The sequence below is a fragment of the Candidatus Omnitrophota bacterium genome, from assembly GCA_028716245.1.
In the GTDB taxonomy this organism is placed as follows: domain Bacteria; phylum Omnitrophota; class Gorgyraeia; order Gygaellales; family Profunditerraquicolaceae; genus UBA6249.
Genome location: JAQUQW010000004.1, coordinates 1 through 57,671 on the forward strand (window position 1 = coordinate 1; position 57,671 = coordinate 57,671).

The 57,671-nt window shown below is 44.6% G+C and carries 59 protein-coding genes and 3 tRNA genes (1 of these 62 running past the window's edge); 3 read left to right on the plus strand and 59 right to left on the minus strand.

Going from position 1 to position 57,671, the window contains the following annotated elements:
* The 8 genes from PHG87_06615 to purB all read right to left on the minus strand — a co-directional run.
* Window positions 1–672, minus strand: a 672-nt coding sequence (locus tag PHG87_06615; GenBank protein ID MDD5477849.1) for an abortive infection system antitoxin AbiGi family protein, incomplete at its 3' end; no start/stop codon positions are given.
* A 199-nt stretch (window positions 673–871) separates the two neighbouring features.
* On the minus strand, window positions 872–1,741 hold the full coding sequence (locus tag PHG87_06620) for an SPFH/Band 7/PHB domain protein (GenBank protein MDD5477850.1): 870 nt from the start codon (window positions 1,739–1,741) through the stop codon (window positions 872–874).
* A gap of 69 nt (window positions 1,742–1,810) precedes the next feature.
* The gene (purM, locus tag PHG87_06625) at window positions 1,811–2,821 is read right to left on the minus strand and encodes a phosphoribosylformylglycinamidine cyclo-ligase (protein ID MDD5477851.1); all 1,011 of its coding nucleotides are present in this window, start codon (window positions 2,819–2,821) and stop codon (window positions 1,811–1,813) included.
* A gap of 98 nt (window positions 2,822–2,919) precedes the next feature.
* Window positions 2,920–4,368 (minus strand): amidophosphoribosyltransferase, encoded by a 1,449-nt coding sequence (gene purF / locus PHG87_06630; protein MDD5477852.1) that lies wholly within the window; start codon window positions 4,366–4,368, stop codon window positions 2,920–2,922.
* Complete coding sequence (gene purQ / locus PHG87_06635) at window positions 4,349–5,125, minus strand: phosphoribosylformylglycinamidine synthase I (GenBank protein ID MDD5477853.1); 777 nt, start codon at window positions 5,123–5,125, stop codon at window positions 4,349–4,351. The genes purF and purQ overlap by 20 nt, the downstream gene beginning before the upstream one ends.
* Complete coding sequence (locus PHG87_06640; GenBank protein MDD5477854.1) at window positions 5,112–5,786, minus strand: TIGR00730 family Rossman fold protein; 675 nt, start codon at window positions 5,784–5,786, stop codon at window positions 5,112–5,114. Before PHG87_06640 ends, purQ begins: the two co-directional genes overlap by 14 nt.
* Window positions 5,780–8,677, minus strand: a complete 2,898-nt coding sequence (gene purL, locus PHG87_06645) for a phosphoribosylformylglycinamidine synthase subunit PurL (protein ID MDD5477855.1) — start codon at window positions 8,675–8,677, stop codon at window positions 5,780–5,782. The genes PHG87_06640 and purL overlap by 7 nt, the downstream gene beginning before the upstream one ends.
* Window positions 8,678–8,710: 33 nt before the next feature.
* Complete coding sequence (gene purB, locus PHG87_06650; protein ID MDD5477856.1) at window positions 8,711–10,003, minus strand: adenylosuccinate lyase; 1,293 nt, start codon at window positions 10,001–10,003, stop codon at window positions 8,711–8,713.
* A gap of 180 nt (window positions 10,004–10,183) precedes the next feature.
* Between purB and PHG87_06655 the strand changes: the two genes are divergently transcribed.
* Window positions 10,184–11,305 carry a SurA N-terminal domain-containing protein gene (locus PHG87_06655; protein MDD5477857.1) on the plus strand — a complete coding sequence of 374 codons (1,122 nt, stop codon included), beginning with the start codon at window positions 10,184–10,186 and terminating at the stop codon, window positions 11,303–11,305.
* Window positions 11,306–11,378: 73 nt separating this feature from the next.
* On the opposite strand, the gene PHG87_06660 is transcribed toward PHG87_06655, so the two are convergent.
* From PHG87_06660 to PHG87_06870, 43 genes are all read right to left on the minus strand, one after another.
* On the minus strand, window positions 11,379–11,561 hold the full coding sequence (locus PHG87_06660; GenBank protein ID MDD5477858.1) for a ferredoxin: 183 nt from the start codon (window positions 11,559–11,561) through the stop codon (window positions 11,379–11,381).
* 17 nt (window positions 11,562–11,578) lie between these two features.
* Window positions 11,579–12,058 carry a ferritin-like domain-containing protein gene (locus PHG87_06665; protein MDD5477859.1) on the minus strand — a complete coding sequence of 160 codons (480 nt, stop codon included), beginning with the start codon at window positions 12,056–12,058 and terminating at the stop codon, window positions 11,579–11,581.
* Between the two features lie 15 nt (window positions 12,059–12,073).
* On the minus strand, window positions 12,074–12,952 hold the full coding sequence (locus PHG87_06670; protein MDD5477860.1) for a thiamine pyrophosphate-dependent enzyme: 879 nt from the start codon (window positions 12,950–12,952) through the stop codon (window positions 12,074–12,076).
* On the minus strand, window positions 12,942–14,129 hold the full coding sequence (porA, locus tag PHG87_06675; GenBank protein MDD5477861.1) for a pyruvate ferredoxin oxidoreductase: 1,188 nt from the start codon (window positions 14,127–14,129) through the stop codon (window positions 12,942–12,944). The genes PHG87_06670 and porA overlap by 11 nt, the downstream gene beginning before the upstream one ends.
* Window positions 14,126–14,398, minus strand: coding sequence for a 4Fe-4S binding protein (locus tag PHG87_06680; protein MDD5477862.1), 273 nt, complete (start codon window positions 14,396–14,398; stop codon window positions 14,126–14,128). The genes porA and PHG87_06680 overlap by 4 nt, the downstream gene beginning before the upstream one ends.
* Window position 14,399: 1 nt before the next feature.
* The gene (locus PHG87_06685; protein MDD5477863.1) at window positions 14,400–14,951 is read right to left on the minus strand and encodes a 2-oxoacid:acceptor oxidoreductase family protein; all 552 of its coding nucleotides are present in this window, start codon (window positions 14,949–14,951) and stop codon (window positions 14,400–14,402) included.
* Between the two features lie 87 nt (window positions 14,952–15,038).
* A complete protein-coding gene (locus PHG87_06690) occupies window positions 15,039–16,073 on the minus strand; it encodes a hypothetical protein (GenBank protein ID MDD5477864.1) in 1,035 nt (344 codons plus the stop codon).
* Window positions 16,070–16,534: a pyridoxamine 5'-phosphate oxidase family protein gene (locus PHG87_06695; GenBank protein ID MDD5477865.1), complete on the minus strand. Its 465-nt coding sequence runs from the start codon at window positions 16,532–16,534 to the stop codon at window positions 16,070–16,072. Before PHG87_06695 ends, PHG87_06690 begins: the two co-directional genes overlap by 4 nt.
* Window positions 16,531–16,920, minus strand: a complete 390-nt coding sequence (locus PHG87_06700) for a hypothetical protein (protein ID MDD5477866.1) — start codon at window positions 16,918–16,920, stop codon at window positions 16,531–16,533. Before PHG87_06700 ends, PHG87_06695 begins: the two co-directional genes overlap by 4 nt.
* The gene (locus PHG87_06705; GenBank protein MDD5477867.1) at window positions 16,913–17,392 is read right to left on the minus strand and encodes a TlpA disulfide reductase family protein; all 480 of its coding nucleotides are present in this window, start codon (window positions 17,390–17,392) and stop codon (window positions 16,913–16,915) included. The genes PHG87_06700 and PHG87_06705 overlap by 8 nt, the downstream gene beginning before the upstream one ends.
* Entirely contained in the window at window positions 17,392–18,060 is a 669-nt protein-coding gene (locus tag PHG87_06710; protein ID MDD5477868.1) for a cytochrome c biogenesis protein CcdA, read from the minus strand. The genes PHG87_06705 and PHG87_06710 overlap by 1 nt, the downstream gene beginning before the upstream one ends.
* Window positions 18,035–18,355: a divalent-cation tolerance protein CutA gene (locus PHG87_06715; GenBank protein MDD5477869.1), complete on the minus strand. Its 321-nt coding sequence runs from the start codon at window positions 18,353–18,355 to the stop codon at window positions 18,035–18,037. The genes PHG87_06710 and PHG87_06715 overlap by 26 nt, the downstream gene beginning before the upstream one ends.
* Window positions 18,356–18,362: 7 nt before the next feature.
* Window positions 18,363–18,599 (minus strand): hypothetical protein, encoded by a 237-nt coding sequence (locus PHG87_06720; GenBank protein MDD5477870.1) that lies wholly within the window; start codon window positions 18,597–18,599, stop codon window positions 18,363–18,365.
* Window positions 18,596–19,327: a peptidoglycan editing factor PgeF gene (gene pgeF / locus PHG87_06725; GenBank protein MDD5477871.1), complete on the minus strand. Its 732-nt coding sequence runs from the start codon at window positions 19,325–19,327 to the stop codon at window positions 18,596–18,598. Before pgeF ends, PHG87_06720 begins: the two co-directional genes overlap by 4 nt.
* Window positions 19,314–19,538, minus strand: a complete 225-nt coding sequence (locus PHG87_06730) for a DUF167 domain-containing protein (protein ID MDD5477872.1) — start codon at window positions 19,536–19,538, stop codon at window positions 19,314–19,316. Before PHG87_06730 ends, pgeF begins: the two co-directional genes overlap by 14 nt.
* Window positions 19,539–19,551: 13 nt before the next feature.
* Window positions 19,552–20,481, minus strand: coding sequence for a DNA recombination protein RmuC (locus PHG87_06735; protein ID MDD5477873.1), 930 nt, complete (start codon window positions 20,479–20,481; stop codon window positions 19,552–19,554).
* A gap of 32 nt (window positions 20,482–20,513) precedes the next feature.
* Window positions 20,514–21,233 carry an ATP-binding protein gene (locus tag PHG87_06740; GenBank protein ID MDD5477874.1) on the minus strand — a complete coding sequence of 240 codons (720 nt, stop codon included), beginning with the start codon at window positions 21,231–21,233 and terminating at the stop codon, window positions 20,514–20,516.
* Between the two features lie 6 nt (window positions 21,234–21,239).
* Window positions 21,240–23,045 carry a 4-alpha-glucanotransferase gene (gene malQ / locus PHG87_06745; protein MDD5477875.1) on the minus strand — a complete coding sequence of 602 codons (1,806 nt, stop codon included), beginning with the start codon at window positions 23,043–23,045 and terminating at the stop codon, window positions 21,240–21,242.
* An 8-nt stretch (window positions 23,046–23,053) separates the two neighbouring features.
* Entirely contained in the window at window positions 23,054–23,866 is an 813-nt protein-coding gene (locus PHG87_06750; GenBank protein ID MDD5477876.1) for a prepilin peptidase, read from the minus strand.
* Window positions 23,863–24,714 carry a shikimate dehydrogenase gene (gene aroE, locus PHG87_06755; GenBank protein MDD5477877.1) on the minus strand — a complete coding sequence of 284 codons (852 nt, stop codon included), beginning with the start codon at window positions 24,712–24,714 and terminating at the stop codon, window positions 23,863–23,865. Before aroE ends, PHG87_06750 begins: the two co-directional genes overlap by 4 nt.
* On the minus strand, window positions 24,711–26,219 hold the full coding sequence (locus PHG87_06760; protein MDD5477878.1) for a 2-isopropylmalate synthase: 1,509 nt from the start codon (window positions 26,217–26,219) through the stop codon (window positions 24,711–24,713). The genes aroE and PHG87_06760 overlap by 4 nt, the downstream gene beginning before the upstream one ends.
* 3 nt (window positions 26,220–26,222) lie before the next feature.
* On the minus strand, window positions 26,223–26,807 hold the full coding sequence (locus tag PHG87_06765) for a hypothetical protein (protein ID MDD5477879.1): 585 nt from the start codon (window positions 26,805–26,807) through the stop codon (window positions 26,223–26,225).
* 28 nt (window positions 26,808–26,835) lie between these two features.
* Window positions 26,836–27,828, minus strand: coding sequence for a ketol-acid reductoisomerase (gene ilvC / locus PHG87_06770; GenBank protein ID MDD5477880.1), 993 nt, complete (start codon window positions 27,826–27,828; stop codon window positions 26,836–26,838).
* Window positions 27,829–27,894: 66 nt separating this feature from the next.
* Entirely contained in the window at window positions 27,895–28,365 is a 471-nt protein-coding gene (ilvN, locus tag PHG87_06775) for an acetolactate synthase small subunit (GenBank protein ID MDD5477881.1), read from the minus strand.
* A complete protein-coding gene (gene ilvB, locus PHG87_06780) occupies window positions 28,365–30,032 on the minus strand; it encodes a biosynthetic-type acetolactate synthase large subunit (GenBank protein ID MDD5477882.1) in 1,668 nt (555 codons plus the stop codon). The genes ilvN and ilvB overlap by 1 nt, the downstream gene beginning before the upstream one ends.
* A 1-nt stretch (window position 30,033) precedes the next feature.
* Window positions 30,034–31,686: a dihydroxy-acid dehydratase gene (gene ilvD / locus PHG87_06785; protein ID MDD5477883.1), complete on the minus strand. Its 1,653-nt coding sequence runs from the start codon at window positions 31,684–31,686 to the stop codon at window positions 30,034–30,036.
* 14 nt (window positions 31,687–31,700) lie between these two features.
* On the minus strand, window positions 31,701–33,026 hold the full coding sequence (locus PHG87_06790; GenBank protein ID MDD5477884.1) for a class II fructose-bisphosphate aldolase: 1,326 nt from the start codon (window positions 33,024–33,026) through the stop codon (window positions 31,701–31,703).
* A 102-nt stretch (window positions 33,027–33,128) separates the two neighbouring features.
* On the minus strand, window positions 33,129–34,088 hold the full coding sequence (gene pfkA, locus PHG87_06795; protein MDD5477885.1) for a 6-phosphofructokinase: 960 nt from the start codon (window positions 34,086–34,088) through the stop codon (window positions 33,129–33,131).
* Complete coding sequence (locus tag PHG87_06800) at window positions 34,088–35,344, minus strand: adenosylhomocysteinase (GenBank protein MDD5477886.1); 1,257 nt, start codon at window positions 35,342–35,344, stop codon at window positions 34,088–34,090. The genes pfkA and PHG87_06800 overlap by 1 nt, the downstream gene beginning before the upstream one ends.
* Window positions 35,345–35,406: 62 nt before the next feature.
* A complete protein-coding gene (metK, locus tag PHG87_06805) occupies window positions 35,407–36,576 on the minus strand; it encodes a methionine adenosyltransferase (protein ID MDD5477887.1) in 1,170 nt (389 codons plus the stop codon).
* A gap of 13 nt (window positions 36,577–36,589) precedes the next feature.
* Window positions 36,590–37,333 (minus strand): nucleotidyltransferase family protein, encoded by a 744-nt coding sequence (locus PHG87_06810; protein ID MDD5477888.1) that lies wholly within the window; start codon window positions 37,331–37,333, stop codon window positions 36,590–36,592.
* 55 nt (window positions 37,334–37,388) lie between these two features.
* On the minus strand, window positions 37,389–39,119 hold the full coding sequence (gene ptsP / locus PHG87_06815; protein ID MDD5477889.1) for a phosphoenolpyruvate--protein phosphotransferase: 1,731 nt from the start codon (window positions 39,117–39,119) through the stop codon (window positions 37,389–37,391).
* The gene (locus tag PHG87_06820; GenBank protein ID MDD5477890.1) at window positions 39,116–39,385 is read right to left on the minus strand and encodes an HPr family phosphocarrier protein; all 270 of its coding nucleotides are present in this window, start codon (window positions 39,383–39,385) and stop codon (window positions 39,116–39,118) included. Before PHG87_06820 ends, ptsP begins: the two co-directional genes overlap by 4 nt.
* Before the next feature lie 2 nt (window positions 39,386–39,387).
* Window positions 39,388–40,629 carry a YvcK family protein gene (locus PHG87_06825; protein ID MDD5477891.1) on the minus strand — a complete coding sequence of 414 codons (1,242 nt, stop codon included), beginning with the start codon at window positions 40,627–40,629 and terminating at the stop codon, window positions 39,388–39,390.
* A gap of 9 nt (window positions 40,630–40,638) precedes the next feature.
* Window positions 40,639–41,109, minus strand: a complete 471-nt coding sequence (locus PHG87_06830) for a PTS sugar transporter subunit IIA (GenBank protein ID MDD5477892.1) — start codon at window positions 41,107–41,109, stop codon at window positions 40,639–40,641.
* A 133-nt stretch (window positions 41,110–41,242) separates the two neighbouring features.
* Window positions 41,243–41,316 (minus strand) — tRNA-Gly (locus tag PHG87_06835).
* 98 nt (window positions 41,317–41,414) lie between these two features.
* Window positions 41,415–41,496, minus strand: a tRNA-Leu gene (locus PHG87_06840).
* A gap of 40 nt (window positions 41,497–41,536) precedes the next feature.
* Window positions 41,537–41,609 (minus strand) — tRNA-Lys (locus PHG87_06845).
* Between the two features lie 5 nt (window positions 41,610–41,614).
* On the minus strand, window positions 41,615–42,175 hold the full coding sequence (gene frr, locus PHG87_06850) for a ribosome recycling factor (GenBank protein ID MDD5477893.1): 561 nt from the start codon (window positions 42,173–42,175) through the stop codon (window positions 41,615–41,617).
* Window positions 42,176–42,191: 16 nt separating this feature from the next.
* On the minus strand, window positions 42,192–42,914 hold the full coding sequence (pyrH, locus tag PHG87_06855) for a UMP kinase (protein ID MDD5477894.1): 723 nt from the start codon (window positions 42,912–42,914) through the stop codon (window positions 42,192–42,194).
* Window positions 42,915–43,439, minus strand: coding sequence for an elongation factor Ts (tsf, locus tag PHG87_06860; GenBank protein MDD5477895.1), 525 nt, complete (start codon window positions 43,437–43,439; stop codon window positions 42,915–42,917).
* Between the two features lie 7 nt (window positions 43,440–43,446).
* Window positions 43,447–44,325, minus strand: coding sequence for a 30S ribosomal protein S2 (gene rpsB / locus PHG87_06865; GenBank protein ID MDD5477896.1), 879 nt, complete (start codon window positions 44,323–44,325; stop codon window positions 43,447–43,449).
* A gap of 171 nt (window positions 44,326–44,496) precedes the next feature.
* Window positions 44,497–46,290, minus strand: a complete 1,794-nt coding sequence (locus tag PHG87_06870) for an ABC transporter ATP-binding protein (GenBank protein ID MDD5477897.1) — start codon at window positions 46,288–46,290, stop codon at window positions 44,497–44,499.
* Between the two features lie 131 nt (window positions 46,291–46,421).
* Here PHG87_06870 and PHG87_06875 point away from each other — a divergent pair, with 131 nt between their 5' ends.
* Together PHG87_06875 and lpxB are read left to right on the plus strand one after the other, a co-directional pair.
* On the plus strand, window positions 46,422–47,339 hold the full coding sequence (locus PHG87_06875) for a Gfo/Idh/MocA family oxidoreductase (protein MDD5477898.1): 918 nt from the start codon (window positions 46,422–46,424) through the stop codon (window positions 47,337–47,339).
* Window positions 47,327–48,469, plus strand: a complete 1,143-nt coding sequence (lpxB, locus tag PHG87_06880) for a lipid-A-disaccharide synthase (GenBank protein MDD5477899.1) — start codon at window positions 47,327–47,329, stop codon at window positions 48,467–48,469. The genes PHG87_06875 and lpxB overlap by 13 nt, the downstream gene beginning before the upstream one ends.
* A gap of 73 nt (window positions 48,470–48,542) precedes the next feature.
* Here lpxB and PHG87_06885 read toward each other — a convergent pair whose 3' ends face one another.
* The 8 genes from PHG87_06885 to PHG87_06920 form a co-directional block, all read right to left on the minus strand.
* Entirely contained in the window at window positions 48,543–49,634 is a 1,092-nt protein-coding gene (locus PHG87_06885) for a M48 family metallopeptidase (GenBank protein MDD5477900.1), read from the minus strand.
* A gap of 2 nt (window positions 49,635–49,636) precedes the next feature.
* On the minus strand, window positions 49,637–49,885 hold the full coding sequence (locus PHG87_06890) for a 50S ribosomal protein L27 (GenBank protein MDD5477901.1): 249 nt from the start codon (window positions 49,883–49,885) through the stop codon (window positions 49,637–49,639).
* Between the two features lie 108 nt (window positions 49,886–49,993).
* Window positions 49,994–51,388 (minus strand): MBL fold metallo-hydrolase, encoded by a 1,395-nt coding sequence (locus PHG87_06895; protein MDD5477902.1) that lies wholly within the window; start codon window positions 51,386–51,388, stop codon window positions 49,994–49,996.
* An 8-nt stretch (window positions 51,389–51,396) separates the two neighbouring features.
* The gene (gene carB, locus PHG87_06900; protein ID MDD5477903.1) at window positions 51,397–53,058 is read right to left on the minus strand and encodes a carbamoyl-phosphate synthase large subunit; all 1,662 of its coding nucleotides are present in this window, start codon (window positions 53,056–53,058) and stop codon (window positions 51,397–51,399) included.
* Window positions 53,042–54,154, minus strand: a complete 1,113-nt coding sequence (carA, locus tag PHG87_06905; protein MDD5477904.1) for a glutamine-hydrolyzing carbamoyl-phosphate synthase small subunit — start codon at window positions 54,152–54,154, stop codon at window positions 53,042–53,044. Before carA ends, carB begins: the two co-directional genes overlap by 17 nt.
* A 2-nt stretch (window positions 54,155–54,156) precedes the next feature.
* Window positions 54,157–55,758, minus strand: coding sequence for a CTP synthase (locus PHG87_06910; protein ID MDD5477905.1), 1,602 nt, complete (start codon window positions 55,756–55,758; stop codon window positions 54,157–54,159).
* Between the two features lie 578 nt (window positions 55,759–56,336).
* A complete protein-coding gene (locus PHG87_06915) occupies window positions 56,337–57,668 on the minus strand; it encodes an HD domain-containing protein (GenBank protein MDD5477906.1) in 1,332 nt (443 codons plus the stop codon).
* A protein-coding gene (locus tag PHG87_06920; GenBank protein MDD5477907.1) for a HEAT repeat domain-containing protein crosses the window boundary here: on the minus strand, window positions 57,658–57,671 show its final stretch. 1,906 nt of this gene lie beyond the right edge of the window; only the last 14 of its 1,920 coding nucleotides appear in the window; its start codon lies beyond the right edge, outside the window — the gene reads right to left on this strand; it ends in the stop codon at window positions 57,658–57,660. Before PHG87_06920 ends, PHG87_06915 begins: the two co-directional genes overlap by 11 nt.

Below are 57,671 nucleotides of genomic sequence, written 5' to 3' on the forward strand. Positions count from 1 at the left end.
TAGGTCTCTAAATATTTCTTCGCTTTTACTTCCTTTTATTGTTTGATTGAATAACCCAATATAATTCTGCGGCATCATTACCGTTATGACATCATCTTTTTTAAAATTCCAGTTATAAGCTGAGCGCCATTCTCTTTCATAGTAAAAATTATTGTTTTGTTCTTCGTCAACCCTTGGATCGATATGTATAGGACTTGTTAAGTCAGAACGTACTACATACGTTCCAATCATAGTTAAGTATTCTTGCAAGAGTTTTTGCAATGCTTGATCCCCTGACGCTAAACGTTCTAATTCCGGTAAAACTTGATCAGCATGTTTAAGAAATACATGGTCTTTATTTATATATAAAACTGGATTAAAATGGCCATCTCGTATTGCTCTTTTTCTGTTAAAAGCGATACCAAATCCACCGTATCTTAAAATATGCAATCTTAAATCCTTAAAAGGGATATCGCAAACGGAAGAAGAAGGAAAACCAATCCTCTTCACGCCACTAGTAGGCATTTTTATTGTAAAAGATTTATCCGAAATCTTTAACAATCCTGCACTTGCTATTGAGACTAATCTGGCAAAAGAATCTTGTGGCGATTTATTATAACCCGTAAAATGCCACAATGTCTTGGTGCTAAATCTTTGTAAATAATCTACTGCATCTGTGGAATTTTCTTCCATATGACTTTCCTTTTACAAATATAACTTAATAATTTTGTAATATCCGAATAATACTAGATATAAATGTTGTGGTTTTTGGCGGAGCGCGCATTAGAAAATTTTCAGCGCGCGAGGCGAAACCACAAAATTAACTACTTCGCACGCGAACAACAGCCCGAAGGCAAAATATTAAAGGGTGTCCCTTTTAAGGACGTCCCCATTATTTCTTATCTTCTTTACTCTTGATCGGCAAGAAACCAGCCATTTCGCCAATCACATTGACCAGTTCGGTATTAGCCGGAATAACGATTTTAGCGTTATTCACTAATGACTTTTCAACCGCCTCAAGCTTGCGCAGCACCTGCGCATTGCCGGTAAAATATTCCTGCGCCGCTTCATTAACCAGCTTGATCGCCGCTGCCTCTCCTTCCGCTTCTAAGATGCGCGCCTGCTTAATGCCTTCGGCTTTTTTGATCTCCGCTCTTTTCTGCCCGTCAGCGGCAGTTTCTGTAGCAGTCGCAAAATCAATGGCGGCAATCTTTTCATTCTCCGCCTTAACAACTTTGTTCATCGTCTCCTGAACATCCTTGGGAGGATCAATCTCTTTGAGTTCGGTCCTGACAATCTCCAGCCCCCAGCTTGCCGTCTCTTCGCAAAGAGTTTTATGCAACTCAGCGTTAATCTTGCCTCTTTCGCTGTTAGCGGATTTTAAGGTTAAGGTACCAATGATATTTCTTAAGGTGGTACGCGCCAGGTTTACAATCTGCCACTGATAATTATTCACGCTATACTGCGTGCTTTTCACATTTGCCTCATCAGCTTTTACTTTAAAATATACCTGGGCGTCAACTTTGGCGTTTAAGTTGTCGTTGGTAATTATTTCCTGCGGCTCGGCATCCACCATCTGCTCAGTGATATTAATCTGATAGATCGTTTCAACTCCCGGAAGTACCCAGTTAAAGCCCGGATTGGCAAAGCGGTTATATTTACCAAATCTTTCAATCAATCCCCGGTGCGTGGGACGCACAATCCTAATCCCCATCAAGAAAATTACAAGTGCAGCAATAATGGTCATTCCCAATATATTCATTACTCTCCCTCCCTTTATTTTTCCAAATGACCCCGTTTCCCGATTAGGCGGGAAACTGTTTCGGTTTTATTAAATAATTTCTATAGACTTATTGCCCTTAATTGCTTTACCAATAATCCAGGATTTCAACTTTAGCTCAGATAATTTTTTGATTATCGCTTCGCTCGCCTGCGGCCTAACAATCAAAACCAAGCCGATACCCATATTTAAAGTATGATACATTTCTTTATCTTCGATATTGCCCTTGCTTTGGATAAGGCGGAATATCTCCGGCACCTTCCAGGAATTTTTCTCAATACGCACATTGATATTTTTCGGCAGTATGCGGCTGATCTTATCGTAGAATGCTCCGCCGGTAATATGGCTGATCCCGTGTACTGACTGGCCATGCGTACGTAAGAGCTCAAGAATAGGCTTAACATAAATTCGCGTCGGCTTAAGTAATTCTGCAGACATTCTCTTAAGCTCAGCCGCCCCAAAAACTTTTCTGACCAGAGAATAGCCGTTAGAATGCAAGCCGCTGGAGGCAATTCCGATTACCGTATCCCCGGCTTCAATCTTTGATCCGTTAATGATCTTTTCTCTCTCAACTACCCCCACGCAGAAACCGGCGATATCGTATTCACCCTGCCGGTACATTCCGGGCATCTGGGCTGTCTCTCCGCCGATTAAAGAACAACCCGCCTCAACACAGCCATCATTTATCCCTTTAACCACATCGAGCAAAACCTCTTCCTTGACTTTGGTAAAAGCGACATAGTCTAAGAAAAATAAAGATTCCGCTCCGGTGCAAAGGATGTCGTTAACATTCATTGCCACCGCGTCAATTCCCACCGTATCATGCTTATTGGCTAATTTTGCGATCACCAGTTTTGTCCCCACGCCGTCGCTTGACGAGACTAGAACCGAATCCTTGTATTTATTTTTATCGAATTTAAAAAAACTGCCAAAGCCGCCGATATCCGTAAGGACTTCTTTGCGGAATGAGCGGCGAACTAGAGGTTTAAGTTTAGATTTAAAAACACTCGCACTCTTTATATCTACTCCAGAATCTTTATAGGTAATTTTCTTCACCATTATCTCCTTTTGTATGAAGAAATTTTACGGGTGGCTTGGGGTGTTTTCGCAGCGCGTTTAGCGCAAGAAAATACCCCAAGACAGGACCCGTAAAATTTACTTTATACTTGCAGCTCTCCTTGTCCGCAGCAGCGTTTCTCTAAAGAAAATTTACTGTGCCGTTTCTCCGCCCGCACCGCGTATTTTCCCGTCCAGCAGGCAGCGCAATAACTCTCCTTTGAATGCTTCAAGCAATTCAGCATTCCCTCTAAACTCAGATAACCCAAACTGTCAACCTCAAGGTATTTACTGATCTTCTCTAATGTTTCATATTTATTGGCAATCAACTCACTTGAGCGGTGAAAATCAATCCCGTAAAAACAGGGATAACGGTGCGCCGGGCAGGAGATCCGCAAATGCACCTCTTTTACTCCGGCCTTACGCAGGTTGCGCACGCGGATTTTAGAAGTCGTGCCGCGCACAATTGAATCATCCACGATAATAATCCGTTTGCCCTTTAAGATATCTTTTAAAATATTAAATTTAACGCGCACCCCCATATCGCGGGAATCCTGCGCCGGCTGGATAAATGTCCTGCCCACATAGTGATTACGGATTATTCCCATTTCCAGAGGAATGCCTGAAGCCTGCGAATAACCTAATGCCGCGGAAAACCCTGAGTCCGGTACCGGCACCACAAAATCAGCATCCACCGGATGCTCCTTGGCTAATCGCGCGCCTAATTTCCTGCGCACCGTATGCACAATTTCACCGAAGACATAAGAATCCGGCCGGGAAAAATATATATGCTCGAAGGTACAATGCGCAGAGTGGCTGGCAATCAGTTCTTTGGGTTTAATTGATTTGACTACCCCATCCCGATTAATAAAAACTATTTCTCCGGGTTCAACTTCACGCACGAATTTGGCGCCGATTAAATCAAAGGCGCAGGTCTCGGAAGCAAAACACCAGGAAGCTCCCAATTTCCCCAAAGAAAGCGGCCGGTAACCGTGCGGGTCACGCATACCCATCAGAAAATCGCTGTTCATCATTACTAAAGAATAGGCGCCCTTTACTCTTTTTAGAGCGTAAATCAAGCTATCCTCCAAGCTGCGTTTGTTGCTGCGGGCCATAAGATGAATAATTAATTCCGAATCCGTCGTCGTCTGAAAGATCGAACCGCTCTTCTCCAGCTTCTGGCGCAGCTCAAATGAATTCACTAAATTTCCGTTATGGGCGATACAAATCGAGCCATTGGCATAATCGATTAAAAGCGGCTGGGCATTTTTTAAAACGCTTGAGCCGGTAGTCGAATAACGCACATGGCCTACCGCCATATTTCCTTTTAAGCGGCTAAGCACCTGCTCGCTGAACACGTCGCTGACCAAACCCATATCTTTATGTATGGAAAGCGCCCCCTGGTTATTGGCGACGATACCGCAAGCCTCCTGCCCGCGGTGCTGCTGGGCAAAAAGTCCCAAGTAAGTCAGCCAAACCGCCTGCTTATTGCCGGTTATCCCGAATAAACCGCAATACTCTTTAGGCTCATCGCTATAACTTTTCTTTAACATATTTCACCCCATTCTTAAAAATTTCTAAGCCGTCTCCTGCTTTAGATTTTAAATTCCAATTGCGCGGATGCTGGACGCTGAAGATATGCCGCTCCGGATGCGGCATCAAACCTAAAATCCTGCCGGTTTCATCGCAGATGCCGGCGATATTTTCAGTTGAGCCATTGGGATTATCCGGATATCCGGATAATTTCCCTTGGACGTCGCAATATTGAAAAACAATTTGTTTATTTTTCTCCAATCTGTTTAAAACATTTTTATCCTGCGTTACGAATTTTCCTTCTCCGTGGGCAACCGGCAGATAAATTATTTTTCCCAGGCCCTTGGTCCAGACACATCGTCCGGCGGGTTTTAAATATACCCAACGATCCTCGAACTTTCCGGAATCATTGATAATTAAACTCGTTTCCTGCTTTGATTCTACGCTGGATGGTAATAAGCCGCTCTTAACCAAAATTTGAAAACCGTTACAGATGCCAATAATCAATTTGCCATCATCGATAAATTTACGCAATGAATCGGCTAGTTTAAATCTTAATTCATTGGCAAATATTTTTCCTGAGGCAATATCATCACCGTAGCTAAAGCCTCCGGGCAGAGCCAAAATACGGAAATCATCGAGGGTTCTTACGCCGCGAACCAAACTATTAATATGTAATAATTCAATCTTTGCTCCGGCGATCTTAAATGCCGCGGCAGTTTCCTGATCACAATTAGTCCCCGCGCTTCTTAAAACACAAACTTTAGGCGTTAGCATAGAATTTCTTGATTGCCGCGGCTACCTCTTGCGGCTTATCGACGATAATAAAGATATTCAGGTCTTCTTTACTGATATTACCGTGTTTATAAACCATGTCTTTTAACCAGTCGATCAATCCTTTCCAATATTCGGAGCCCAGTAAAACAACCGGAAACTTAGAAATCCTTTGGGTCTGGATCAGGTTAATCGCCTCAAAAAATTCATCCAGCGTGCCGTATCCGCCGGGCAAAATCACAAATGCCTTGGCGTATTTGACAAACATTACCTTCCGGATGAAGAAATAACGGAAATCCAGCAAGGTATCCACGTATTTATTCGGCTTCTGCTCGCAAGGTATATGTATATTTAACCCGATCGATTGGCCGCCGGCTCTTTTGGTTCCCCGGTTGGCTGCTTCCATTAAGCCCGGGCCGCTTCCGGTAATTACCGCGTATCCTGCCTTGGCAATATAATAGGCCGTCTCTTCACCCAGCTTGTAAAATTTAGTATCCGGCTTGCTCCGCGCTGAACCAAAGATAGAAACTGCTCTTCCGATTTTCGAGAGGACTTCGAAGCCGTCAACAAACTCCGACATAATCCGAAATATCCGCCAGGTATCCTCCTGCGTAAAATCATCTCTTTCCAATAAACCATTGGGGCAAGCTTTAGCTTTTACCATTTTAACGGCTCCTTCCAGGTTTCTTTTAACTTATTAATATCGGCATCCAGGCAAACTTTTCCGTCTAAACCAAATATTTTAAAATCAGGTCTCTTGGTTAAACACCCTGCCAGGCCAAAAGAAGCGCCTTTTAAAAGTCTTTCAAATTCTTTTTGGCTGGCCTTCTCCACCTCCACCACAAAACGGGAGTTTGACTCTGAAAAAAGCAGAAAATCATTGCGCTTATCAGGCGACTGATAGGGAGCCTCTGCCAAAAATATTTCCATGCCTAAGCCGCCGCTAAAAGCAACTTCAGCCAAAGCCACAGCCAAGCCTCCGTCAGAGCAATCGTGCATCGACTTAACCAAACCTTTTTCTGTTGCCTTACTCAAGGCGCTAAAAGTTTTCTTTGCATCCTGATGATAAACCTTGGGCACTTGGTTCCCCACTGCCTTGTATAAATCATAATAATGCGAGCCGCCTAATTCATCGCGGGTCTTACCCACGACATAAATTAAATTACCGGCTTCTTTGGCATACATCGACACTGCTTTATTCACATCATCCATGACGCTGATTGCCGAAATCAGCAGCGTGCCCGGAATCGGCGTAGATTTACCGTGCACGTTGAACTCGTTATAAAAGCTATCCTTTCCCGAAATAAACGGCAGGCCATAAGCTTTGGCGGTATGATAACAGCCGTAAGCCGCGCGGACCAAGCCGCCTAAGCGATCCGGCTTATCGGGATTACCCCAGCAAAAATTATCCAGAATCGCTACCTCTTTTAATGAACCGCCCACGCTGATAATCTGGCGCAAGGCCTCATCAATACAGGAAGCCGCCATCCAGTAAGGATCGATAAAACCAAAACGAAAATTTATGCCGTTAGAAATAATGATCCCTTTATTGGAATCAAATAACGGCTTGGTTACACTGGCATCGCTTGGCCCATCATTTTGAAGTCCGGCCAAAGGTTTGATAATCGAGCCGCCCTGCACTTCATGATCGTATTGACGCACCACCCATTCTTTAGAGCAAATATCATAATGGGCGAGCAGTTTTAATAAATCCACGGTAAAATTTTTCTTTTCAGTAATCTTTGGTTCCCTGTGTTTGCTTTGGATGTAAACTGCTTTCTTAGCAATCTGCGGTATGCCTTCATGTAAAAAATGCATATCCAAATCGCAAACCAGATTATCCTGATAAAAAAGCTCTAATCTTTTGGTGCCGGTAAACTCTCCGATTACCGCGGCGCGGACATTTTCATTGGCAAATATACTAATTAACTTTTCGATATTTTTAGGCGGGACTGAAATTACCATTCTTTCCTGCGACTCAGAAATCCAGATCTCCATATAAGAAAGGCCGGAATATTTTAAAGGGACACGATCCAAATAAACCTTGGCCCCTAACTCCGCCCCCATCTCTCCTACCGCGCTGGACAATCCCCCTGCTCCGCAATCGGTAACGGCGGTGTATAAATTCTGTTCGCGCGCCTGTAAAATCGTATCCAAAACCTTTTTTTCTTCAATGGGATTGCCAATTTGCACTGCGCCGCTGGAAACAGTTTCCGATTCATGGGTCAGCTCACCCGAAGAAAAAGTTGCTCCGTGAATTCCGTCGCGGCCGGTTGCCCCGCCTACCACTACAATTAAATCTCCTTTATTTGTTTGCTTGAAAGATTTATCTTTGGGAATAATTCCCACTGTGCCGCAATAGACCAGCGGATTGCCCGCAAAGTGTTCATGGAATAATATCGCGCCATTTACCGTGGGAATTCCCATTTTATTTCCATAATCACGCACTCCGCTGACTACCCCCTTCATCACCCGCTTAGGATGCAATGAACCAACCGGAACCTTGTTAAACGCCAGATCCGGAGGAGCAAAACAAAATATATCGCTGTTTAAAATCGGCTTTGCCCCCAGCCCGGTGCCCATGGAATCACGGATTACTCCGCCGATACCGGTATTTGCCCCGCCAAAAGGCTCTAATGCCGAAGGATGATTGTGTGTTTCCACTTTAAAACAAATATTATTCTCTTTATCGAATTTAATTACTCCGGAGTTATCTTTAAATACGGAAACGCACCAATCCTTATTTAACTCCTTGGTGGCTTTCATAATTGTCGACTTAAGCAGGTTTTTGATCGCTGTGTTGCCAAGCGCGGGCGCGGCTTTACTTTCTTTATAAGCAATGTTGCCGCGGAAGGTTTTATGGTAGCAATGCTCAGACCAGGTTTGGGCGATTGTTTCCAATTCGCAGTCAGTGGGATTACGCTTGATCTTACGGAAATAATCCCGGATCTGGCGCATCTCATTTAAATTTAAAAATAGCTGGCCCTTTTTACTAAGCTCTAAAAGTTTAGCATCCGTTGCCCCCAACAAATCTACCGTAATCAGATTAAACCGGTAGCCGGGCAGATGTTTGGTGTCCCCTTCAATAAGTCCGGGGCTGATTACATGCTGGATAAGTTTGTTATAAAGAAGTTTTTCGGAAATGGTTTTTAGCTGGGAGGAAGAAAGCTTGCCGAAGATGATATATTTTTTCGCGGTCTTTACCGATTCAACTGTGGTAATCCCTAAATCCCGGATACCTTTTAAAACTGATGCCTCAACCGGATCCATTACTCCCGGGTTATAGACGACCTCGACAATATGCTGATTGGCTTTAAGAGAATTATCTGACTGATCAGATAAGATTTTGTAATCCTGCGCGACTTTATCCGTTAAAAGCTCCTGGCAGATACTTATAATTTGGCCTTGCGCTAAATTACCTTCTAAAGTATAAGCCTGGATAAACCTCACCTCTTTTACGTCGGCAATCCCCAGGTCAAAAATATCCTTGGCTACAGCCGCCCCGACAGCGTCAAAAATACCGGGCTTATCCACTACTTCGATTTTGTACCGCATATTTAACGAGGTTTAAAAAAGGTGAGGGCTAAATTATAATCCGACCTTCACAAAGATTTTATTAACGTTGCGTAAGTAAAAATCCAAATCGAATAGCTTATCCATTTCTTTGGAACCTAAATATTTGGCGGCTTGCGGTAAAGCTAAAAGGTTATCCTTAAAATTACCGGAGCCCTTCCAGGTTTGCATGGCTGCCTGCTGCACCAGATCATAGGCCTTGGTTCTTTCTAAGCCTTTATTCATTAAAGCAATCAAAACACGCTGTGAAAAAATCAGGCCGCCTGTTTTGGCAAGGTTAGCCAGCATATTATCCGGATAGACCTTCATCCCGGAAACTACTTCCGTAAATTTATTCAGCATATAATCCAAGGCTAAAGTGGAATCCGGAAAAATTATCCGCTCAACCGAAGAGTGGCTGATATCGCGTTCATGCCAAAGCGCCACATTTTCTAATGCCACCTGGGCATTGGCGCGCAAGAGGCGGGCTAAACCGCAGATACGTTCGCAGATTACCGGATTGCGTTTATGCGGCATAGCGCTGGATCCCTTCTGCCCTTTGCCAAATGGTTCTTCAACTTCTAAAACTTCGGTCTTCTGCAGGTGCCTGATTTCAGTAGCGAATTTTTCTAATGAGGCGCCGATTACCGCCAGAGTGGCCATATATTGTGCGTATACATCCCGTTGTATTACCTGTGTGGCAATATTCACCGGCTCAAGGCCAAGTTTCTTACAGACATAAGCTTCAACATAAGGCTCAATATTGGAATAGGTGCCGACTGCTCCGGATAATTTTCCTAAGCAAGCCCCTTCTTTGGCGGATTTTAACCGGGCTAAATTCCGTCTGCTTTCATCAAACCAGAGCGCCAGCTTTAAACCAAAGGTTGTCGGCTCAGCATGCACCCCATGCGTGCGGCCGATACAAGCCATATCTTTATAAGTTCTAGCTTTCTTTGCCAAAACTTTGAGTAATTTTTCTAAATCTTCGATTAATATATCAGAAGCACTTTTTATTTGCACGCCTAGGGTAGTATCCAAGATATCGGAGGAGGTCAGGCCCATATGCAGGTATTGGGCGTCTTTACCTATATATTGGGCTACATTGGAAACAAACGCCACAACATCATGTTGTGTCTTCTCTTCGATTTTCCGGATTTCAGACAGGTTAAATTTGGCTTTTTGTTTGATGCGTTTTACTGCTTGCGGCGGGACGATTTTTTTGGCAGCGTAAGCCTCAAGCGCGAGTATCTCGATGGCAAGCATAGTCTTAAACTTAAACTCCTCCTGCCAGATACTCTTCATTTTCGCCAGGCTGTAACGCTCAATCATCGCGGACCCCCGTTTATTGTTTGAGAAGGTAATTATAGCAAAATCCCGCCGTTTTAGCAAATAAAATAAGCAGCGGGTCCTGCCTGCCAAGCCACCTCGCCGTGCTCACTTGAATATCATATTGTTTCTTGCAATCATCCTATTTTGTTTTATAATTAATGAATATAACTGGAGGTTAAAATGTTAAAAATTTTACGCAATAAGAAAACCGCGAAAAAAGTCTGGATTGGCCTGGCCATAATTATTATCCCTGCCTTTGCGCTTTGGGGATTTGGAGGGGCATTCCGCAGTAAAGAAGAAACTGCCGCTGTCGGAAGGATCTTTGGCCATAATGTCTCAAATCTTGAGTTTAAAGAATCCCTCTCAGCCGTAAGAACCTCCGCTACTATGCAATTCGGAGACAAACTCCCGGAGATTGAGAAATACTTAAACTTACAGGCGCAAGCCTGGCAGAGGTTAATCCTTTTGCATGAAGCAAAAGTACGTAAAATCACCGTAAGCGACAAAGAGGTTATCAGCACAATTCAAAGCTCCCCTTATTTTCAGGACAAATACGGCTTTAGCAATAAGGTTTATGTTGAAACCTTGCGTTATGTCTTTAGGCTGCAGCCGCGCATCTTTGAGGAACAGATGCGCCAGAGTCTAACCCTGGCTAAACTTTACGATCAGGTAACTAAAGATGTAAAATTAAGCGATGAACAGATCCGCCAGAAATACACAGAAGTCAATCAAGAATTAAACATCCATTATATTGCCAGCTTATTTTCCGACTTTGCCGCAAAAATTAAACCCACTGATAAAGAAATCGCTTCTTTCTTTGACAAAAATAAAGCTATGTTTAAAGAACCTCCGGCTAAAGATAAACCGGCGCGGATTCCGGAGTTAGCCGAGATTAAGGACAAAGTTAAAGACGCTTTAATCAAAGAAGGGGCTAAAAAAACAGCAGAGGATAAAATAAAGGAATGCGCGGAAATTCTAAAAAAGGAGGAATTTATTCAGGCAGCCAAAGCCAGCGGCCTGAAAACCGGCCAAACCGCCTTCTTCAAATCCAGCGGCCAGATCGAAAACCTGGGAGCTGCGGAAATTTTCTGGAATACCGCCAAAAAGCTAAAAGATAAAGAGCTAAGCAGTACGCTTTCTAATGAAAAGGGCTATTATATTATCAAGCTGGGTTTGATTAAACCTATCGAAGAAGCTAAATTCGCCAAGGAAAAACAGGAATTTAGCCAGAAATTAATCTCTGAAAAGAAAAGCGAAGTTTTTGGTAAGTTTACTGAAGAGTTAATTAAAAAGGCGCAATAAAAGGGGATTATAAATACGACCCTGTTTCCCAGCCAATCGGGAAACAGGGTCGTATTTATTTGGCTTTACTTAATTAGCTTACTTTTATTGCGTTAACCGGGCAAGAATCGGCTACTTCCTGTAAATTACAGCTTGCGCAAGTTTGCGCCTTAACATGGGCAATCCCGTCACCCTGCACTTCAAAAACATCCGGGCATGACTGCTCGCATAAACCGCATCCTACGCAAGTAGAAGCATCAACCGTGACCTTTGACATATTCGTTCTCCCTTTTATTATCTTTCCAAAAGATTTTCAAACATCTCTTCGTGCGTTACTTCTTCGCTCAATATATGGGTAACCAGCTGATAAGTAACATTGTCTTTGCCGAGTGTCTTCTTGGCAATCTTATTATAAACCTCAATTGCCCCTGCCTCTGCCTCAGTTACAATCCGGATAATCCGATTAATATCGGCGGTATTCTTCGGAGGCATTAAATAAGGGGAATTGGCCCCTTTTTCTAACTCCATCGGATTGGCTGGAGGAACATCGCCAAGCTTGATAATTAAATCCGCCAATTCACCGGCATGCTCCAATTCATCCTTGGCTAATTTCTCTAACATCTCCTGTATATCTTCATAGGCGCGGCCGGAAACAATCTGGGCCATGTACCAGTAAAGATAAAATGCCAGCCATTCATCGCAATACGCTTTATTTAAATCCTTAACCAGGTCTTTTAAGCTTAAATCGACAATTGCCCTTGCTTGTTTTCCCATGCTTGCCCTCCCCTGTTAAGCTTCTAGCTTCAAATTGTACTTCTTTATATTATTATCCGCAATCTCCTGGATTTTTTTGATCTCTTCAGGATTATTGAGGAGATGTTTAAACCTGCCCTGGGTCTTTAAATATTCTTCAACCGGTTTAGGGCTAATTTGTTTACGGCCGGTCAATACGCCGTTTTCATATTCGAATAAAGGATAAAGCCCGGTTTCTACCGCTAATTTTGCAACCGGCAGCATCTGATTTGATTCATGCCGCCAACCTAAAGGGCAAGACGCGTGGATCTGGATATATTTCGGGCCTTTGATCGAAATTGCCTTTTTTACTTTACGCGATAAGTCCTGCGGAAAACCAACCGAAGCCGTGGCCACATAAGGAATCCCGTGCGCCAGGCAAATCTCAGGCACCGGTTTTTTGGGCCGGATGTTTCCCGAAGACTGCGCGCCCGCCGGGCTAGTCGTAGTGTTTGTATCAAAAGGAGTAAGCCCGCTTCTTTGCACTCCGGTATTCATGTAGGCTTCGTTATCATAACAGACATACAAAATATCATGGCCGCGTTCAAGCATGCCGCTTAAGGCCTGCAAGCCAATATCCCCGGTTGAGCCATCACCGCCCTGAGCAATAACATTAGTCGCGTCCTTTTTACCTAAATAGATCAGCGCTGCCTCAACCCCGGATGCAACCGCCGCGGAATTTTCAAACAAGGAATGGATCCAGGGAACCCCCCAGGCAGTATCCGGGTACTTGGTCGAAAAAACTTCCAGGCAGCCGGTGTTATTGACGACGATCGTGTTTGCTCCCGCTGCTTCAATAACTAAACGCGCGGCAATCGCCTGTCCGCAGCCGGCGCAAGCAGTATGTCCGGATTTAAATAAAGGGCTATTCTCCATATTCTTCCTTGAGTAACTCTGGTTTTAAGTCGATGAAATCAGAATTAACTTCCTTAACCGTAAGCCTTCTAAATACTTCATGGATAGATTCCAGGGTTATATCTCTTCCGCCAAGGCCGGCGACAAAACTGCTGACTACTTTGGGACCTTTTTTCTTGCCATAGAAGGCGGCTTTCATCTCCACGGCAATCGGCGCATAAGCCCCCAAAGAAACAGCTTTATCTAAAACCGCTACTTTGGGCACATTCTTTAAAGCTTCATAAACCCTGGCGTAAGGAAAAGGCCGATAGGTTATAATCCGTAAGAGCCCGACTTTTTTGCCTTTTGCGCGCTGTTCATCAACCACTTCTTTGATCGTGCCGCAGACCGAACCCATGGCCACAATCACTTTTTCAGCGTCTTTGGTCTGATATTCTTCAACCAGTAAATCCTGGTAATCCCTGCCAAAAACAGCATTAAACTCTTTGCTTATTTCGGATAAATACCCGACTGATTCTTTCATCGTTTCCTGGATGGCAAAACGCGTCTCCATATAATAATCCGGATCAGCCAAAAGCCCCATAGAAATCGGCTCGGCCGTGTCTAATTTGTACAAAGGCTTATACGCCGGTAAAAATTTATTTACTTTCTCCTGTTCGGGGATATCCACTGTTTCCATCCCGTGGGTCAGGATAAAACCATCCATACAAACCATCACCGGAAGCATTACCCGTTTATCTTCGGCCAAGCGGTAGGCGATCAGGTGGAAATCAACCACCTCCTGATTATCCTCGGCGTAAATCTGAAACCATCCGGCATCACGCAAAGATATGGAATCCTGCTGGTCGTTCCAAATGTTTATGGGAGCGCTTATGGCGCGATTGGCGCAGGTCATGACCACCGGCAGGCGCATTCCGGCAATATTAAAAACCACCTCCTGCATATAGAATAACCCTTGAGAGCTGGTAGCGGTATAAACGCGCACTCCGGTTGCCGAACCTCCTAAGACTACAGAAGCTGCGGAATGCTCGCTTTCCACGTTCACAAATTGCGAATTAAGTTCTTTGTTAGCCACCATCTGCGCAAGGTCTTCAACAATATGCGTTTGAGGTGTTATTGGATAAGCCGAGATTACACCGGGCGCAGTCGCCTTGATAATTTCCGCTATCGCGTGTGATCCCTCTACAAATTCTTTCATTTGCCCTCTTCTTTTGATTCTTCTGAAACCATCTCAATATCTTTTTTCGGACAGATATCCGCGCATAACCCGCAGCCCTTGCAATAAGTATAATCTACCGAAAAAGAATTCTTCTCTTTTCCGCGCACGCAACCCTCCGGGCAGATCATTAAACACATCCTGCAGGCAATACAATTCTTATGTAAATAATGCGGCCGCAGCAAAGTCCTCCAACTGCCGGTCTTGCTGCCTTTACTTTTTGCCGGATTTACGGTTAACGGTCCGAACATTTTATCCTTTTAGTTTATTTTTAACAAATTCAAAACCTTCTTTAACTGCCTGGATATTGCCTTCCTGGGCCTTACCCTTAAAACGATTTTTGACTACCGCGATAAGATTATCTAATTTTAATTCTCCGGTAGCCGCGGCGAATGCCCCGATTAAAGCGGTATTGCCTAACGGCCGGCCGATGTTTTTTAAAGCAATTTCATTAGCCGGGACTACAAAGACTTTTTGCTTGGCTTTTAATTTGGGCAGCTCCAGGTCTTCTTTGCCGTTAATAATCGCTACCCCATCATCCTTTAATCCGGAAAAACAGTTATAACCGCGCATAAGGGTCGGATCAACGATAATTACGTAGTCAGGCTCATAAATCTGGCTGCGCAGACGCACCGGGTCAGTATCTACGCGCACAAAGGCGTTCATCGGCGCCCCCATCCGGGCTGCTCCGAAGTTGGGAAAGGCATAAGGGTATTTACCTTCGTTAAAGTAGCTAAACCCTAACAATGCCGCGGTAGTGATTGCGCCCTGGCCGGCGCGGGCATGGATTCTGATTTCTTTCATATTATTCTTTCTTGTGCCACTGTGAAAATCGCCAAAAGCGATTTCTTGATTATATAGCTTATACTGGTTTTGTCAAATAGTTTATTTTTAGAAGTTTTTGCGGATAAAAACGCTGGTTTGGCCAAGCAGGCTTAAAATTCCTTCCGCCTTGAGGGGATCTAGGGTGCCTAAACCGCATGCCGGGCTGACCATCAGCCTTTCCAGCAGGAGGTTACGGTCAATTCCTTTCTTAACCAGTATATCTAAACCGGATTTTATCTTTTGCGCCAACATCTCCGGGCCCTGGCTGCTATTATAGCCCTGGGTCGGAATAATCCCCCAGCAGATAATCCCGCCTCTTTTTAAGAAACTGTTGAGATTATCCGCGTAAAGGACAAACCTCTCCTGAAATTCAAAAGCGTCAAAATTAATGATGTCGATATTTTCGGTATCCGTAAGCATGGACCAATCGGTATTTCCGCAGCAATGGATGCCGATCAGGCAACCCTTGGCTTTTAAACTATCCGTAAGCTCTAAAAAAGCATTAATTACATCGCTGCGGTTAACCGGAGTATAGGCAGAACCTACGGCGCTGAGAAACGGCTCATCAAAAAACATAATCATTTTCTTGCCGAATTTCTTGAATAAATCCAACTGCCAAAGCGCCTTCATGCTCAAGCCCTTAATCATCGCCTGCATCAAGACCGCATCATGTAAAATAGCTTTGCCGCCTAAATCGGTTATTCCGGAACAAAAGGTAAACGGGCCGGTAACCTGGCATTTGATAAATTCAATGCCGCTTAGGTCTATCTGGCCAAGCCGCTGATAAAATGCGTGCAAACCCCGGGCAAAATCCGGAGTAATCTTAAAATACTCCAGATCCTGGGAGATAATTTTTTCATAGAATAACTCCAGCTCTTTTTCCCTGTCGTAAGCGGCAAAACTTAAGCCATTGGCGCCCATCTTAAGCCCGGGCAGATTCTGGCTGAATTGCGCGATCATCCCCTCGCGCGCCTCGATCTTAGGCAGTTGCGGCCAAAAAGGCGCTGCGGGAAGATAACGTAAAATTAAATCTACCGCTTTTTGCGGATCAAGCAAAGGAAGGCTGCCGATACCCGTTGCCAGGCCTTTTATCTTAATCATACCTTTTCCCGCCTTAGCTTGCCTGTAGGATGTATCTGGACGATCTCTTCTACTTTTATTTTTAAAATTACAAACTGCTCGGAAGCAGCCATTTCATAAGCATTGTGGGCCCGGCCCTTCATAATTCCGTCGATAATCCTGGTCGTGGATAGATCTATTTCTTTACGCTCTAAATCAGTGAGCGCTAAATCATACTCCGGCCCGCTATCAATAATCTCCACTTTTCCGTTTATCTGATAACCCATAAGGGTATTATTATCGAGAAAAGAAAGCGAAACATGCGGATTGACCTGAAGGTTGCGAAAAGTCTGGCCGATAACATAATCGACCAGATAAATATAGCTGGCATCTACCTTCAATAAAAATTTAGGTGCCGCATTGGGCCTAGCATCCAAATCACAGGAGGCTGTGCTGATAAATTCCCGGGATTCAATAAGGGCCTTTATGGCTTTACTAATCATTTCTTGCCTTTAAATCCTTCCATCACGCTGTCAGCCAGGACATTGGCAAAAGCAGATTTAAAATCATAGACAGCATTAAAGTCATCCGGGGAATCGCCTTGCGCCTTAGCTAAGAGTTTTTTCTCGATCATACTAAAAACAATATTGCCGAAATCCCGCGTCTCTCTTATTCCCCAATACGTTAAAACACGGCTGGCCAGGGCCCCGTACTGGTTAATCGCGTAATCCCGCAGGCCAAAAGCAAGTTCGCCCCCGGAAACATGGGTTTTTCTCTTTAGCTTGTTTTGCGTGAAATTCAAGCCCTGCAGCACAAACTCATAGGCATCCGGTTTATACCTTTTGTCCTGATTACAGATTTCCTCAACTAAATCGTAAAATTTACCCATTATTCCCCTTAAACAATAACTTTTTATAATCCAACGGTAAGGCGTGCTGATCTGAAATTACGCGCCCGGATTTATCCATAAATACATATGTGGGCACCCCAATAACTTTATATTTATCCGCGACCAGCCCATCTCTGTCTAAAAGTATTCCGAAAGTAAGCGCATTACTCATAAAAAATCTCTGCACCTTATAATCCGGCTCTCCGATATTAACCGCAAAAACAGTTATCCCCTCTTTTTTCATCTGAGGATACATCTGGTTTAAAATCTTGATCTCCTTGCGGCAGTAGGGACACCAGGTAGTCCAGAAAAATAAGATTGTTGGCTTTCCGTTATAACTGGAAAGATCCACCGCTTTACCGTCTAAATCATTCAAGATAATATCTCCGGCAGAGGCTGTCTTGGAAAAACCTAAAACTAAGAGAATTAAAATAACCAACACCAGTATCCTGTTTTTTTTAAGAAATCCCACTAGAACCTCCTTATCGCCGTAATAATAAAATATACTCCCGATAAAACAATGACTGAGGCGCAAATTTTCTTGATTGTAATCATCCATTTACCGGGCTTAGGCAATCCGGTAAGGGCGGGCCCGAAAGTGCCGATAAAAATAAAAACCAAACCCATCCCGTAAGAAAAACAAAACAAGAGGAACGCCGCGTAAAATACGTTTTTGGTCAGCGCTAAATAAGCCAAAATCGAAGCCAAAATCGGGGTAAGGCAGGGTGAGATCATTAATCCTGAAACAAGGCCAAATAATAAAGCCGATAGATAGCTGCCTTTCCTGATGGCCGGGAGTTTTAAATGGGAAATAAAATTAAACTGCAATAAATCAAACATCGAAAGCCCGAAGATAAATATGACCACCCCCGAAATAAGGCTGACTGCGGGGCTGGAGCTAATTTTACCGAAAATACTGCCGGTTAACACCGCCAGGATCCCCAGAAAGGAATAAGTAATGGCAATGCCGCTAACATAAGAGAAGCTTAAGAAAAACCCCCTGGTCTTTGAATTTTGCGCGTGACCGACGATGTAGCCGGCGCTAATCGGGATAAGCGGATAGACGCAGGGCGTCAGGCTGGCCAAAAATCCGCCAAAGAAAGCAATGAAAAAATCAAATGGGCTGCCTAAGAGATGCATCGATCCACCTTAAATATGGCTTATTCCCGGAAATTACCGGAAGGGCGATAATCTCCGGTACTTTATAGCTGTGCAAGGACTTGACTAATTTGATAATTGAGGGCAATTTTTCTTTCTTGGATTTAATAACCAGCAAGGATTCTTTAACCCGGTCTATTTTAGCTTCCCAAAAAAACAGAGAATCGACTTTATCGATGATATTAACACAGGCGGCTAACTTTGCCTTAACCAGGCCAGCGGCAATAATTTGGCCTTCCTTTTTATCGGTTGCGGTAACCAAAATAACGATATACATTTTTTTATTATACCATATTCTCCTGGACTTTTATAGACCTGATCCTGCCCAGCTGCGCACAAAGGTCAAAAACCAAAGCCGGGTCTTCGGTAACCATATTCACCTGATAATTACAGCTTTCCTTCTGCTCCAGGGCTTGGCTTACTACCAAATCATTGCCAAACTCCGCCAGCGAGTTTTTAATAATTTTTGGCGAGCTGTCCTTGGCGTGTAAAATAAACTCTAGCGCGTATTTGGTTATCATTTGAGCATAATTACTGAAATCAAACGTCCGGCGCTTTTAGCCTCTTTACGAAAAGAAAAATAATTAGCATTATCGGAGAAAGTACAAAGCTTAGGATCAAAAATATTTTTTTCTTGAACTCCGCAGCCGGTTAACTGCCTCTGGTTGATTAAAACGATATCCATAAAAACCCGGCCGCTTCGCTTGATCAACCCGAAGGGAAAATTACTTTTAAAATCCTTCTCTACTTCAAAACAGCAGGAACGGATAGACGGGCCAAACCCAACCAGGAGACTTTGCGGCTGGCTGTCAAAGCTTTCCCGCATAACCCGGATGCCTTCGGCGCAGATATTCTTTTCGGTGCCGCGCCAACCCGCGTGTAAAATCGCAATCGCCGGACGCTTGGGGTCATAGATAAAAACCGACAGGCAATCCGCGGTTAATATCGCAATAGGCAGACCTCTCTTATCGGTAACAAAACCATCCGTATCGGCAAAAGAACTTTCATAATCCAAAGCCCCCCTGCCCTTGTTTTCTTCGGTTACATATTCAACATTTTTACCGTGCACCTGCTTAGCGCAGATCAAATCACGGTAATTAATACCGATGGCATCAAGAAATTTTATCCGGTTCTCCAAGGATGCGGCGGTATCCCCATAGCATAAAGACATATTCCCGTCCTGCCTTCTGCTAAAAGCCGCGGTTACCGAATTTAACCCGAATTTTTGTAATGGGTTATAAGGCTGCATCGATCTCCACCAGTTTATCGCGCGATTTTTTTCCGCTTTTAATCCTGAGTTGATATTTCTTTATTTTAAAATACTCGCTCAGCAAATCTATCAGCTGGCTGTTAGCCTGGCCATCACAGGCAGGCCTGGTCAGATGGACCTTCAAAACATTGCCTTTTTGTTCAACATGATTGCGGCTGGCCCGGGGGCAAACGCGGATATTAAAGATCATCGGTTAAATTTGCTTAATGCTCTATTTGTTTAGTATCCTGAATATTGGTCAGGCGTTCAGATACCTTTTCCAAGCGCTTCTGCGCGTCGCTATACTTGGTATTGGCATTGACCAGATGGCTGCCCAAAGTATTGAAATCTTCTTTGAATTTATCCGTTTCAATCGAAAGGGAAACTAAGCTTTTTAGAATTAACTTGGCATTCTCTTCAACTTTTAAGCCGCGTAAACCTAAACAGATTACCTGCAGATAGGCGTAAAATGTGTTCGGGGAAACAGGGATGACTTTCTTAGACATACTAAAAGAAAATATATCCTCTTTAATGATTACTTCGTAATAAACATTTTCAGCCGGGATATACATTAAGGCAAAATCATAAGTATTTTCATCGGGCAAAATATATTTTGCCGCGATTTCGTTAATCCGGTTTTTGATGTCCTGGATGAATTTTTTACGGAATGATTCTTTGGCCGGCTCATCGCTAGCCTCGATCATCTTCTGGAAATTCTCCAGGCTGAATTTAGCGTCAACCGGGACCAGCCGTTCGCCAAGCCGGATAACCGCATCAACTGTATCGGAATTTTTAAAACGATATTGGGCCTGATAATGCTCTTTAGGTAATACCTGGGAAAGCAAGTTCTCTAATAAAGTTTCTCCCATTGCCCCGCGGAACTTCGGGGCGCGCAGGAGCTCCTGAAGGCTGGAAATATCACGGCTAATAGCGATAATCTGCTTATTGGTCTCCTCTAATTTTCCCAGCTGCTCTTTTACGTTTCCAAAGGCAGAGGTGGCGCTGCCTAAATTCTGGCCAATGATCTTATTGGCCTCCTGCAGGGACTGGTTCATCTGATTCAGGCGCTCATTGACCTGGGAGGATATCTTCAGGACTATCCCGATGACCAAAACACCGATGACCAAAAATAATAAAACCGCAAGCCATTCCATAATTTATTAGTATAGCACCAGAAATATTATTCTTAAAGCAAATACTCCGGCCTTATCCTCTTGATACTTCTAAAAATATTAGTCTTGATATCCGGGCAATCCTTTTTCAACTCCTTGATCATTTCGGTAATCTTGGTGCGTTTGGAGGTAATCGAATTCGGGCAAGTACATTTATGATGCGGGAACTCCAACTCTTTGGCCGACTTTACGATTAAGTCCTCATCCACATAAGCCAGCGGACGGATAATGGTTATTGCCCCCTTAAAAAGCACCTGCTTGGGGTTCATTGACGAGATCTCGCCGTTAAAAAACATATTCATCAGGGTAGTTTCAATAATATCATCCTTATGATGGCCCAAAGCCAGCTTGGTGCAGGCAAAACGTTTGGTCACCTCAAAAAGCGCTTTGCGCCGGTTCCAGGAACACCAGAAACAAGAAATATCCTTACGGCTCTTGCCCTTTAATATATCTATTTTCTCGATATGATACTCTACCCCGATCTTCTTAAAATATTCGCCGAGGATTTTCGGATGATGGCAGGGATACCCCATATCCACGTGAACCGCTAAGAGTTCATATTTAACCGGCACGAATTTCTGCCTGTCCTTTAGAAATTTAAGCAGGGTCAGGCTATCCTTGCCGCCGGAGACAGCCACCGCTATTTTATCGCCGGCAGTAATCATCGCATAATCCATGATCGCCTTGCCCATACTCTTAGAAATATAATATTTGGCGCCTTGCAATGTTCCCATATATTTTTAGATTCTTCCGGAATCAGCAACCATCTTATGGATTTGCTGATTTAAAGGATGGCGGAGTAATTCCTCGAGGCTAAGCGGAAGCCTAAGCGACCAGTTCATTGGGCTGATCGTCCCCGGGACATTTATCCGGTACGCATAGGGATCGCCTTTAAAAATACCGGCTAAACTCAAATAATCGACTATTGAATTAATGCAAAATATTGCCTGGGAGCTTAAAATAAACTGGATTACCTTGACTAATAATTCTTCACTGGCAGCTTCGGCCATTGCGCCGGGGCAGCCCAGAATCTTCCAAAGTTTCTCTTTTTCTCTATAAGTATTTTCGTAAAGATCGATAAAATCACCTACCCCATCCCTATGCTTACCCAGTTCCCAAAGCAGCTTATCTACGGTATCGATCTCTTTTCTCCAGCGCAGGCGCCCATGCATTGAAAGGCCCGGATCAAAAAGTTTTAAACTGACTTTGGCAAAATCAATTTTCCGGTCATTGCACTTACGCCTAAACAAAGCTTCATCTACCGTACCTGCCTCATACTGCCACCAGGCCTTCCAGTTAGTCGTATCATGCGTAGAAAGCATGCTTACGGATAGCTGGCGGTACTCCTGCGGCAGGAGAAAATCATGCCGTTTATGCCAATCCTTGACCCAACGCTGGACATCATTTCCGGGTATTCCAAATTCCAGCAACGTATCCGTGCAACATTTAGGGATCACCCCTAAGTCTTCGGCGCAAAGCAGCATTTTTGTGTCTTGCACCAGAACGCTTAATATTTTTTGCCCATGCTGGCACCAAAGGCCCTCATCAAGAGGATCAAACTTTCCGTTTAGCCCGTGGTTTTCTTCCGGCTCATTATAAGGAATACTCCAGATACGGAAAAGCCCGACGACATGGTCAATGCGCAGGATATTATAGAACTCTTGGGCGTATTTTAATTTTTCTTTGATATAACGGTAATCGTCTTTAGAGATATTTTCCCAATTATAAATAGGCATCCCCCAGCGCTGCCCCTTGGCACAGTACATATCCGGCGGAGCTCCGGCGGCAAAATCAAGCTTGAAAAATTGCGGGTGGCTCCAGACATCGGCGCTGTCCCGGGAAACCAAAACCGGCAGGTCGCCTTTTATAAGAATATTATTTTTGGCGGCATATTCAGCTGCCTGCTTAAATTGTTTAAAAAGTACCCACTGCAGCCACATTTGAAAAGTCACCTCTTCGATGTTCTCCTGCTGGAAATCCTGTAATGCCTGCCGGAAGCGCTGCTTAAATCTTTCTCCCCATTCATACCAGGGCTTGCCCTGATGATGGTCTTTGAGCACTTTAAAAAGCGCAAAATCCATCAACCAATAAAAATTTTTGCGCTGGAATTCTTCAAAATCAAACGCCTGGCTTAAATCCTCTGCCAAATAGATATCCCAGAGCAGCCGCAACTTTTCTTCTTTTACCGTGTAATCAACCTGATCGGGGATGCCGGAAACCGGAGTAAATTTTTTATCTTTTAATTGGCCAAAACCTTTTAGGGAAATATAGGCGGGTTCCAGCGCGAAAGAACTTAAAGCATCATAAGGACAAAACACCGAACCGACTTCGTTCATCGGCAGCAGCTGGAGAATTGAGTTAGAGGTTAACTTTGCCCAATCGATAATCAGCTTTAAATCATCCAGATCCCCGATGCCAAAACTATCCTTTGAATACAGGCTAAATAACGGGATTAAAACTCCAGCGCGCTTTTTAAAACCGGCATTTTTCCAATTATCTTTGGATATGCTTTTGGAAAGGAAATCTTGAAGGTTTAATTCAGGCATAGCTTAAATTATCTTAAGGGCAGGATTAACTGAATTATCCTGTGTCCCCAAAATAAAGACAACAAAGCCGCTGTCGAAAGAAACGGGCCGTATGGTATAGTGTGGTCTTTTTTGGTAACCAGGGTTACGATACCAAAAACTATTCCTAAAAACGGGGCCAGGAAAAATGTAAGTAAAGCCATTTTCCAGCCCATAAACGCGCCGATCATCGCCAAGAGTTTTACATCCCCGCCGCCCATCGATTCGGTTTCTCCGCTGATTGCCGGGCGCTTCAGCAGCTTAAAATAAACCAGGTCAAAAATAGCGCCGGTCAAATAGATGATCCCGCCGCCGATGATAATACCCAATAAAGACCGCAGCATAGGAATAAAAGAAAATTTGAGCGGGCCGAAGGTAAAACCGGTTATGGAAACCATAATAAAACCGATAATCATGCCCCCTACCGATACTTCATCGGGAATAATCCGGTGGGGAATGTCCACGAAAGTGGCGATAATTAAACCCCAGAGCATAACCATAAACAAAAAGAAATTATAACTTAAGCCAAAATGATTAAACAGCGCTACCATCAAAAAAGCGGTTAACAGTTCAACCAAAGGATAACGCCAGGAGATCTTCTCTTTACAAAAACGGCACCTTCCCCCAAGCAGTATGAAACTTACCAGAGGAATATTATCATAACCGGGTATCCTCTTGCGGCATTTCGGGCAATGCGAACGCGGCCAGACCACGGATTCGCTTTTAGGCATACGATGGATGCAAACGTTTAAAAAACTTCCGACAATAGAACCAAAAATAAAAACAATTATTTTGGCAATCATGATTTCTTTACTCCTTTCAAAAGCGCCTCTTGCATCGTCTTAATCGGGGCTTTTCTACCGCTGAAATGCTCGAAAGCAAAAACCCCCTGGTATAAAAGCATGCCTAAGCCATTAGAAAAATTTAAATTGCGCTCTTTAGCCAAAGAAATGAGCTTAGTTTCGGGGGGATTATAGATAAGATCATAGACAAATAAACCTTTATGCAAATCTTGAGGATCAACCAGGCAGGGATCCGCCGGGCGCATCCCCACCGGAGAAGCATTAATTAACAGATCCTTATCCGCTATTTCCAAGTCTTCGATGCGCATGGCAACGTTGAATTTAGTTTTAGGAAAAACGGAGTTTAATTTTTTAAAAAGGCTCAAGCTCTTAAACTTGTCAATATCATAAATACAAAGTTCCTTGATTTTCATCTTGGCTAAGGCAAAACAAACCGCTTTAGAGGCTCCGCCTGCGCCGATTATCGCAACCTTGCCGGACCTAACCTTCAATTCCTTAAGATGCGCGCTGAATCCCAGGTAATCCGTGTTAAAGCCTTTTAATTTAGCGCCCCTATCCACCACCACGGTATTAGCCGCGCCAATCTCCTTTACAGCCAAAGACCGGCTGTTTAAAAAATCGAGGATGTCTTCTTTATAGGGATAAGTAACATTAAAACCCCGGATATTATTTTTCTTTAAATTGCTTAAGAAATTTCCTAATTCTTCGGGCTTTAACTCAAATAACTTATATTTGGCATTTATTTTCAATTTAGAAAACGCGGCATTGTGCATACAAGGAGAGAGGCTGTGTTTGACGGGAAAACCTACTAAACCGTAAAGTCTCGGTTTTAAGGGTTTTAAGGTCATTTATTTTCGAGTTTGTTTGCGGCATCAATGTACGCCTTGACCGCCGCTTCGATAATATCCGTGCTTGAGCCGCGTCCGCTGACAATAGAATCTTTTACCTTTAGCCTGAGGCTAACCTGGCCCAAAGCATCCTTTCCGGAGGTAACCGCCTCCAGGCGAAAATCTTCCAGTTTTGCTTTATAACCGGTGATCTTATCGATGGCTTTAAAACAGGCATCCACCGGGCCGTCACCGGAAGAAACTCCGGATATATCTTTACCGCCTTTAATCAATATAACCTGGGCCCGAGGCTTAATCTTGGTGCCGGAATTAATTTCAAAACTATCCAGCTTCCAGACAGGCTTGGCAACGCGGATTTCATCCTCGACAATCGCCCTGAGATCTTCATCAAAAATATCTTTTTTCTTATCGGATAAATCTTTAAAGCGGACAAAAGCTTTATCCACCTGGTCCTTGTTTAAATGAAAACCTAATTTTATCAATCTTTCATTAAAAGCGTGCCGGCCGGAATGCTTGCCCAAAACCATCCCCTCGACGACAAAGCCCACGTCTTCACCGCGGATAATTTCATAAGTAGAACGCTCCTTAAGCACGCCATCCTGATGGATGCCGGACTCATGCCTGAAGGCATTGCCTCCGACAATAGCTTTATTCGGAGCGACCGCAAAACCGGTAAGCTTGCTTACCAGGCGGCTGGCCTTATAAATATTCTTTTTATTTATACCGGTTTTTAAACCGCAATATACGTCTTTGCGCGTATCAATGCTCATCACGATTTCTTCAAGAGAAGCGTTCCCGGCGCGTTCTCCGATGCCGTTAATCGTGCATTCCACCTGCCGGGCGCCGTTTTTGACCGCCGACAAAGAATTAGCAACTGCTAAACCTAAATCATTGTGGCAATGCACGGAGATAACCGCCTTATCGATATTAGGGACATTGTTCTTGATTGCCTGGATCAGCCTGCCGCATTCTTCAGGCTCGCTGTAACCTACCGTATCCGGGATATTCACGGTAGTTGCCCCGGCTTTGATTACCGCTTCCACCACCTGAAAAAGAAAATCTTTTTCCGTGCGCGAGGCATCCTCCGGAGAAAATTCGATATCCGGACAAAATTTTTTGGCATAGCTTACCGACTCCACAGCCAGGCGGATAATTTCATCTTCGGCTTTTTTTAGCTTATATTGCATATGGATTTTCGATGTCGCCAAAAACACGTGGATCCGCGGCCTGCGGGCAGGTTTAGTTGCTTCTACCGCCGCATCGATATCTTTTTTGATTGCCCGGGCCAGGCCACAGATAATCGGAAGCTTAATGCTTTTGGCTACCGCCTCTACCGCGGCAAAATCACCCTTGGAAGAAATGGGAAATCCCGCCTCAATAACATCGACTCCCAGATTTTCCAGAGCCCAGGCCACCTCCAGCTTTTCTTTATGATTCAAAGAAGCCCCCGGCGCCTGCTCCCCGTCCCTTAAAGTTGTATCGAATATAATTATTTCCTCTGACATAACCTATTTTAGCACAAGTGAACTAACTGTTGCCTGGAACTCCTTTAAATTATCATCGAAATTGGCTGTTGTGCCGCTGCAATAAAGAAAATATGCGGTATTATTCTTTATAAAAATATAAACTGAGTTCTTCAAATTACTTTCAAGGCGGCCTTTATAATCTCCCACGCTTATATCTTTACCGCCTTCGAATATAAAATTTACCCCCTCTTGGCCATCGTGTGTAAATATCGCTGGCTCTTTTATGATTTTCAAATCTTTAAAAATTGTTTTTAAGCTTAAAACTTGAGCGTTTGCGACTTCCAGCGGTGTTTTAAATTTTGTAAGTGCCAACGGCCCGGCCACCAGAGAAATAAAACATTCATTTGGCGAGTTAAGCGGGTTTGGGCTAAATACCACCAAAGGCCCGGATCGATTGGTTTCTTTAGACGTAGCAAACCAGCCTTGCGGACCGGTTATCCTTATTCCCAATTCTTTATTTTCGTAAGTAAACGGCCTTTTAGACTGATCTTGGGCTATTGCCGAAGACAAGAAAAGTAAAAAGAAAAAACCGCTTATTATAAAAATCTTTTTTTTCTTGTTGAACATATTTATTATATATCATTAGGCTTATAAACTACTTCTTCATCCAGGGCATCATTTCCCTTAATTGCTTCCCGACTTTTTCAATGAGATGGTCATCGCCGGCTTTGATTAAGCTGTCAAAACTCTTGCGGCCGGTTTCATTTTCCTTAATCCATTCTCTGGCGAATTTTCCGGATTTAATTTCCTTAAGAATTTTTTGCATTTCCTTGCGCGTTTTTTGCGTGATGATCCTGGGCCCGCGGGTTAAATCACCGTAACAGGCGGTATTGGAAACTCCCCGGCGCATCCCGGAAATACCGCGTTCCTGGATAAGGTCGGTGATCAACTTTAACTCGTGTAAAACCTCAAAATAAGCAATCTCCGGCTGATAGCCGGCGTCAATTAAAGTATCAAAACCGGCTTTAATCAGTTCACTGACTCCGCCGCAGAGCACTGCCTGCTCACCAAAAAGATCAGTCTCGGTCTCCTCATCAAAAGTCGTTTCAATTACGCCTGCGGTTGTGGCCTTAAGTGCTTTGGCGTAAGCCAACGCTAAATTTTTTGCCTGGCCGCTGGCATCCTGATAAATCGCGATTAATGAAGGCACGCCTTTGCCCTCTTCATACATTTTCCTCACTAAAGCCCCGGGGCCTTTGGGCGCCACCATAAATACGTCGACATTCTTCGGAGGCTTAATTTGCTTAAAACGGATATTAAAACCGTGAGAAAAACAAAGCGCCTTGCTTTTTTTTAAATTCGGCTTGATTGATTCCTGATAAACTTTGGCCTGCACATGGTCCTGGGTAAGGATCTGGATGATGTCGGCAGCTTTTGCCGCTTCGGCGGCGCTAACCGGAGTAAATCCATCTTTCTTTGCCTGTTCAAAATTAGGAGTGCCTTGCATTTCAGAAACTACCACCCTGACCCCTGAATCGCGTAAACATAAGGATTGGCCGCGGCCCTGTATGCCATAACCGATAATGGCGACGGTTTTATCCTTTAGTAAATTTAAATCCGCGTCTTTGTCATAATAAATCTTAGCCATTGCTAAACCTCCCTTTTATTAGGGACAGCGACCATTTTTACAAAAATGGTCGCTGTCCCTAATTAATTACTCGATTGCCAATTTTCCTGTCCTGACTAACTCCTTGATCCCGAATTTATTCAACTCTTCCAAAAGCGCTTTTATCTGATGCTCATCCCCCACCGCCTCGACAATGGCGGTATCGGCTTTATGCTGAATGATCTTGCCCACGAACTTATCAAAGATCGCCTCAAGTTTAGGTTTATCCTTTGGCGCGTAATTTATCTTTGCCAAAACCAGTTCGCGGTCGATATGTTCCTTCTTGGTAAAATCCGTAACCGTAATCACGTCGATTAATTTATTCAACTGTTTATTGATTTGCTCTAAAACTTTCTCATCGCGAGCCTCAACTACAATAGTCATATAGGATATGGAAGGATCTAAAGTTTCACTAACCGCTAAAGACGCGATATTATAGCCTCGGGCGCTAAAAAGCCCGGCCACCCGCGCTAATACGCCGAATTTATTCTCAACTAATACTGATATGGTATGGCGCATTATGCTAATCCTTCAATCATTTCGTTTATCGCTTTTCCCGCCGGGACCATCGGATAAACATTCTCTTGCGGCTCGATACGGAAATCGATAAACACGGTATTATCCGTCTCTATTGCTTTCTGTAATGCCGCGCGGACTTCGGTTTTTTTGGTTACCCGGATCCCTACCGCTCCATAACTCTGCGCCAGCATTACATAATCCGGGCTGGAAATCGGGGTGAAAGAATAACGTTTCTTGTAAAATAATTCCTGCCATTGCCTGACCATGCCCAGAAACCCGTTATTAAATATTAATACTTTCACATTTATTTTGTTAGCCACGCAAGTACCCAGCTCCTGGATATTCATCTGAATCGAACCGTCTCCGGCAATATTAAAAACTTCTTTTTCCGGGCAGCCTAATTTCGCGCCCATTGCCGCGGGAAATCCAAACCCCATTGTCCCCAATCCGCCGCTTGAAATAAATGTACGGGGAGTTAGGTATTTATACCATTGGCATGCCCACATCTGGCTCTGGCCTACTTCGGTGCAAATTACCGCCTCCCCTTTAGTTAAATCCCAAAGCTGCTCAAGGATATACTGCGGCTTAATCATCGCGCTATCATCTTTATAAGTCAATGGGTGCTTCTTTTTCCAGGCTCCCACCGTTTTAAACCATTCCGCGGTATCCGGAAGCTTCTTAATTTCAGTAATGAGCTGCTTAAGAATATTCTTGGCGTCTCCGACGATCGGCACATCTACCCGGATATTTTTACTAATCGATGAAGGATCAATATCAATATGGATAATTTTTGCCCCGGGAGCAAACGCGTCTAACCTGCCGGTTACCCGGTCATCAAAACGCGCTCCTATGGCAATGATTAAATCCGATTCCATGACCGCGTGGTTAGCGTAGGCAGTGCCATGCATACCCAGCATGCCTAAGAATAATTTATGCGTTCCGCAGAAACCGCCTAATCCCATAAAAGTAGTGGTTACCGGTGCCTGGATTTTCTCCGCCAGTTTTTTTAATTCCAGGTCCGCTCCGGAAGTAATTATCCCGCCGCCGGCGTAAATAATCGGTTTCTTGCTGTCCGAAATTAATTTTGCCGCTTTCTTAATCTGTCCCGGATGGCCGAAATAAGTCGGCTGGTAACTGCGTATATTTATTTTTTCCGGCCAAATAAATTCCGTCTCCGCCCTCTGAATATCCACGGGAATATCAATAAGCACCGGGCCCGGCCGTCCGCTTGAGGCAATATAAAACGCCTCAGCGATGATCCGCGCTAAATCCCTAACATCTTTAACTAGAAAATTATGTTTGGTTATGGGACGGGTAATTCCGGTTACATCTGCTTCCTGAAAAGCGTCATTGCCGATTAAATGCGTGCCAACCTGGCCGGTTATGGCGACCATCGGAATTGAATCCATATAAGCAGTAGCAATTCCTGTGACAAGGTTCGTCGCGCCCGGGCCGCTGGTAGCCAGGCAAACTCCCACTTTACCGGTTGAGCGGGCATAGCCATCCGCGGCGTGCGCGGCTCCCTGTTCGTGCCGGGTTAAAATAAATTTAATATCGAAATCATAAAGCTGGTCAAATATAGGTAAAACCTGGCCCCCGGGATAACCAAAGATTACCTCAGCCCCCGCCCGCTTTAAAGATTCTAATAATATCCTTGCGCCAACCATCTTACTTTAATATCGCTCCTTTATCCGCTGAAGTCACTAACCTGGAATAACGGGACAAATATCCAGTCTTAATTTTTGGCTCAACCGGTTTCCAGCCCTTAAATCTTTTGCCTATCTCACCCTTACTTAATTTGACTTCAAGTTTGCGATTTGGAATATCAATGTTTAACATATCACCGTCTTTAATAATCGCAATCGGCCCGCCTGCCGAAGCCTCCGGCGAGATATGGCCAATACAGGGGCCTTTGGTCCCGCCTGAAAAACGGCCATCGGTAATTAAGGCCACCGAATCGCTCAAACCCAATCCTACAATCGCCGCCGTAGGAGCCAGCATCTCCCGCATTCCCGGGCCGCCGGCAGGCCCTTCATAACGGATAACAATGCAATCGCCTTTTTTGATTTTATTATTCATGATCGCCCGCATTGCTTCTTCTTCACGGTTAAATACGCGGGCCCGGCCGCTAAACTTCATCATCTTCGCACTCACCCCGGACTGCTTGACCACCGCGCCGTTTGGCGCGATATTACCGTATAGAACTGCAATGCCGCCTTGTTTATGATAGGCGCCGGAGAAAGGACGAATTACCTCCTCATCAAAAATAGTCGCGCTAGCGGCGATCGCAAATGTTTTCTGGCCGTTTACATTTAAAGTATTATTCAATTTGGATTTTAATCTTTTTAATACCGCCGGAATCCCGCCGGCATATTCCAGATCCTCCATAAAATGCTCGCCTGCCGGTTCAATGTTAGTGATATGCGGCACACTCTTGCTGATTTTATCAAATGTCTTTAAATCCAAATCAATACCGGCTTCATGGGCAATGCTCATTAAATGCAGGACAGTATTACTTGAACCGCCTAAGGCCATATCCACCACAATAGCATTTTCTAAAGATTCCCTGGTAATGATATCGCTTGGCTTAATATTTTTCTTCACCAACTCCACAATCCGCTCACCGCTGGCCTGGGCAATCCTACGTTTCTTGGCCGAGCCTGCCAAAGCTGTGCCACAACCGGGAATAGACATACCCATAGTCTCAGTTAAACAGGCCATAGTATTGGCAGTATATAGCCCCTGACATGAACCCTGGCCCGGGCAAGCTTCCATCTCTAAACATGAAAGTTCCGCCCCAGAGATATCGCCTTTCTTTGCCCTGGCCATTCCTTCAAAGGTATCGTGCACAAAAGCTAATTTTCTTTTATTGAACCTGCCGGAGAGCATCGGGCCGGCAGTAACGATAATTGCCGGAATATTCAGGCGCCTGGCCCCCATGAGCATACCCGGAGTAATTTTATCGCAGTTAGTCAAACAAATAATTCCGTCTAATTGGTGGGCGTTACAAACTGTTTCAATAGTATCGGCGACAATCTCGCGTAAAGCCAAAGGATAACACATACCCAAATGCCCCATCGCGATCCCATCGCAGATACCCGGCACCCCGAATAAAAACGGCACGCCTCCGCCATAACAGACCCCGCGCTCAATAAATCTTTCCAAATCGCGCATCCCGACATGGCCGGGGATAAGATCAGTAAATGATGAGGCTACGCCGATAAACGGACGGCCTAAATCTTTTCTAGACAGGCCGGTAGCGTGCAAAAGCGCCCGATGCGGCACTCTATCTAAACCTTTTTTAATCTGGTCTGAACGCATAAGTTCTCTCCCTATTAGTCAGCACCTTCTCCGTCATGAACTACTCCGGGGGCATCCTTTCGTTTACGCGTAATTACCCGCTTTAAGGTAATATATTTATCTACAAGCGCGCGGTTGTTTACCGCGCCAAGCTGCTTAAAAAGAAAATCAAACTTGGCTTCGATCTCCGCGGCGATTTTATCACGTAAATCCTGCGCTAAAGACATGATCTCTTTCTTAAACGGCCCTAACGCCTTTTTACGGGCTTTATAAAAAAATTGTTCTTCGGTTTCTCCTTCTTTTCGCTCATTGGCAGCATTAACCTTTAACCACTCATAAATCTTATTCTTTAAATCCGCGGGAAAGTATTTGCTGTCAAACATCATATTCTGGAATCCGGTTGCCAAATGCACTTCCAAGGTGTTGTTCTCCGGGAATTTATGGAACATTTCTTCCGGTAAAGTAGAAGCGCCGTGCTGCACTGCTCCGCCGATGCCGAATTCTTTTTGGGCAATACCGGAAAGAGTATTTAAGGTACCGAAATCAAGTTTGACCTCGGCGATCGAGCCATCGGCCTTAACTACTCCGCCGTGGCTGGTCCCGGTCTGAACCGAGATCTTGCTTATACCGACTAAGCCTTTGCGTAACCTTTCTTTATAGCCTTCCATAAAGGCGCGCAGGTCTTCGGCGGTTGAATTCTGATGCCCTACCTCGCCAATCTCCCCGCCCACCGAAACCGTTATGCCTTTAGGTTGGATGCGGCGGATAAACTGGGTTAATTTCGCGCAGGACTCATAATTATCCTTCTGCTGTTTCTTAATATCCTTTTTAGATAAATCCACCAGCGTCGAGGAATCGATATCGATGTTGTAGAAACCACCGTCAATGCTGTCGGCGATCATACTTTGCAGCGCCTCCAGCTCTTTATCCGGATTCTCCTGGAATTTCTTGGCATTAACCTGGCAATGATCAGCCTGGATAAATACCGGCCCGCTATAATTCTCCTTTATTGCCGCAGCCAGAACAACCGAAGTGTATTCAACCGGCGCTTGGGCCGTATAACCCATTTCAGATTTGGCAATCTCAAAAATAAATGCCCCGGAGTTATTCTTCTTGGCTGTTCTGAATATCGCCCGGGCTAAATCATAGGTCATACTGCGCAGGTTCATCGCCGGCACGGTAAAGGCGCTAAATTCACCCCTGCCGCGGGCGATATAAAGCTCATGAATACTGGAAGGATAAATTCCTTTTTTATAGGCGATACCTAGGATCTTCTCGGCTAATTTCTTTTTTAGGATTACATCGTCGGTCAAGATTAAATCCATTACAACCTTATCAATTTCAAGCGGCTTTCTTCCCATTTTGATTCATCTCCTTGCCCACAAGGGCACACCCGCATTATAATCCGCCACGAGGCGGATACTGGCGCAATTCAATTAAGCGCCAGGTAGCGCGGGGCGCTATCAAGTGAGCGCTTTAATTAAATTGTAAAAATTATTCACCTTTAATTCTTTTTTTCTTATGGCAATCTCAAAATTAACTTCGGTGATTTTTCCGCCGGTTAGCCCTAAAGCAATATCGGTTTTACCCGCAAGCAGACAATCAACCGCCGCCTTACCAAGACTTAAAGCCATATCCCGGCTAAAAGCCGTCGGACGGCCGCCTCTTTGCACATGGCCTAAAACTACTGTGCGGGTTTCTAATCCGGTCATATCGGTAATTTGTCTGGCAAGGTCATCGGCCTTACCCGCTCCTTCAGCCAGCACGATAATCCAGCTCATTTTTCCGATCAGATTACCATGCACGATATCATGGCAAATCATGTTAAGATCTAATTCCTTCTCCGGAATGATTACATCCTCGCATCCTCCGGCAAGGGCAACGGTCAAAGCAATAAAACCTGATTCCCTGCCCATTACCTCAACCACAAAGATCCGCTCCATACTGGTTGCGGTATCGCGAATCTTATCAATAGCATCCAGGGCGGTATTGATTGCCGTATCCGTGCCGATAGTATAGTCTATACCATTGACATCATTATCAATAGAAGCCGCTATTCCAATACAAGGAATATTGTATTTCTTATAAAACTCATGGGCAGCGGCAAAAGAACCATTGCCGCCGATAACAACCAAGCCATCAATATTATTTTTCTTAATTGTTGCATATGCCCGCTTCTGCCCCTCTTCAGTCCGAAACTCCGAACAGCGGGCAGTTTTTAAAACCGTCCCGCCCTGGCCGATAATGCCGGAGACAGAACGCTGATTTAAAATTTTTAACTCCTCGTTAATTAACCCCCACCATCCGCGAAAAACACCCATTACTTCCAGTTTTTGATTAATTCCATAACGGACCACGGAACGGATTGCCGGATTCATCCCCGGGGCATCGCCGCCGGTAGTCAAAACCGCGATTTTTTTCATCAAGTACCCATCTCCCAGCTGGCTAGATATTTTCTCTGCTCCGCGGTCAAGGTATCAATCGCAATCCCCATCGACTGAAGTTTGAGCTTGGCGATATTTTTATCGATATCTTCCGGAACAGTATAAACCTGTTTTTTTAATTTGCGGTAATTTTTAGCCATATATTCGGCAGAAAGAGCCTGGTTGGCAAAAGACATATCCATAACGCTGGCCGGATGGCCTTCGGCTGCGGCTAAATTAATCAAACGGCCTTCCCCTAAAACATAAATTTTGCGATTATTTTTTAAGGTATATTCGTCAACAAAATCCCGGGTTGCCCGCTTGGATTTGGAGATGCTGGCTAAACCCGGAATATCGATCTCAACATTAAAATGGCCGGAGTTAGCGACAATTGCCCCGTCCTTCATTAGGCCAAAGTGCTCTTTACGGATAACATTGATATCACCGGTGACCGTAATAAAAATATCCCCTATTTTGGCGGCTTTTTTAATCGGCATAACTTCAAAGCCGTCCATCGTGGCCTCCAGAGCCCGCAGAGGATCAACTTCAATAACAATTACTTTGGCTCCCATTCCTTTTGCGCGCATCGCCGTGCCTTTACCGCACCAACCGTAACCGCAGACTACAAAATTAGACCCGGCAATTAATTTATTGGTTGAACGGATGACCCCGTCAAGCGTAGACTGTCCTGTGCCGTAACGGTTATCAAAAAGATGTTTGGTTTGCGCGTCATTAACCGCAATTATCGGATAGCGTAACTTTCCTTCCTGCGCCAAAGCGCGCAGGCGGATGACTCCGGTAGTTGTCTCTTCGGTTCCTCCGATAATATTAGCATGCATCCCGGATGGACGCTGATGAATGGTACTCACCAGGTCGGCGCCGTCATCCATAGTAATATCCGGCTTTACCGCGAGGGCGGATTTCAAATGCAGGTAATAAGTTTTGGTATCTTCGCCCTTAATGGCGAAAACAGCCACCTTTAAATCTTTTACTAAAGAAGCAGCTACATCATCCTGGGTCGAAAGAGGATTGGATGCGCAAAGATACGCCTCTGCCCCGCCTGATTTTAAGACATCCGCCAATACCGCGGTCTCAGTGGTAACATGCAGGCAACAGGCAACCTTTAGCCCCTTTAAAGGCTTCTCTTTTAAAAACTTTTGTTTGATTAAACCAAGCACAGGCATATTTTTAGAGGCCCACTCAATCCTTAGAGCGCCTTTCTTAGCTAACTTTATATCTTTAATATCGTATTTCATTACTTATCCTCTCTTGCCCGCACGGGCACACCCGCGCAATTCCTTATAAGCGCGGGGTGTCATTATAAACAACTGGCTTGCTTTTTCAAAATTTGCACCTTGTCCGCCTTCTCCCACAGAAATTCCGGCTCCGGCCTGCCAAAATGCCCGTAGCTGGCGGTCTTCCTATATATGGGGCGGCGTAACCTCAATGAATCAATAATTCCTTTAGGCCTAAGCTGGAAATTCTGCCTAACCAGCTTAACCAAAGCCTCCTCCGGAACAACCGATGTCCCTTCGGTCTTGACCATAACCGACAAAGGATCCGCGTGGCCGATCACATAAGCAAGCTGAATAAGGCATTTATCCGCCAGACCGGCTGCCACGATATTTTTAGCGATATAACGGCACATATACGCTGCGGATCGGTCAACTTTAGTCGGATCCTTGCCGGAAAATGCCCCGCCGCCATGCGCAACTGCTCCGCCATAAGTATCCACAATTATTTTTCTTCCGGTCATACCCGTATCGGATTGCGGCCCGCCGACTACAAATTTACCCGTCTGATTAACATAATATTTGGTACCTTTATCCACCCAGCCGCGAAGTACGGGTCCGGCAACCTGGCGGATAATCTCCTGGCGCGCTTTTTCAGTAATACGTTTGCCGCTTCGATCCAAGATATCCTCGGTATGCTGTGAAGCTAAAACTACCGAATCAACCCGCACGGGTTTACCACAATCATACTCAACAGTAACCTGGGTTTTGCCGTCCGGGCCAAGATATTTTAAAATATTATTTTTACGGACCTCGGTCAAGCGCATCGCCAGCTTCTGCGCTAACATCAAAGCCAGCGGCATTAATTCCTCGGTCTCATTACAAGCATAACCAAACATTATCCCCTGGTCTCCGGCTCCGCCGACATCAACCCCTTGCGATATATCCGGTGACTGGGAATGGATGGCATTAAGAATAGCGCAGGTATGAAAATCAAACCCGTATTTAGGATGATTATAACCTATTTCTTCAATTATCTTCCTGCCTATATCATGCACATGTATAAAACCGCGCGTGGTAATTTCACCCCCCACGATCAAAAGCCCCATGGTTACGTAAGTTTCGCAGGCTACGCGCGAATAAGGATCACTTTTTAAACAGGCATCCAGGACCCCATCTGAGATCTGATCACATAACTTATCCGGATGGCCTTCGGTTACTGACTCTGAAGTAAAATAAAACTTCGACGCCGACATTTCTCCTCCTAAATTATTGGGCAAAAATTTTTTTTGCCGCGTTTAAATACTTGTAATCACCGATATCAAACCAGGAACCGCCAAATACATACCCATAAACATCTACCTTATCTTTAAGCCAGGCGATATAGCTACCGGTGGCATCAACCCTATTGGCTTTTTTATTTTGGATATACTGCCTAACCAGGCTTAAATGATCTTTAGGTATATAATACAGGCACATGGCTACCAGGGAACTCTGCGGTTTTCTGGGTTTTTCTTCAAAACTAATTACTCTCTTGCGGTTATCCAGTTTAACTACCCCATAACGGCTGGCATCCTTCTTCTGCCCTAGCGCATATAAACCCAGGCTTACAGCCGGCCTTCTTTTTACGGAAGAACCCAGGAACCCCTTCAAAGAACCACTGAATAAATTATCACCGCCGATTACCAGAAGATCTTCCCGGACCTTCTGCCTTTTAACCACAAAATTTATATCTCCGATAGCTCCCAGCCTATCCCGGTTATTTTTAGTCAGGTCATCGATCAGCGTAATTTTCTTGGACGATTTAACTGATTTTACCCACTGACGAAAGTTAAGAATAAATTTCCTGTTGGTTACGATATAAATTTCATCAACACCGGAAATCGCGTTTAATTTGTCAACGATATAATTTATAATCGGCCTGCCTTTTACCTCTAAAAGCGGCTTAGGGTACTTTTTGGTTAAAGGGTAGAGCCGGGTTGCGTATCCGGCAGCTAAAATCAACGCCTTCACTTATCCCCCTCTACAAAGCTTCGGGGGATTTCGCCAGACAGAAACTTTAAGGTACTCATTTTAAAATCTCCGCCAGTTTATTTTGAGCAAACTCCTCTACCTGGGTGCCGGTTAAAAGCTTCATCGCCTCATTGGCAAATCCCTGCGCGCCTTTAAATCCAACAGCGCGGATTATATATTTTAGCTCCGGGATAATCTGCGGCGGCATACTAAACTCATCAAGCCCCAGGCCCAAGAGAATGAGCGCCAAGGACGGATCCCCGGCCATCTCTCCGCACATCGCTACTTTAATTTTAGCATTATGGGCGGCATCAATAATGTTCTTGACTAACCTTAAGATTGCCGGATGCGCCGGCTCATAAAGATAGGCGACTTTTTCATTGGCCCGATCAACTGCCAAAGAGTACTGAATTAGGTCATTAGTGCCAATACTGAAGAAATCCGCCTCCTTAGCTAAAATATCGGCGGTCATTGCCGCCGAAGGGACTTCAATCATTACCCCCACCCGGATTTGGTCGTTAAAAGCCAAACCATTCTTCCTTAGCTCCTCTTTGGCTTCATCAAGCAGGAGATTGGCTTGGCGCAACTCATCTATCCCGGAAATCATAGGATACATTAGTTTAAGATTACCGTGCACTGAAGCCCTAAGAATTGCCCGTAACTGCAGTTTAAATATATCCGGCCGCGCCAGGCAAAATCTAATCGCCCTCCAGCCTAAAAATGGCTGCATCTCATACGGAATTTTAAACTGGGATAGAAATTTATCTCCTCCGATATCCAGGGTACGAATCACTACCGAATGCGGATTCATCGCTTGGGCAACATATTTATAAGCCTGATAATGCTCTTCTTCAGTGGGTGAATCCTTGCGATTCATGTAAAAAAACTCTGTGCGATAAAGCCCAATACCTTCGCTGCCATGCAGTTTAACTGAAGACACCTCATCGGGAAATTCAATATTGGCGCTTACCATAACCACCCTGCCATCAGTGGTAATTGCCGGCAGGTCTTTAACCGACAGGAATCTTTCCGCGATACCTTTTAATTTCTCAAGTTTCTGGCGATAACTCCTAAGCGTTTCCTCATCCGGATCAATAATCACTATGCCCATACTGCCATCGACAATAAGGATGTCTCCCGGATTAACCTTGGCGGTAATTGTTTCCAAACCCACTACCGCCGGTATTTCAAGGGATTTGGCCATAATGGCGGTATGCGAAGTTTTTCCTCCGATATCGGTAACAAAAGCAGCGACATTCTTAGTATGCATTGCCGCGGTATCCGAAGGAGAAAGGTCATGGGCGACAATGATCGCTTTTTCTTTAATATCTTCCAAAACCTTCTTCTCTTTACCTAAAAGGTTCCTTAATATCCTCCTGCCGACATCATTAATATCGGCAATGCGCTCCTTAAGGTATTCATCCTCGATTTTCAAGAAGACACCGATATATTTTTTCAAAACTTCCGAGAAAACATAGGCAACATTAAGCTGCTCCTTCTTCAGGCGGGAGATAACCTCTTCAATGAGCATCCGATCTTCCAAAACCAGAAGGTGCGCATCAAAGATCTGAGCTTCCTCCTGGCCCATATCCGAGCTGATCCTCTTTTGCAGTTCGATAATTTCGCGGCGGGTCTTAATCAGCGCTTCTTCGAAAAGCTGGATCTGCGCGGGGATATCTTCCCACTTGATTGCTTCCCGCAGGACAATAAACTCCTCGCTTCCGATTTTATAAACCGGCCCGATACTTATGCCGCTGGCAGCCGCTATTCCCTTTAGTTGAATCATAATTCTTCCTCGCTGCTAATTATCTTCTCTAATTCTTCCAATGCTTTCTCCGCATCAGCCCCGTCTGCTTCAATAATGATCAAACTGCCCTTTTCCGCTCCAAGCATAAGAATACCCATTATGGATTTACCGTTGACCTCTTCAGCATCACGGCGCACGGTAATCCGCGCGTCAAATTTATTGGCTACCTGCACGAATATGGCGGCCGGCCGGGCATGCAACCCTTGTTTATTCTTTACGACTAGTTCTTTTTTAATTAAACCCATGCTTAGATCTCTTCAATAAAACTTAAAATAATTTTTGCTAACTTTTCCGGGTCATGCCGGATTACCCCGTCTACAATCATGCCGAAATCTTCCTCGACCACCCGGTAACCAACTCCCTCTACCTTCTTACGGTCGTTAGTTACAATGACCGATTTATCTTTGGAATAGCGCCCCAGGATTTCCTGCGGCACCTCTCCATTATTCACCAGGCAATAATCCAGGATGCGGACGTGGCTATGTTTTACCAAAGCCTTAATATGATCGGAAACGCTGTAGCCATCGGTCTCGCCAGACTGAGTCATCATATTACAAACATAAACCTTTAATGCCTCAGACTCGGCAATTTCCTTGGTTATCTCCTTAATTAAGAGATTGGGAATTATGCTCGTATATAAAGAACCCGGCCCTAGAATAATAATCTGCGCTTCCCTGATTGCCTTTAAGGCATCTTGGGTGGCCGGCGGCTGTTCGGGAGTAAGGTTGACCCGGTTAATCGCCTTCCTGGCCCTGGGAATCTGGTCTTCTCCGATCACTGTTGAACCATCATTAAAATGGGCCACCAGCGTGACATCCTCAAGCGTAGAAGGAATAACCTGCCCCCGTAAAGCCAAAACCTTACTGGTTTCCTTAATCGCCTTTTCAAAATCACCGGTCAAGCGGGTCATCACCGTCAGGAAGAGATTGCCGAAGGAATGCCCGGAAAATTCCGAATTCCCATCAAAACGGAACTGAAAAAGATCCCGCATCAACGCCGGGGCATCAGCCAGGGCAACCAGGCAGTTACGAATATCCCCGGGAGGCAAAACATCAAACTGCTGCCGCAAGCGTCCGCTTGAACCTCCATTATCCGCTACTGTAACTACAGCGGAGATATTCGATGAATAGTTTTTTAACCCGCTTAAAAGAACCGATAACCCTGTACCGCCGCCTACGGCAACGATACGCGGGCCGCGGCTTAATTGTTTTTTCTGATACAAAATATCGATTAACTCTGTACCCCTGGAAGATGGGGCAAATACCGCGATAAAAGAACGCATCATCCTCTTGATGCCCAGGATTAAAATTATAATTCCCGAAATTACGATCAAAGCATCCAGGAATTGAATCAGCCAGAACTCTTCGCTGCGCAGATTAGCGGTTCCTAAAATCAAAAGCGCTACTCCAAAAGCGCTTAAACCGATCCAGCGCTTGATCCCTATGCCCGGATAAAACCATTTTAAGATGCCGGTTACGATAGATTTCATTTTTGTGGGCTAAATCTTTTTTTCGTCTTCCTGCGTGATAATCTTGATTACGGATTTATCATCCATGCAGGTACGCAGGGTATCACGAAAATATTTATCCTTTAACAGGCGTGATATCCTGGCTAAAGCCTTAAGATGCGGGCCGGCGGAATCCTGCGGGGCGACCAGTAAAAAGAAAATATACGCTAATTCCCCGTCTAGAGAATCAAAATCCACGCCTTTCTTGGAAAGCCCGAAAGCCGCCACTAACTTATCTACACAGTCACATTTTGCGTGCGGTATGGCTATGCCTTGGCCGATGGCAGTAGAGCCCAGGGCCTCCCTGGACATAAGGGAATCAATGAGCTTGCCGCGGTTGCGTTTCTCGACATCGCCGGATTCGATCAGAAGATCGACCATCTCATTAATCACATCTTCTTTTCGGGTAGATTTTATATCGGTGAGAATTGCCTTTTTGGAAAGAAAATCCATTATCTGCATTTGTTTCTCCTTTAAATGAGCGCTTAACTTACGAATGCAACGTGCGAGTAAGTTAATGCGCGAATTTATCCCGCCGAATAATTTGAGACGGGATCTAAATTACCTATCCTACTACCTTAGAACTAAAGAACTAAGCGGGAGACGGGATTCGAACCCGCGACATCAACCTTGGCAAGGTTGCGCTCTAGCCAGCTGAGCTACTCCCGCGATACCTATCGCGCACCGACGTCCTCTACCAAGAGGACACCCGCGCAATACCTTATAAGCGCGGGGTGCTTTTTGCTACTCGGGTGCTGCAAGTTTCTTGGGCGGAAGAGGACTTGAACCTCCAAGGGTTGCCCCAATAGCTCCTAAGGCTATCGCGTCTGCCAATTTCGCCATCCGCCCTAGAACGGGCACTACCTGCATCCTCTCCTGCTGAATTTATTGAGCCTCCCGCGACTCGAACGCGGCACAACCACATTAAAAGTGTGGTGCTCTACCGGATGAGCTAGAGGCCCAAAATCTAAAATTCCAAAATTTCTTTTTCTTTAACCTTTAAAATTTCGTCGATCTTAGCGATATATTTATCAACAATTTTCTGTAATTCGTCAACTCCGCGGAATTTCTCGTCTTCGGAGACAATTTTGTCCTTCTCCATTTTCTCCACGGCTTCTTTGGCGTCCCTTCTGATAGTACGCAGGGATACCCGGCCGTCTTCGGCCATTTTATGGGCCAACTTGGCCATCTCCTGGCGCCTCTCTTTGGATAACTGGGGGACAGCGATCCGGATTATCTTTCCGTCATTGGAAGGGCTGACTCCCAGGTTGGATTTTAGAATCGCCTTCTCAATCTCAACAATCGCGGAAACATCCCAAGGCTGAATAACAATCAAATGCGCGTCCGGGGCCGATATGGCTGCCAGCTGTTTTAACATGGTCGGCGTCCCATAATAATCAATATGCAGGCCTTCGACCAAACTCGGAGAAGCCCTGCCGGTCCTGACTTCATGGAATTGGCGGTTCATCGAATCAAAAGCCTTCTTCATCTTCTCTTCAGTATTAAATAATATTTCTTTAATAGACATACCCGCTTACCTCCGATTATCTTACGACGGTACCAATATTCTCACCCAAAATTACGCGCCGGATATTACCTAAGCGATTAAGGTTAAAAACCACGATGGGTAATTTATTATCCATGCACAAGCTGACTGCCGTGGCGTCCATCACCTTTAATCCCTTTTTAAGCACATCGATATATTTTAACCGGCTGAATTTTTTGGCGTCCTTTACTTTCAGCGGATCGGCGGAATAAACCCCATCGACCTTGGTGGCTTTTAAAATCGCGCCGGCGTTAATCTCCATGGCCCGCAGGGCGGCGGCCGTATCAGTAGTAAAATAAGGATTGCCGGTGCCGGCAACAAAAATTACTACCCGGCCCTTTTCTAAATGCCGGATCGCCCTTCTTCTAATGTAAGGTTCGGCTATCTTTTGCATCTCAATTGCCGTCATCACCCTGGTCGGCACGCCTGTTTTCTCCAGCGCGTCCTGCAGCGAAAGCCCGTTGATTACCGTGGCCAGCATCCCCATATAATCCGCGACGGAGCGGTCCATATCCAGGCCGCGGCAAGCAGTATTCTCCTGGCCGCGCAGGATATTGCCCGCGCCTAAAACAACAGCGACATCTACCGCTAAATCCCGGATTTCTTTAATCTGACGCGAGATAGAAATAAGCACTTGCGGGTCAATGCCATGCGTATTTTTTCCAGCCAGGGCCTCGCCGCTTATTTTAAGGACGATTCTTTTGTAAACCGGTTTGACCATTTATTCGCCAATCTTGTAGCGGATGAACCTGCGGATAACGATATTTTCGCCGATTTTTGCCACGATGTTACCCAGGTAATCTTTAATCGTTAAACCCGGATCTTTCACAAAAACCTGCTCTAATAAACAATTATTTTTATAGTAATCTTCTTTGTTTTTTTCATGCTTGAGAATTTCCTCCGGCACATCTTCTTTCTTGATATACTCCGGGCTGGTAGCGGCAACCTGCATCGCCAGGTCCTTGGTGAATTTAATGAACTCATCGTTGCGGGCGGCAAAATCCGATTCACAGTTAACCTCCAACAAGACTCCGATTTTATTGCCATGATGGATATAGCAATCAATCCTGCCTTCTTTGGCGACCCGGCCCTGTTTCTTGGCCGCAACCTCTAAGCCCTGCTTACGTAATAGTATGATTGCCTGCTTGATATCGCCTTTGGCCTCCTCTAACGCTTTTTTGCAATGCGCAACACTTGAGCAGGTCAGGCCCCTTAATTCTTTAATCGCGTTAACTGAACTTTTCATTTTAAAATTACCCCTTTTTTCTTAGTTTCGGTTTTATTTCTGCTGCCGGTTTCAGGTGGGCCTTTTTTGCCGCCGTAGAATCATCAGTAAGCGGCTGGCTCTCCTCGACAATCTCTTCGATTTCCTTAATCTTAAGCTCTTCTTCCGGAAGTACCTCCGGAGAAATATCCTGTTTGACGTCTTCTACCTTAACCCCTTCCTGAGTAAGGTAAGACAAAAACTTTTTTCTTCCTTCGATAATCGTATCCGCGATAATCGAGGTTACCGTGCGGATGGATTTGGTGGCATCATCATTACCGGGGATAGGATAATCGACCAGGGCGGGATTGGAATTAGTATCGATTAATCCGATTACCGGGATTCCCAATCTGCGCGCCTCAAGCACCGCGGTTTCCTCTTTTTTGGTGTCTACGACAAAAACTGCCTTGGGCATCCGCTCCATGAGGACAATCCCGGAGAAATTCTTATTAAGCTTGGCCAGCTCTTTTTCCAGGAGCGCCACCTCCTTTTTAGTCAGCTTCTCAAATGTCCCGTCCAGGCGCATCTTTTCGATGTCTTTTAAGCGGTTGATGCTCTTTTTAATGGTGGCAAAATTAGTGAGCATCCCCCCCGGCCAGCGGTCAGTAACGTAATACATCCCGCTGCGGATAGCCTCCTGCTTAATTACATCCTGGGCTTGTTTTTTAGTACCCACAAAAAGCACGAATTCACCCTTAGAGGCTATCTCCATTAAAAAATCCCGGGCAGCGTTAATACACTCCTCGGTCTTTTCTAAATCGATAATGTAAATACCGCTTCTTGAACCAAAAATGAACTTCTTCATTTTGGGATTCCAGCGTTTAGTCTGGTGGCCAAAATGCACGCCTGCTTCTAATAGCTGCTTGATCAATTCTGATGGCACTTTTCTTTTCCCCCTTCTTCGTATTTCTTTATTATTGGTTAATATTCTTTCCTTTTTCGTTATAAAAAATAACGTGCCTAAATCACTTAAAATTTCCCCAGATATTAGGCTAGGAAGTTAATCGGGTAATTATAGCAAAATTTTGTTTATTTGCAACTATTTTTGCAGCTCTTGAGCCGTATACAACCGCTTGTACAAACCGTTCTTTTCCAGGAGCTGGCTATGGGTGCCCTGTTCAACGATCATTCCTTTATCTAAAACCACAATCCTGTCTGCGTTTCTTACCGTAGAAAGCCGATGCGCGATCATAAATACCGTCCTGCCGCTAACCAGCCGGTCCAAAGCCTCCTGAACAATGCGCTCAGAGGCGGAATCCAGCTGCGAAGTAGCCTCATCCAAGATTAATATCGGGGCATCCTTCAAAAGGGCGCGGGCTATGGCAATCCGCTGGCGCTCTCCTCCTGAAATTTTTACTCCCCTGTCCCCGATAATTGTTTCATACCCTTGCGCGCAATTAAGTATAAAATCGTGGGCGTGGGCCTTTTTAGCCGCCTCCTCAATTTCTTGCAAAGAAGCATCCTGCCGGCCATAGGCAATATTCGAACGGATCGTATCATTAAAAAGCATGGTCTCCTGATTAACGATGCCAATCTGTGCGCGTAATGATTTTAAACCGAACTCCCGCACATCCATTCCGTCAATCAATACGGCCCCTTTTTGAGGATCATAAAAGCGCGGGATTAAATCCACCAAGGTGCTTTTTCCTGAACCGCTGGGCCCGACAATCGCCAACATTTGGCCGTATTGTACCTCTAAGTTAACTCCTTTTAAAATTTGCGTATCGGCGTAACTAAACCAGGCATCATTAAACCTGATGTTTTTCTTAAAATCCGGCAAAACCTTTGGCTCGGCGGCCTCTTTTACGCTTGCTTGCGTCTCTAAAACCTCATGGATCCGTTCACTAGCGGCCAAACCTTGCTGATTCAGAGCATTAACTTGACTCAATTTTTTAAATGGACTGAACAAAGAAAAAAACGAACCGATAAAAAGCCCAAAGACTCCAAAGGATATCCTCCCGGTAATAACCTCATGCCCACCCCAGAAAACAACAAAAGCGCCAGCCACGGCGATTAAAAGCTCCATCGAGGAATTAAGTAAAAGCGAGCGCTTAATTGTCCTCATGCAAATTTTAAAATAATCCGCATTTACCCGGTTAAACTTATTTACCTCATACTCCTCCATATTAAAAGCCTTAACAATCCTGGCGCCCATAATCGTCTCATAGAGCAGAGAATTAGTATCGGCAATCTTTTCCTGGGAACGCTTGGAAAGTTTTCTCAAGGCCTTACCGACTTTGATAATCGGAAAACTGATTAAAGGCAAGAACACCAATGAAATCAAAGCCATCTTAAAATAGATAAAGAAAATAAACGTGGCAAAAATAACTACCTGCAGGCTCTGATAAATCAAATCCGTTGAGCCGTAGGATACGGCATTCTCCACGATTTTAGCGTCGTTAGTAATCCGCGACATCAATTCACCGCCGCGCTTGTGCGTAAAATAATTAAGCGATAATGACTGGATCTTGGCGTAAAGCTGGCTCTTGATATCCCGGATCACCCGCTGGCCGATATCCGACATAAAATAACTTTGAAAAAAACCAAAGACCCCCTTTAAGAAAAGAAGCAGCAGGAAGCTAATCACCATATAGTTAAGCATAATCTCCGGAGGAATATTGTTTATTTTATCCACGAAACCCGCCAGGAAATCCGGTAATTTGGTAGGGACAATGATCTTTTTATGCGTCAAAACTATATCGACCAAAGGCAGCATCATCGTATAAGTTACCCCGTTAAACACCGCGGAGAACAGCATGCAAACGGTAGCCGCCAGAAAAAGCCCTTTATAAGGCCTAACGAATCTGAGCAATTTCAGGTAATCTTTCATCATTTCCTTTCCTTTAAGAAGAATTATTTTAACATATCCGCTTAGCCATGGCAAACCTTTTTATTGTTTAAATTAACAAAGACCGCTAAAAAAATCAGTTGCATGCGAGCCTTGGCTCTGCTATGATTTTAAACATGAGTAAACTAAGGGTGGCGGTAATCGGAGTAGGGCATTTAGGCAGTATCCACGCCAAAATATATAAGGAAAGCCCTAATTGCCAGTTAGTGGGGGTCTGCGACACCAATCCGGAATCTTTAAACCGAACCTGCGCTAATTTAGAAGTAGCAGGATATAGCGACTATAAAAAGCTTTTTGGCAAGGTGGACGCGGTCAGCGTTGCCGTCCCCACTTTCTTGCATCATAACATTACAACCGAGTTCCTTAAAGCCGGGATTCATACCCTGGTGGAAAAGCCTTTTACTCTAACCCTCAAAGATGCTAATGACCTGATTAAGATCGCCGATAGGAATAAGCTGATTCTCCAGGTCGGCCACGTGGAAAGGTTTAACTCTGCCTTCGCCGCTACCCTTAAAATAATTAACCTGCCAAAATTTATCGAATGCCACCGCCTTTCCAGCTTTCCTAACCGTTCACTCGACGTAGGCGCTGTGCTGGACATTATGATCCACGATATTGATATTGTCCTGGGGCTGGTAAGTTCTCCACTAAAGAAAATTGATTCCGTAGGGATAAACGTCCTGACCAAATTTGAAGATATTGCCAATGCCCGCCTGACTTTTAAAAATGGCTGCGTTGCCAACCTTACCGCGTCCCGGGTATCCGATGACTCCATGCGTAAAATACGTATTTTTCAGGAAGATACTTATATTTCCCTTGATTATAAAAACGCCCAAGCCTCGGTTTACCGGAAAATCGGTTTACAGATAACCAAAGAAAACCTGCCCATCGAAAAAGAGCAGCCTCTGCAAAAAGAATTGGAATCCTTTATTACCTGCGTTACCAATAAAACTACTCCCCTGGTTTCGGGCCCAATCGCCCGGCAAGCCTTGGCCGTTGCGCTAAAAATCCAAAAACAAATATGGCACAAATAAAAAAAATCTTTATTGTTTGCGGTGAACCTTCCGGTGACCTTTTGGCCGCAAACTTGGTTAGCGCAATTAAGAATCTTGACCCGAACATAAAGATATCCGGGACCGCAGGAACACATTTATCCAAAGCCGGATGCGAAATTTTCTACGATATCCAAGAGCTTGCGGTCATGGGATTCTTCGATGTTTTAAAGAAACTGCCGAAATTCTTTAAGTTAAAAAAAACAACCTTAAAAAAAATTGATGCCGATAAACCGGACGCCGTAATCCTGGTTGATTTTTCCGGTTTTAACCTGCGCCTGGCCAAGGCGATCAATAAACGCCTACCGGTTATTTATTATGTCAGCCCGCAGGTTTGGGCCTCAAGGGAAGGCCGGATAAATTGCATAAAAAAATTTATCTCGCTGATGATTGTGCTTTTTAAATTCGAAGAAGAGTTTTACCAACAGCGGGGAATTCAAACCTCCTGCGTTGGCCATCCATTGATAGATCTGGTAAAACCTATTCTAGAAAAACAGGAATTTGTAAATAATTTCCGGATTGATCAATCCAAAAAAATCATTGCCCTGCTCCCCGGCTCACGCAAACAGGAAATAAAAATAATCCTGCCTTTGATGCTTAAGACAGCAGTCCTGATTAATAAAGCAATCCCGCAAACGCAGTTTATTATCGCTAAAGCCCCGAATTTAGATCAACAGCTATATTGGGATGAATGTAAAAAATTCAATTTGGACTTCAAAATTATCGACGGCTTAACTTACGATTGCCTGAATATCGCCCAAGCAAGCATAGTCTGCTCCGGGACCGCCACCTTGGAAGCGGCAATTATGCAGAAACCTTTTGTCATTGTCTATAAAACCAACATGCTTAACTACCTGCTTTACCGGCCGCAAATAAAAATCCCCTATATCGGCATGGTCAATATCGTGGCGGGAAGAAAAATTGTCCCGGAGTTTATCCAGTTCGCTGCCCGGCCTAAAATGATTGCCAAAGCAATTATCGGACTTTTGCAAAATCTTCCTTCTGCCAACCGCATGAGTCAAGATCTAAAAGCGGTAAAAGAATCTCTGGGCGAGCCTGGGGCGGCAGGACGCGCGGCCAAACTAATTCTTGAATTCCTGCAGAAAAACTAGGGACCGTTTCTATTTTTCTCGGGTCTATGCTAGAAAAATAGAAACGGTCCCTTTTATTCCCTTTTATTCCCTTTTATTCTTTATCACTGGCGAATTTTATCCGTTCGTCAATCGGCGGGTGGGTAAAAAAGAAGAACTTAATCAGCGGATGCGGGTTCCTATCGGCAAGATTTTGGTTAGCCAGCTTCTCCATCAGCGAAATAAATGCCTCTTTTGCGCCGGTTACTTTGAGCGCTAAATTATCGGCTTCTTTTTCAAATCGCCGGCTGACCAAGGCTTCCAAGGGGGCCATGATGATCCCAAATAATATAAAATAAAGAAAAACCAGCGGCAAGCCGGCTAATTGCGCAAGGGAATTTAATTTAAATACCGCTAAAGTATACGCGCTGGTCTTAAAAATCAGATAAAATAATCCTAAGGTTAGCAGTGAATTTACAATGATCAACTTGATAATATGCCCGAGCCGGTAATGGGCAAACTCATGCGCCAAAATTACTTCAATCTCATCATGGCTATACTTATCCTTTAAGGTATCCGCTAAAAGCACGCGTCTGGTTTTACCCATCCCGGTAAATGCCGCGTTGGCCTTGAGCGTTTTTTTACTAAAATCGATTTCAAAGACATCCAATAACTTAATCCGCATTTTCGCGGCTAGATTAAAAATTTTTTGGCGCAGGAGTTCATCCTCGAGTTTCTTATATTTAAAAAATAACGGAATAATTAAAATCGGGGTTAACTTGGCTAAAACCACGCTAAAAAATATCCAAAAAATGGAGATTACCAGCCACCATTGGTTGAATTTCCCTAAAACCCAATAAAAAGACAGCACCAGTATCAAGGAAATTAGGTACCCCAATACTGCGGATTTCAATTGATCCATCCACCAGGCTGCGGCCTTTTGTTTAGTCAGGTTGAATTTATGCTCCAGGGTAAAACCAGCATAAAAATTAAGCGGCAGATTCAATGCGTAATATAATATCAAGCTGATTAAAAGGAATGCCGCTGGCAGCAGGTAGTTGGGCAGGTTGATACTTTTAAGGAATGCCTCAAGAGATAAAGAAAACCCTGATCCTAAGAAAATCAGGAGCAGGGTTATGCTATAAACTGTATCAATGATACTTAAAGCATACTTACGATGAGAATAACTTTTGGCTAAGTCAGCCATTCTTATTTCTTGGCTGTTTTTGCCAGCGGGGCAACATTGACAAATGTGCGCAGCTGGCCATGGCTGGTCTTCTTGCGGGTAAAATAAACCTTACCCGGGCAAAGGGCAAACAAAGTGCCCGGGCCGCGGACATTCACGCCGGCTTTATAGGTATCCACACCGCGGACCAGGATCTCTCCGGTCTTCACCAGCTTTCCGCCGCTGGATTTAAGCGCTTTATCTTTTTTGGGAGTAGAAAAACCACCGATCATTTTATAACCCTCCTTAATAAATATTTAGAGAAATTGAGCACCTTATGTTCCTGTATAGCGAAATCCCTTGCGAACAAAGTGAGCAAGGGAAATATTACCACAAAAATATTAATTAAGCAATACTTCTTCGTCCTTATCCGGAATATGCACATCCAACCCTTTTTGGATCAATATATCGGCAAGGGCCTGGGATTGTTCAACTTCTCCATGCACCAGAAAAATACGTTTAAGCGGCAAGCACCCGGAAACAAAATCCAAGAGTTCGGTCTGGTCGGCATGGCCGGAAAAAGCATTGATTACGACAACCTCCGCGTTAAGTTCATATTCTACGCCGAATATTTTCACAAAAGGATTTTTCTCAACTATCCTTCTGCCTAAAGTATCGGCCGCCATGTATCCGACAATCAAAATCATATTCCGCGTATCCTCAATATTATTTTGCAAGTGATGCAGGATTCTTCCAGATTCACACATGCCGCTTCCGGCAATAATAATCATCGGCCGCTTATCGAAATTTAGGGCCTTGGATTCTTTTTGCTCGCGGATAAAACGCAGGTTTAATAATTCAAACGGGTTATCCCCCTTATCAAATGCCCGTTTGGTCTTGTCATTTAAAAAATCGATGTGGTACTCAAAAAGATCGGTAATACTGGTAGCCAGCGGGCTATCCACATAAATAGGCACCGAAGGGATGAGTTTGTCTTTAAGTAATTCATTCAGGAAATAAATTACCTCCTGCGTGCGTTCCAAGGTAAAAGAAGGAATGAGTACTTTCCCCCCGCGCCTTACCGCACGCGAGATCGCCTCTCTTAATTTTGACTGCGCCTCTTCAATTGGCCGATGCAGGCGGCCGCCATAAGTAGACTCCATGATTAAATAATCAAGCCCTTTGGGGATTACCGGATCCCCCAGAAGAGGAAGATTTTTTCTTCCCAAATCCACCGCGTAACCCAGGCGCAAAGAACCCTGCGCGTCTTTAATATCCAGGACAACGGTTCCCGAACCTAAAATATGCCCGGCATCCAAAATAGTGGCGCAAACATCCTTGGCAATACAAAACTTTTGATTATAAGCAATGGGCCGGAAAATTTTAGTGGCCCGGGCCGCCTCTTTTGCCGTATACAACGGTTTACGTAAAGGCATATTTATACGCCGGTTAATTTTATTCACGTAGCGCACATCTTCTTCCTGGATCTTTCCGGAATCAATCAGCATAAGGTTGGCTAAATCTTTGGTCGCCGAAGTAGTATAAATCTTACAACGCAGCCCCTGCTTAATCAAATTGGGGATATTACCGCAATGATCAATATGGGCGTGCGATAAAACCATGGCCTTGATCGTGCGCGGATTATAATGAAAAGTCGTATTAATTTCATAGAAGGCATCGCGATGGCCCTGAAAAAGGCCGGCGTCAAGGAGGATTTCGCCTTTACCGGCCGTAATCAGATGGCTGGATCCGGTAACAGTCTTTGCGCCTCCCAGAAATTTTACTTGAACTGACATGATTATCTTTACCTGTCGTAGGTGGAATAAAAATACGGAGTGTGCGCCATAAATTCCGCGGCGCAGGTATCAACCAGCTTAAAATCCACGGTTATATCCATGGATTTTCTTAACTTATAAACTTCAGCTTCCTCCAGGGATAAAAGTTTAGCCAGCTGCCTATCGCTAAAACCATACTCCTTGGCGCGCTTCAGTAATTCATGGGTTATATTATTTTTATTCTCAATCAACTCTCTCTCGCAATCGATAATCTCTTTAATATTATGCAAAAACCAGCGGTCAATCTTAGTTAAATCATGGATTACCTCAATATCTAATTTAGCGCGAAAGGCATCGCCGATATAAAAAATCCTTTCCGCGTTCGGCTGCTTTAACTTCTGGCGGATCTTATCTAAGACCGAATTATCCAGCTGAATATCGGCCGGGTTATTAAAAACAATACTCTCTAAACCAAACTTCTTGATCTCCAAAGAACGTAAACCCTTCTGCAGGGCCTCTTTAAATGTACGGCCGATGGACATCGCCTCGCCTACTGATTTCATCGATATTCCCAGCGTATTATCCGCCAAAGCGAATTTTTCAAAAGTAAAACGCGGGACCTTGACCACGCAATAATCAATCGCCGGCTCAAAACAGGCGGGTGTTGACTTAGTAATATCATTCGGGATTTCATCAAGGGTATAGCCCACGGCAAGCTTAGCGGCAATTTTGGCAATCGGGAAACCCGTGGCCTTTGAAGATAACGCGGAACTGCGCGAAACCCGCGGGTTCATTTCAATAACCACCATCCTGCCGGTCTTGGGATGCACAGCAAACTGGATATTGGAACCGCCGGTTTCTACCCCGATCTCGCGAATACAGGCAAGAGCGGCGTCGCGCATCTTTTGATACTCCCTATCCGTTAATGTCTGAATAGGGGCAACCGTAATGCTGTCCCCGGTATGCACGCCCATGGGATCAAAATTTTCAATAGTGCAGATAACCACGACATTATCTTTTAAGTCACGCATAACCTCCAACTCAAATTCCTTCCAGCCAATCACGGATTCCTCAACCAGGATCTCACTAATCATACTGGATTCCAGGCCGCGCTTGGCCAGGACCTTAAATTCTTCCAGATTATAAGCAATCGATCCCCCCGCTCCTCCCATCGTAAAACTGGGCCGGATAATTAAAGGAAAACCGATTTTCTCCGATACCGCGATTGCCTGCTCCAAATTATAAGCCTGATCGCTTTTAGGTAGATCTAATCCGATCTTTTCCATTGCCGCTTTAAATAATTTACGGTCCTCGCCCTTTTTAATTGATTTTATATTTGCCCCGATAGTTTCCACCTTATATTTCTTGAGCACTCCTTTTTTTTCCAATTCCACAGTCGTATTCAAAGCAGTCTGGCCGCCAAGCGTAGGCAAGAGGGCATCCGGCCTTTCCTTGGCAATAATATCTTCCACGATCTCGGCGGTAATCGGCTCAAGATAGGTTCTATCGGCAACCTCCGGGTCAGTCATAATTGTCGCCGGATTGGAATTCACCAGGATTATCTTATACCCCTCCTGCTTTAAGACCTTGCAAGCCTGGGTCCCGGAATAATCAAATTCACAAGCCTGGCCGATAACAATCGGGCCGCTTCCGATGATAAGGATCTTTTTTAGATCAGTTCTTTTGGGCATATTTTTTTGGTTTCTTTGTTGCCTGCATTAATTTTACAAACTCAGCGAATAAATACCCTGCATCATGCGGGCCGGGGGATGCCTCAGGATGAAACTGCACGGAAAATAAAGGCAGCTTTTTATGGCGTAAACCCTCTGAGGTGCCGTCATTTAAATTCACATGAGTCAACTCAATATCTTTTTTATTTAAAGAGTTGATATCCACGCAAAACCCGTGATTCTGACTGGTTATCGAAACTTTACCCGTCCTTAAATCTTTTACCGGATGGTTTGCCCCGTGATGGCCAAATTTAAGTTTATAAGTTTTACCGCCTAAAGCCAGCCCGAGCATCTGGTGCCCCAGGCAGATCCCAAAAATCGGAACTCGGCCGATGAGATTGGCCACTGTTTCAATCACATAACCCACGGCAGCCGGGTCTCCGGGGCCGTTAGAAAGCAAAACTCCGTCGGGATTTTCCTCAAGGATCTCTTGATAAGTTGCCTGCGCGGGCACGACCGTAACATTGCATTTATGGCGGCTTAATTCCCTCAAGGTATTGAACTTTACCCCGCAGTCTAAAACAACTACTTTATAGCGGTTGTCTTTGGATTGCGCATACACATATTTCTGGGCAATGGCCACGTCTTTAACCAAGTCCAGGCCCACTAGCCCCCGGCTTTGCTTTGCCTTATTCACCAGGCTCCGCGCATCAGAATCCTGCGTAGACAAAACCGCTTTCATCGCGCCTTTTTCTCTTATATACAAAGTCAACGCGCGCGTATCAATTCCTTCAATTGCCAAAATATTATTTTCTTTTAAATACTCTCCCAGTTCCTGGTTACTTCTCCAATTACTGGCAATCTTACTATACTCTTTAACTACAAAACCTTCTAAAAAAGGCCGGCGGCTCTCCGCGTCCTCCTTATTGATTCCATAATTACCGATCAAAGGATAAGTCATGGCCACGATCTGACCCTTATAGGAGGGATCGGTAATGATCTCCTGATATCCGGCCATACTGGTATTAAAAACAACTTCCCCCGTAATCTGGCCGCTGGCGCCAAAAGAGAGGCCCTCAAACACTGTGCCGTCTTCTAAAGCAAGAAATGCCTGCATCATTATTTTTTTTCTGCGGCGGCGCGGATAAACTCCCTAAACAAAGGATGCGCCGCATCGGGTTTGGATTTAAATTCGGGGTGAAATTGCACGGCAATAAAATATGGATGATTTTTCAATTCCACAATCTCAACCAAATTCTTCTTCTGGTAAATCCCGGAAAAAACTACTCCTTTACATTCTAATCTTTTACGGAATTTGTTATTAAACTCATACCGGTGGCGGTGGCGCTCAAAAATAAGGCTTTTCTTATAAATCCTGGCAGCTAAAGTATTCTTTTTTATTTTACAGGGATAGGCGCCCAGGCGCATTGTCCCTCCCATATCCTTAATATTTTTCTGTTCAACTAAAAGGCTGATTACGGGGTTCTTGGCTTTGGGTTTAAATTCAGTGGAATTGGCATCCGCTAAACCGCAGATAGCGCGCGCAAAATCCATCACCGCGCACTGCATCCCCAAACAAATCCCTAAGAAAGGAATTTTATTTTTTCGCGCAAAGCCAACCGCCTTAATCTTGCCTTCGATCCCCCTGCACCCAAAACCTCCGGGCACTAAAATTGCATCTATTCCGGCCAACAGCTTCTCCGCGCCATGCTTTTCAATATCTTCAGAGTCAATCTTTTTAACCTCTACTTTTACCTGATTGCTGATGCCTCCGTGGGTAATTGCTTCGTAAATGGATTTATAAGCATCCTGCAGGCCGATATATTTACCCACCACCGCCACCTGGACTGTTTTTCGCGGAGATAACAGGCGTTCGACCACATTCTTCTCCCAATCCTTTAAATCGGATGGCTTGGAAATTAAACCAAAGTGGCTTAAGATTATTTCATCGAGGATCTGGCCCTTAAAAACCAACGGCACCTGATAAATCGATTCCACATCGCGGGACTCAATAACCGCTTCCTTCCTCACATTGCAAAATAAAGATATTTTTTCCTTAACCTCATCGGAAAGAGTTTTTTCAGTGCGGCAGATCAATATATCCGGCTGGATACCGATCTGGCGTAACGTTTGCACGCTGTGCTGCGTGGGCTTGGTTTTTATCTCATCGGCAACCTTAATGTAAGGAACCAGGGTAAGATGGATATAGAGGACATTTTTTTCTCCGGCATCCACCTCAAACTGCCGGGCCGCCTCCAGGAAAGGAAGGCTTTCGATATCACCAACCGTGCCGCCTATCTCAATCAATATAATATCCGCCCGGCTGACTTCCGCAACCTTCTTGATCCTATTTTTTATTTCACCGGTAATATGCGGGATAACCTGGATAGTTTTCCCTAAATAATCCCCTCTGCGCTCACGCGAAATTACCGCGTTGTAAACCTGGCCGGTAGTGGCATTATTAAACTTGGTCATCGCCGCTTTGGTAAATCTTTCGTAATGGCCTAAGTCCAGGTCGGTTTCCGCCCCGTCATCGGTAACATAGACCTCCCCGTGCTGATAAGGGTTCATTGTCCCCGGATCAACATTAATATAAGGATCCAGTTTCATTAAGGTGACTTTGAGGCCGCGGGATTCCAGGATTTTAGCGATCGAGGCGGAAGCGATTCCCTTGCCTAAGCTCGAGATAACGCCGCCGGTGATAAAGATATATTTACTCATATTTTACGTGAAGAAGGCGTTTGGTGCCGGCAATCCGGCTCCTAAACGCCTTTGTTTTATTAACTATAACAAAAGCGTTTAAGAATGTCAAACTATTTTTAAAACCTAATACTGCGCGGGTCCTGCCTTTAGCGTCTGTCTTGTCTTGTTTCCTCGCGCACCGCTTGCCCCGCCCCGGCGAGGCGGGGCTGCGCTCGGCCAGAATTTTGCGCTCTGCCAAGCTTCGTAGATAGCCGGGCATCCGTGCCCGCGCAAAATTCTCACGTGCGCTCGGAACCAAGCCAAGCCATCCGCTAATACTATATACATAAATGACACTGACAAGTTTCGCAGCGAGTGTCGATTTTAGCCAATGGAGCTTGAGCGAGGATACCCCAAGGCCAACCTTTAGGTTGGCAATCTTGGGATGGCGATGCTGTTTGAGTGGTTTTTGCTAGAGCAAAAACCACGAGTTCAGCAGCCACCGAAATGCGAAAGACCATTGGCGTTAAGAAATCGACCTCGAGCGAGAAACTTGTCGGGGTCACCTGTAACAGCGCAGGGCGAAAAATTTCAGCGACGGAAGCAAAAGATGGAAATCAAACTAAACGCAAATACTCCTTGCCTTCCTTCCAGGGATTGAGGTAACGCTCAATACTCAGACTGTTATCCTGGACCAGATCAACTACGCGTTTTTTATCTAGGGGTGAGATAATCTCGACTTTTGGCCGCCGGATGTCGGATTCATTTTCATCTTTAACTAATGCAATACTCCCATCATTTAACGCCACGATCGAACCAACCGGCCAGAGGCCCATAAATCGAAAAAATTTATCCAGTAACTCCTGATCAAAAGAAGCGCCTCCCTCTTTATTCATTATATTATAGACCACGTCAGGAGAATAATCCTGTTTATAGCCCCTTCTTTGGGAAAGGGCATCATAGACATCGCAGATAGAAACAATCCGGGAAGCAATATGCTGCTTTCTTAATAAGGGCATCCGGGGGTAACCGGAGGAATCATATTTTAAATGGTGCTCAAAGCTGACGACCACAGGCAAGAGGCCCAAAGTATCTACATATTTAAGCATTATCTCCGCCCCCATAATCGTGTGGCTGCGAATACGCCCAAACTCCTGGTCCGTAAGCTTATCGGGTTTATGCAGTATTTTACGCGAAATGAATAGCTTGCCGATATCATGGAACATGGCGGCAACGCCGATATTTAAAACATCGCTCTTGTCAAAACCCAGGCGCGAAGAAAAATACATGGAAAGAATAGAAACATTGAGCATATGGATATAGGTCTCCATATCGTATCTTTTTACCGTAGCCAGCTTAAGCAGCTCCTGGCGCTGCGTGCTTAAATTTTCCATAATATTACCCATGGAAAGTTTAAGCGCAAGATGGTCGATCTTTTCAAAATTAAGCACTCCGCTTAAAGCCTGATTAATCTTATCCGCGGAAGAATCATAAAGACTGCGTTGAGCCGGGCCAACATCAGCCTTATCTTTTTCGGACCCAACCTTAAGCTTGCCTATATTAATATGCTGGATACCGGCAAGGTTAAGCATCTCCTGAAGATCCCCTTTAAAATCTTCTTTGGGCCGGGCGATAAATTCGATGAATATGCCCAGCTCATCTTTACTTAACCCGCGCAAAAAAGCAAGCCTTTCGATATTTCTTTCTTTTAAATATAAGATCGCCGGGCGCAGAAATTTACTCAGATCAAAAAAGATCTCCTTTTCAAAAGCCAGGTCCTCTCCGACAATTCCAATGATCATCTCCTGGCGCTCTGCCAGGACATCCTCAAAAGACGCATAGGCGCTATCCAAAGACCTGGTAAACATAGGATGCTTCAGGCCGTACATCTTATAAGCCTGAAGACAGGTAAGTAAACTTTTAAAAGCCGCCTCAATATTAGAAAACATCCC

What these genes read in the sequence shown, in the direction of transcription:
- PHG87_06620 (MDD5477850.1), bottom strand. Translation starts at nt 1,741, where the DNA reads ATGAATATATTGGGAATGACCATTATTGCTGCACTTGTAATTTTCTTG.
- purF (MDD5477852.1), bottom strand. Translation starts at nt 4,368, where the DNA reads ATGTTAAAGAAAAGTTATAGCGATGAGCCTAAAGAGTATTGCGGTTTA.
- purQ (MDD5477853.1), bottom strand. Translation starts at nt 5,125, where the DNA reads ATGCTAACGCCTAAAGTTTGTGTTTTAAGAAGCGCGGGGACTAATTGT.
- PHG87_06640 (MDD5477854.1), bottom strand. Translation starts at nt 5,786, where the DNA reads ATGGTAAAAGCTAAAGCTTGCCCCAATGGTTTATTGGAAAGAGATGAT.
- purL (MDD5477855.1), bottom strand. Translation starts at nt 8,677, where the DNA reads ATGCGGTACAAAATCGAAGTAGTGGATAAGCCCGGTATTTTTGACGCT.
- purB (MDD5477856.1), bottom strand. Translation starts at nt 10,003, where the DNA reads ATGATTGAGCGTTACAGCCTGGCGAAAATGAAGAGTATCTGGCAGGAG.
- PHG87_06655 (MDD5477857.1), top strand. Translation starts at nt 10,184, where the DNA reads ATGTTAAAAATTTTACGCAATAAGAAAACCGCGAAAAAAGTCTGGATT.
- PHG87_06660 (MDD5477858.1), bottom strand. Translation starts at nt 11,561, where the DNA reads ATGTCAAAGGTCACGGTTGATGCTTCTACTTGCGTAGGATGCGGTTTA.
- PHG87_06665 (MDD5477859.1), bottom strand. Translation starts at nt 12,058, where the DNA reads ATGGGAAAACAAGCAAGGGCAATTGTCGATTTAAGCTTAAAAGACCTG.
- PHG87_06670 (MDD5477860.1), bottom strand. Translation starts at nt 12,952, where the DNA reads ATGGAGAATAGCCCTTTATTTAAATCCGGACATACTGCTTGCGCCGGC.
- porA (MDD5477861.1), bottom strand. Translation starts at nt 14,129, where the DNA reads ATGAAAGAATTTGTAGAGGGATCACACGCGATAGCGGAAATTATCAAG.
- PHG87_06680 (MDD5477862.1), bottom strand. Translation starts at nt 14,398, where the DNA reads ATGTTCGGACCGTTAACCGTAAATCCGGCAAAAAGTAAAGGCAGCAAG.
- PHG87_06685 (MDD5477863.1), bottom strand. Translation starts at nt 14,951, where the DNA reads ATGAAAGAAATCAGAATCCATGCCCGCGCCGGCCAGGGCGCAATCACT.
- PHG87_06690 (MDD5477864.1), bottom strand. Translation starts at nt 16,073, where the DNA reads ATGATTAAGATAAAAGGCCTGGCAACGGGTATCGGCAGCCTTCCTTTG.
- PHG87_06695 (MDD5477865.1), bottom strand. Translation starts at nt 16,534, where the DNA reads ATGATTAGTAAAGCCATAAAGGCCCTTATTGAATCCCGGGAATTTATC.
- PHG87_06700 (MDD5477866.1), bottom strand. Translation starts at nt 16,920, where the DNA reads ATGGGTAAATTTTACGATTTAGTTGAGGAAATCTGTAATCAGGACAAA.
- PHG87_06710 (MDD5477868.1), bottom strand. Translation starts at nt 18,060, where the DNA reads ATGCATCTCTTAGGCAGCCCATTTGATTTTTTCATTGCTTTCTTTGGC.
- PHG87_06715 (MDD5477869.1), bottom strand. Translation starts at nt 18,355, where the DNA reads ATGTATATCGTTATTTTGGTTACCGCAACCGATAAAAAGGAAGGCCAA.
- PHG87_06720 (MDD5477870.1), bottom strand. Translation starts at nt 18,599, where the DNA reads ATGATAACCAAATACGCGCTAGAGTTTATTTTACACGCCAAGGACAGC.
- pgeF (MDD5477871.1), bottom strand. Translation starts at nt 19,327, where the DNA reads ATGCAGCCTTATAACCCATTACAAAAATTCGGGTTAAATTCGGTAACC.
- PHG87_06730 (MDD5477872.1), bottom strand. Translation starts at nt 19,538, where the DNA reads ATGATCTTTAATATCCGCGTTTGCCCCCGGGCCAGCCGCAATCATGTT.
- PHG87_06735 (MDD5477873.1), bottom strand. Translation starts at nt 20,481, where the DNA reads ATGGAATGGCTTGCGGTTTTATTATTTTTGGTCATCGGTGTTTTGGTC.
- PHG87_06740 (MDD5477874.1), bottom strand. Translation starts at nt 21,233, where the DNA reads ATGGGAACATTGCAAGGCGCCAAATATTATATTTCTAAGAGTATGGGC.
- malQ (MDD5477875.1), bottom strand. Translation starts at nt 23,045, where the DNA reads ATGCCTGAATTAAACCTTCAAGATTTCCTTTCCAAAAGCATATCCAAA.
- PHG87_06750 (MDD5477876.1), bottom strand. Translation starts at nt 23,866, where the DNA reads ATGATTGCCAAAATAATTGTTTTTATTTTTGGTTCTATTGTCGGAAGT.
- aroE (MDD5477877.1), bottom strand. Translation starts at nt 24,714, where the DNA reads ATGACCTTAAAACCCTTAAAACCGAGACTTTACGGTTTAGTAGGTTTT.
- PHG87_06760 (MDD5477878.1), bottom strand. Translation starts at nt 26,219, where the DNA reads ATGTCAGAGGAAATAATTATATTCGATACAACTTTAAGGGACGGGGAG.
- PHG87_06765 (MDD5477879.1), bottom strand. Translation starts at nt 26,807, where the DNA reads ATGTTCAACAAGAAAAAAAAGATTTTTATAATAAGCGGTTTTTTCTTT.
- ilvC (MDD5477880.1), bottom strand. Translation starts at nt 27,828, where the DNA reads ATGGCTAAGATTTATTATGACAAAGACGCGGATTTAAATTTACTAAAG.
- ilvN (MDD5477881.1), bottom strand. Translation starts at nt 28,365, where the DNA reads ATGCGCCATACCATATCAGTATTAGTTGAGAATAAATTCGGCGTATTA.
- ilvB (MDD5477882.1), bottom strand. Translation starts at nt 30,032, where the DNA reads ATGGTTGGCGCAAGGATATTATTAGAATCTTTAAAGCGGGCGGGGGCT.
- ilvD (MDD5477883.1), bottom strand. Translation starts at nt 31,686, where the DNA reads ATGCGTTCAGACCAGATTAAAAAAGGTTTAGATAGAGTGCCGCATCGG.
- PHG87_06790 (MDD5477884.1), bottom strand. Translation starts at nt 33,026, where the DNA reads ATGGGAAGAAAGCCGCTTGAAATTGATAAGGTTGTAATGGATTTAATC.
- pfkA (MDD5477885.1), bottom strand. Translation starts at nt 34,088, where the DNA reads ATGAAAAAAATCGCGGTTTTGACTACCGGCGGCGATGCCCCGGGGATG.
- PHG87_06800 (MDD5477886.1), bottom strand. Translation starts at nt 35,344, where the DNA reads ATGAAATACGATATTAAAGATATAAAGTTAGCTAAGAAAGGCGCTCTA.
- metK (MDD5477887.1), bottom strand. Translation starts at nt 36,576, where the DNA reads ATGTCGGCGTCGAAGTTTTATTTTACTTCAGAGTCAGTAACCGAAGGC.
- ptsP (MDD5477889.1), bottom strand. Translation starts at nt 39,119, where the DNA reads ATGATTCAACTAAAGGGAATAGCGGCTGCCAGCGGCATAAGTATCGGG.
- PHG87_06820 (MDD5477890.1), bottom strand. Translation starts at nt 39,385, where the DNA reads ATGGGTTTAATTAAAAAAGAACTAGTCGTAAAGAATAAACAAGGGTTG.
- PHG87_06825 (MDD5477891.1), bottom strand. Translation starts at nt 40,629, where the DNA reads ATGAAATCTATCGTAACCGGCATCTTAAAATGGTTTTATCCGGGCATA.
- PHG87_06830 (MDD5477892.1), bottom strand. Translation starts at nt 41,109, where the DNA reads ATGCAGATAATGGATTTTCTTTCCAAAAAGGCAATTCTCACCGATATA.
- frr (MDD5477893.1), bottom strand. Translation starts at nt 42,175, where the DNA reads ATGTCTATTAAAGAAATATTATTTAATACTGAAGAGAAGATGAAGAAG.
- pyrH (MDD5477894.1), bottom strand. Translation starts at nt 42,914, where the DNA reads ATGGTCAAACCGGTTTACAAAAGAATCGTCCTTAAAATAAGCGGCGAG.
- tsf (MDD5477895.1), bottom strand. Translation starts at nt 43,439, where the DNA reads ATGAAAAGTTCAGTTAACGCGATTAAAGAATTAAGGGGCCTGACCTGC.
- PHG87_06870 (MDD5477897.1), bottom strand. Translation starts at nt 46,290, where the DNA reads ATGATGAAAGATTACCTGAAATTGCTCAGATTCGTTAGGCCTTATAAA.
- PHG87_06875 (MDD5477898.1), top strand. Translation starts at nt 46,422, where the DNA reads ATGAGTAAACTAAGGGTGGCGGTAATCGGAGTAGGGCATTTAGGCAGT.
- lpxB (MDD5477899.1), top strand. Translation starts at nt 47,327, where the DNA reads ATGGCACAAATAAAAAAAATCTTTATTGTTTGCGGTGAACCTTCCGGT.
- PHG87_06885 (MDD5477900.1), bottom strand. Translation starts at nt 49,634, where the DNA reads ATGGCTGACTTAGCCAAAAGTTATTCTCATCGTAAGTATGCTTTAAGT.
- PHG87_06890 (MDD5477901.1), bottom strand. Translation starts at nt 49,885, where the DNA reads ATGATCGGTGGTTTTTCTACTCCCAAAAAAGATAAAGCGCTTAAATCC.
- PHG87_06895 (MDD5477902.1), bottom strand. Translation starts at nt 51,388, where the DNA reads ATGTCAGTTCAAGTAAAATTTCTGGGAGGCGCAAAGACTGTTACCGGA.
- carB (MDD5477903.1), bottom strand. Translation starts at nt 53,058, where the DNA reads ATGCCCAAAAGAACTGATCTAAAAAAGATCCTTATCATCGGAAGCGGC.
- carA (MDD5477904.1), bottom strand. Translation starts at nt 54,154, where the DNA reads ATGCAGGCATTTCTTGCTTTAGAAGACGGCACAGTGTTTGAGGGCCTC.
- PHG87_06910 (MDD5477905.1), bottom strand. Translation starts at nt 55,758, where the DNA reads ATGAGTAAATATATCTTTATCACCGGCGGCGTTATCTCGAGCTTAGGC.
- PHG87_06915 (MDD5477906.1), bottom strand. Translation starts at nt 57,668, where the DNA reads ATGTTTTCTAATATTGAGGCGGCTTTTAAAAGTTTACTTACCTGTCTT.